This is a genomic window from Humidesulfovibrio sp., assembly GCF_030689645.1.
GTDB lineage: Bacteria > Desulfobacterota > Desulfovibrionia > Desulfovibrionales > Desulfovibrionaceae > Humidesulfovibrio.
The window spans coordinates 1-56,611 of the sequence record NZ_JAUYFU010000110.1; the positions used below are offsets into that span (position 1 = coordinate 1).

Genomic DNA, 56,611 nt, shown 5'->3' on the forward strand with positions numbered 1-56,611 from the left:
CGAGGTGGACAAGGTCAAGAAGAGCGAGTCCGGCATGATTCACGATCCCGTGACCGTGCATCCGGACGACAACGTGGGCAAGGTGCTGGCCCTCATGAGCGAGTACCGCATCTCGGGCCTGCCCGTTGTCCGCGGCGACAAGCTCGTGGGCATCGTCACCAACCGCGACGTGCGCTTTGTCACCGATCCCGGCACCTCGGTGTCCGAGGTAATGACCAGCCGCAACCTCATCACCGTGCCCGAGGGCATCAGCGACGAGGAGGCCAAGCGCCACCTGCATCAGAATCGCATCGAGAAATTGCTTGTGGTGGATGAGGAGAACCAGCTCAAGGGCCTCATCACCATCAAGGACATCGAGAAGGTCAAAAAATACCCCAACGCCTGCAAGGACGACAAGGGCCGCCTGCGCGTCGGCGCCGCCGTGGGCGTGGGCCAGGACGGCATCTCCCGGGCCGAGGCACTGCTTCGCGCCGGGGTGGACTTTCTCGTGCTCGACAGCGCCCACGGGCACTCGCGCAACATTTTGAACGCCTGCCGCGCCCTGCGCGACGCCTTCCCCGACGCCCAGATCGTGGGCGGAAACGTGGCCACCTACGCGGGCGCAAAGGCCCTCATCGAATCCGGCGTGGACACAGTGAAGGTGGGCATCGGACCCGGCTCCATCTGCACCACGCGCATCGTGGCCGGTGTCGGCGTGCCCCAGATCACCGCCATCATGGAGGCGGGCCGCGCCTGCCGCGAGGCTGGCAAGTGCATCATCGCCGACGGCGGCATCAAGTTCTCCGGCGATGTGGTGAAGGCGCTGGCCGCGGGTGCCAACACCTGCATGATGGGTTCGCTCTTCGCAGGCACCGAGGAAAGCCCCGGCGAGACCATTCTGTATCAGGGCCGCACCTACAAGATTTACCGGGGCATGGGCTCCATCGACGCCATGGCCGCTGGCAGCAGCGATCGCTACTTCCAGGACAAGAGCAAGAAGCTGGTGCCCGAGGGCATCGTGGGCCGCGTGCCTTTCCGGGGCCAGGTGACGGAAAGCATTCACCAGCTCGTGGGCGGCCTGCGCTCCGGCATGGGCTACCTGGGCTGCTCCACCATTGCCGAACTGGGCGAAAAGGCCCGGTTCATGGAGATCAGCTCCGCAGGTCTGCGCGAAAGCCACGTCCACGACGTCATCATCACCAAAGAATCTCCCAACTACCGCGTCGAGTCCTAAGGGACCGCGAGAAGGGCCGCAAAATGTTGCACCAAGAAAAAGTCATCATCATAGATTTCGGGTCCCAGGTCACCCAGCTCATCGCGCGGAGAATCCGCGAGGCCGGGGTGTACTCGGAGATCCATCCCTGCACCAGCGATCCCGCTGTCATCAAGGCCATGAACCCCAAGGCCATTGTGCTTTCCGGCGGGCCCTCCAGCGTGCACGAGGACGGCGCGCCACCGCTGCCCAAGGAGTATCTCACCTGGGGCCTGCCCATCCTCGGCATCTGCTACGGCATGCAGATCCTGGCCCACACGCTCGACGGCGAAGTGACCCGCTCCCAGGACCGTGAGTATGGCCGGGCCGAGTTCGAGGCCGTTGGCGAGAACCTGCTGTTCGCCGGGGTGGAGAGCAAGGAGAAGCTCACCGTATGGATGAGCCACGGCGACAACGTGGGCAAGCTGCCCACGGGCTTCACCCGCATCGGCAAGACCGGCAGCCTTGAAAACGCCGCCATGTGCGACCCGGCGAAGAAGATCTACGCCGTGCAGTTCCACCCAGAGGTGGCGCACACCGACCAGGGCGAGCGCATCATCAGCAATTTCCTGTTCAAGATCGCCGGGCTCAAGCCGGGCTGGACCATGTCCTCCTTTGTGGACTCGTCCATCAAGACCATGAGCGCCCAAGTGGGCGAGGGCAAGGTTGTTTTGGGCCTTTCCGGCGGCATCGACTCCACCGTGGCCGCCGTGCTGCTGCACCGCGCCATCGGCAAGCGCCTGTACTGCATCTTTGTGGATAACGGCCTGCTGCGCATGGGCGAGCGCCAGGAGGTCATCGGCTTCCTGGAGGAGCACTTCGACCTGAACGTGAAGGTTGTGGACGCGCGGCGGGAATTCCTGGACAAGCTCAAAGGCGTCGAAGACCCGGAGCAGAAGCGCAAGATCATCGGCTACACCTTCATCGACGTGTTCGACCGCGAGGCTAAGGCCATCGAGGGCGTTGAATTCCTGGCCCAGGGCACCCTGTACCCGGACGTCATCGAATCCGTGTCCTTCAAGGGCCCCAGCGCGGTGATCAAGAGCCACCACAACGTGGGCGGCCTGCCGGAGAAGATGAACCTGAAGCTTGTTGAGCCCCTGCGCGAGCTGTTCAAGGACGAGGTTCGCAAGGTGGCCTACGAACTGGGCATGCCTGAGAACATCATCTGGCGGCACCCCTTCCCCGGCCCTGGCCTGGCCATCCGCGTCATCGGCGAGATCACCGACGAACGCCTGGAGATTCTGCGCCAGGCGGACAGGATCGTGCAGCAGGAGCTTGTCTCCTCCGACTGGTACCGCTTGGTCTGGCAGGGCTTTGCAGTGCTTCTGCCCCTCAAGACCGTTGGCGTCATGGGCGACGACCGCACCTATGAGCATGTCATCGCACTGCGCATCGTGGACAGCATCGACGCCATGACCGCGGACTGGTCGCGCCTGCCCTCAGAGATCCTGGCGCGCATGAGCAGCCGCATCATCAACGAAGTCAAGGGCGTGAACCGGGTGGTGCTCGACATTTCGAGCAAGCCGCCCAGCACCATCGAATGGGAGTAGGCGAGGCCAAAGAGCCGCAGAGACCAGGCAGACCCGCCCGCACCGAATAAGATTCAGGAAGGCCTATGCTCGGAACCGGAGAAATGCTTGTCATCGCCCTCGTGGCGATCATTGCCATAGACCCCAAGAAATTGCCGGACCTCATGAAGGGGCTCGGCAAGGCCATTGGCGAGTTCAAGCAGATGAGCGGCGATTTCAAGCGCACCATTGAGCGCGAGACCGAGATGGCCGACTTCGAGAAGCGCAAGGCCGATGCCCACGAGCAGCTTTACGGCACGGGCGCGGCCACGGATGCCAAGCCGGATGATTCCAAACCAGCGGACGCCAAACCTGGCGATGCGCCTGCGGACAAGCCGACGGCTGCGCCTTCACCGGAAGGCCAGGCCGCGACAGAGAAGAATCCGGAGGACCAGAAGCCTGAGCTTCAGCCCGAGGAGTATCCGCAGCAGCCGCCGGTGGAGCGCGCCGAAACGCCAGCCGGACCTGCCCATGAAGCGGGGCTGGCGCCTTTCGACGTTACGGTTGAAGCGCCGTCTGCGCCGGACGCAGGAGTGATTGCCGAGACTGCCGAGACCGTTTCAGCGCCGGCTGCGGAGCAACCCGTCGAGACACCTGTGGAAGCCCGTGCTGAAGCAGCTTTCGAGGCTCCCGTTGATGTTCCCGTTGACGCGCCCGCCGCGACGCCTGAAGCACCAGCCCAGGCCGTTGCCGAGGCTCCTGCCGTTCCGGGCGAAACCGCCTTGCCCGCCCAGGTGAGCGAGGCTGTGTTGCCCGCCGTGGCGACCGAGGCCGGGCTTCCGGCCCAGGCCGAGCCCGCAGCCCCGCCTGTCGCCGCCGAAGGCTCCGGGGGCGAGACGCCTCCGCCTCCTCCGCCAGCGGGCGACGACGCCGTGGGCGAGGGCGTAGCCGGACGCATGAGCCTCTTCGGTCATTTGCAGGACCTGCGCAAACGCCTTACGCGTTGCGCCATCGCCATGCTGGTGGGCTTTCTTGCCTGCTACGCCTTTGCCGGCAAGCTGCTCAAGGTTCTCATGCAGCCCATGCTCGACGCGCTCAAGCAGAGCCACTTCATCTACACCCTGCCCACTGAAGCCTTCTTCACAGAAATGAAGGTTGCCTTCGTGGCCGGCATCTTTGCTTGCAGCCCCTATATCTTCTATCAGATTTGGCAGTTCGTGGCCCCTGGCCTGTACAGCCATGAGCGCAAGTGGATCATGCCCATCGCCTTCTTCTCAGCCTTTTGCTTCACCACCGGCGCCATGTTCGGCTATTTCGTGGTGTTCCCCTTCGGCTTCGAATTCTTCGCCAGCTATGCCAGCGATATTCTCATGTTCACGCCGAAGCTCGACGAGTACCTGGACTTCGTGCTCAAGCTGCTTTTCGCCTTCGGCATCGTGTTCGAACTGCCGCTGTTCATCTTCTTCCTGGCCAAGCTCGGCATCGTGACCCACGTTGGGCTGCGGGCCAAGCGTAAGTTCGCCATCCTGGGCGCGTTCATCATCGCGGCGGCCCTCACTCCGCCTGACGCCATAAGCCAGACCATGATGGCCGTGCCTCTTTGCATTCTCTACGAATTGGGGATCTGGATGGCGTATTTCTTCGGCAAGAAGCCGAAGCCCGCCCCGGCGGAGGAGACCGCAGCGCCATCGGAGGCGGCCTAAGTCTAGGGCTTTTTTGGCAATCGTCCGATGAGAAAGAAGCCGTCCCGGCTTGACAAGGCTGGGCGCTCTGGTCATGGGAAGAGAGCAGCCGCCGCGCAGCATGCGTGGACGGGGGCAAAAGGAGCGAAACCGTGGCGCAACGCACAGCGAGCATAGCCCGCACGACCAAAGAGACGGACATCCGGGTCGAGTTGTCACTGGCCGGAACCGGCAACTGTTCCATCGCCACCGGCATGGGGTTTGCGGACCACATGCTGACGCTCATGACCTTCTGGGCCGGGTTCGACCTTTCGCTCACCTGCAAGGGCGACCTTGAGGTTGACGCCCACCACAGCCTGGAGGACATCGGCCTCACCCTGGGCCAAGCCCTGGCCGAGGCCCTGGGGGACAAGGCTGGCATCGCCCGCGTGGCCTCCGCCAAGGTGCCCATGGACGAGGCCCTGGCCGAGGTGGTGGTGGACCTGTCTGGTCGGCCCTATCTTGTTTACGACGACGCCCTCCTGCCAGCGCAGATTGCAGGCGAGGAAAAGGACGTTTGGCGGGAGTTCTTCAAGTCCTTTGCGCAGCGGGCAGGCATGAACCTGCACATCCGCTTCGAATATGGAAAAAATGGCCACCATTTGCTGGAGGCCGCCTTTAAGGCCCTGGGCTTGGCGCTGCGCCAGGCTGTTCAGGTTTGCCGCTCGGGCGCGCCCAGCACCAAGGGGAGTGTGGACTGATGTTCTTACGCAAGCTGCTTCCGGTTATCACCATCGTCTGCGCGCTTGGCCTTGCAGCCTGCTCGCCCAAGCCCATCACGCCGCAGCTGCGGCCCGTGGGCTCCATCGCCGTGGCGTCCTTCAGCGCGCCCAAGTACAATTGGGAGCTGCTGGCCGGGTATCTGCCCGAGGAAGGCAAGGGCGTGAAGCAGGAGATTCTGACCAGCCTGGACGCGACCCTGAACCAGACCCTGCGCGCCCACGGCGTCAGCATCACCGGAACCCCGGCCTCCATCAAACAGTGCCAGGAGATCGTCACCTTCGAACGCTCCGGCAAGGCGCGCGAGTCCGCCTGGTCCTACTGGCTGGGCGTTGGCCGCTGCCTGCCTGCTGATTTCATCCTGGTGCCCCAGGTGCTGCACTGGAGGGAGCTTGAGGGCGGCGGCAAGCCTGCTTCCGTGGTCATGGACCTCTACCTCATCGACGTGAAGGGCGAGCGCATGGTTTCGCGCTACCATTACGACGAGACCCAGAAGGCGCTCACGGACAACCTGCTGGACCTTGGCAAGTTTGTGAGCCGCAAGGGCGAGTGGGTGAGCGCCGATGTGCTGGCCAAGGAAGGCATCGAGGCTGGCTTGCGGGAGATCGGGCTGTGATTCTATTCCCCGCTGTCGACATCAAGGACGGTCATTGCGTGCGCCTGGAACAGGGCCGCGCCGACGCTGTGACGGTTTTTGGCGATGACCCGGCGGAGAGCGCCCTTTCGTGGGTGCGCCTGGGCGCGCAATGGCTGCACATCGTTGACCTGGACGGCGCCTTCAGCGGCCTGCCTCGCAACTTCGAACTGGTGAAGCGCATCTGCGCCGAGGCCAAGATTCCCGTGCAGCTGGGCGGCGGCATCCGCGACATCGCCACGGCCACGGCTTACATCGAGGCCGGGGTCACCCGGCTGATCATCGGCACCATCGCACTTGAGCAGCCCGAACTGTTCGAGGCCATGTGCGCCGCGCTGCCAGGCAGGGTGGGCGTGAGCCTGGACGCAGTGAACGGCCAGCTGAAAAGCCGCGGCTGGGTGGCCGACGCCGGACTCACCGTGTCCGAGGTGCTGCCGCGCATGGAAGCCGCCGGGGCCGCGTTCATCATCTACACTGACATCGCCCGCGACGGCATGCAGAGCGGCGTGAACTTGCCCGCGCTGACAAGCCTGTGCGAGAGCACCAAGCTGCCCGTTGTGGCCGCAGGGGGCGTCACCAACATGGACGACCTGAGGAACCTTGCGCCCCTGTGCGCAAAGGGCCTCCAGGGGGCCATTACGGGCCGCGCCATCTACGCGGGCACCCTCGACTTCTCTGAAGGCTTGGCCTTCACCAAGGGGCTGCAAGCGGCCTGATACGCTGTTTGAACCAAGCTGTTGAAAAGAGAAGGGGGCCAAGCGGCCCCCTTTTTTGTTGTGCTGTGCGCTGGCGCTTAGGCCTTCTTGCGCTTGGGCTTCGCCGTGGCGAAGCGCTTCACGTCGATGTTGTACTTTTTGACCTTGTAATTGATGATCCGGTAGGAAACCCGAAGATCGCGGGCGCTTTGCAGCATGTTGCCGCGGGTCTTCTTCAGGGAGTCCACCAGGAGCTCCTGCTCGAACTTGGCCACGGCCTCGCCGAAGGACAGGTTGATGCCCGTGGCCGAGCTGTCCGCCGTCTGCAAAGTAGGCGGCAGGTGGTAGGTGCGGATCACCTCTTCCTCGCACACGAGCACAGCGCGCTCCACGCAGTTGCTCAGTTCGCGCACGTTGCCCGGCCAGTGGTACATGGACAGAAGCTCAATGGCCGGGGTGCTGATGCGCTTGATGCTCTTGCCGTATTCCTTGGCGAACGCCTGCAGGAAGTGCTCGCACAGGGGCAATATGTCCTCCCTGCGTTCGCGCAGGGCCGGGATGAACACCGGGAACACGTTGATGCGGTAAAACAGGTCCTCGCGGAAGCGCCCTTTGGTCAAGAGCTCTTCCAGGGGCTGGTGCGTGGCGCAGATGAGGCGCACGTCGACGGACAGGGTCTGCTCGCCGCCAACGCGCTGGATTTCCTTCTCTTGGATGGCGCGCAGCACCTTGGCCTGGGCGTCCAGCGACAGTTCGCCGATCTCGTCGAGAAACAGCGTGCCGTTGTGCGCCAGCTCGAACAGGCCGCGCTTGGTCTGCACAGCGCCGGTGAACGCGCCCTTCTGATGGCCGAAGAGCTCGCTTTCCACCAGTTCCGAGGGCAGAGCCGCGCAATTGAGCTTGATGAGCGGCTTGTCCGCCCGGGGGCTTCCAATGTGGATGGCGTCGGCAAGGAGTTCCTTGCCCGTGCCGGATTCTCCGCGCAGGAGCACAGTGGCGCGGCTTGGCGCCACCTGCCTTGCCTGGCGCAGCACCACGCGCATGCTTTTGCTGGCCGCGACGAAGTTTGGCGGCGGCGGGGCGTCTTGCCCCGGCGAAACCATGCCCTGGGCCATGAGGTGCTTGTGCAGGGCCATTTCTTCCTGCAACTGGGCCACCTGGTTGGCGATGAGGTCGGCCACGACCTCCAGGAACTCGCGCTGCTGCTCAAGCTGCTCATCGGGCATGATGGGCAGGTCTGCGGAAAGCGCCCCCAGAACCTCGTTGACCCCGTGGCGAGAGATGGCCACGGGCACGCTGACAAGGGCCAGGGTTTGCAGCTCCTCGGCCGTGCGGCCAAAGGCTTTATTCAGGAACTCGTTGTTATCCGAGAGCTTGGGTACGATTATGGCCTTGCCCGTTTCGTACACCTGCCCGACAACGCCCTTGCCGGGAGTGTACGTGACGGGAAGCGAACGCGTGGGGCTGTGGGCCAGGGACAATCGCAGGCTTTCAGACTCCGGGTCCATGATCACCAGGAACACGCGCAGATAGCCCATCTGCTTCGACAAGACCTTGAGCAGCCCGCCCAGGCTTTCCTCCAGCGGTGCGCCGGGTGAAAGCTCGCGCAGGATGCTGCGCAAGGCGGTGAGGCTGCCCTCGGGGGCGTTGGCATGGGCTTCAATGTTCGCCATGAGCTGGTGTCCTTCCTGATTCGTTTCCGCTAGGCGGGGCAGGCCGCGCCGAGGTTCAGGGCCTTCAGGTTGATCTCTGCCACTTTGGGCTTCATGGTGGCGCGGATGGTCGCCTCGACCACGTCGCGTCCAAAGGGCAGCACGTTCAGGGCGCACAACGCGCCAAGAAGCGCGATGTTGCCGCTCTGCATGGCTCCGGCCTCCAGGCCGAGGCTGCGGCAGGGCAGGAAGCAGGCGCTGCCGCACCGGGCGATGATCTTGGCGCGGATCTCCTCCACGCTGGGCGCGGTCTCCTTGCCCGTGGCCACGGACAGCGGCGCAATGCTCTCGGTGCTGGAGAGCACGAGCCCGCCGGGTTTCAGGTAGGGCAGGGCGCGCAGGGTCTCCAGGGGTTCGAAGCCGAGCAGGATGTCGGCCTCGCCATGCCCGATCTTCGGGCTCTTATAGCCGATGAGCAGGGTGGATTCGACAACGCCGCCGCGCTGGGCCATGCCGTGGATTTCTCCGGAGGTGACGTCGAGGCCTGCGGCCAGGGCCGCGCGGGAAAGCAGGGTGGTGGCGGTGAGGGTGCCCTGGCCGCCAACTCCGGTCATGAAGATGCGCATGCGTGCGTTCATTATGCGTCTCCCTTGCGGGCCTTGATGTTTTTGCAGACCTGGAGGCAGAGCATGCAGCCCGCGCACAGGATGGGATCAATGGCCATCTTGCCGTCCTCCAGATAGAAGGCCGGACAGGCCAGGGTGTTCAGGCAGTCGCCGCAGGTTCCGTCCTTGGCCGCCTCGGCGCAGTCCCCGGCGACGTAGGCCACCTGGGTGCGCTTCATGCCGTAGGCGCGCCGGGCGAAGAGCGGGCAGGGCTCCTCGGCGATGAGCACGCGCACGCCGCTCATGGCCTTGAGCTCCTCGATGGCCTTGAGCGTGGCCTTCTGGTTGAGCGGATTCACCTTGCGGATCTGGGTGATGCCGATGCCGCGCACAACGGGCTCGATGTGCACGATGGACGGATTGTCGCCGAGGGTGGTCTTGTCCACGCTGGGGCAGGGCTGGTGTCCGGTCATGGCCGTGGTGCGGTTGTCAAGGATGACCAGGAGGATGTCGTGACGGTTGAACACCGCGTTCACCAGCCCGGTGATGCCGGAATGGAAGAAGGTGGAGTCGCCGATAAAGCCGACCACGGTCTGGCCGGAGGCCTTGGATACGCCGCAGCCCGAGGAGACGCTCGATCCCATGCACAACAGGAAGTCCGCGGCCCTGAGGGGCGGTAGAATGCCCAAGGTGTAGCAGCCGATGTCGGAGGAGTAGACCGCGGTATCGCCGAAGATCTTGCGCACGGCCACGTAGGCGGCGCGGTGCGGGCACCCGGCGCAGAGGTTGGGCGGGCGGTTGGGCAGCGTCACAACGGGGTCCGCCCCGCAGGAGCAGGCGAGGGGGGCCGGGGCGGGCAGGCCCAGGGCGGTGCGCAGTGCTCCGGCCACCATGGCCACGTCGTATTCGCCGAAGCGCGGCAGCGGGCCGGGCGTCTTGCCCATGATGTTGATGCTGATGCCAAGCTTTTGCGCCAGGGCGCGGATCTCGGTCTCAAGCACCGGCTCAAGCTCTTCGATGATAAGAAGGGTGGTCAGGCCATCCATGAAGCTGGCGATGAGCTTCTCCGGCAGGGGATAGCTGAAGCCCAGGTCCAGCACTTTGACGGCGCCGGCCAGGTCGGCCTCGAGCAGGGCGTCGGCCAGGTAGGCGCGGCTGATGCCAGAGGCGATGACGCCCACCTTGCCCGCGCCGGAAACGGCGTTGAGGGGCGAGGTTTCGGCCAGGGTGCGCGCTTTATCCAGGGTTTCCAGCAGGCGCAGGTGCATGGGGCGGGCAAAGGCCGGAATGGGCACGAACTTCGAAGGATTCTTCTGGAAGCCCACGGGCGCTGGCAGCACGGTGGGCGCATCAAGCGTCACCGGGCCGCGCAGATGGTTCACGCGGGTGGTGGTGCGCAAAAGCACCGGAGCGCCCAGCTCGCGGGACATGACGAGCGCGGTGCGGGTCATGTCCTTGGCTTCCTGGGCCGTGGAGGGCTCCAGGCAGGGCATGCCCGCGATGCGCGCGTAAATGCGGTTGTCCTGCTCGTTCTGGCTGGAATGACAGCCAGGGTCGTCCGCGCTCAAAAGCACGAAACCGCCGGGGCTGCCGACGTATGTCAGGGTGAGCAGCGGGTCGGCGGCGACGTTGACGCCCACGTGCTTCATGGTCACCAGGGTGAGGGCCCCGGCAAGGGTGGCGCCTCCGCCAACCTCAAGGGCCACTTTCTCGTTCACCGAGTACTCGAAGGTGTACGAGGCCTCTGGCGAGAGGCGGAAGAAGGTGTCGGGGACCTCGGAGGAGGGGGTGCCGGGATAACAGCTGATGAATTGGATGCCGGCCTCAATGGCGCCGCGCACGATGGCCTCGTTGCCGAGGAGCAGGTGCGTTTCGCCGGGAGCGCCAGCCAGAAGGGGGTGCGCCATGGGGGGGTCCTTATTCTAACTTTTGGGTTTAAGCTGGTTGGCCTTGAATTCGAAGTAGGGCTTGCCTGCGCCTTCGGCCTTGCCGGCCAGTTCGGAGTAAGCGGCGCTGGCGGCCTGGCTGTTGCCGGCGGCCTCCGCAGCCACGGCGATCTGGCGGGTGACGGTTTCGGCGTAGGCTGCCGGAGCCTTGGTCTTCAGGCCTTCCAGCAGGGTCAGGGCTTCCTGTGCCTTGCCGGTCAAAAGCAGGCACTTGGCGTGGCCAATGCCCGCCACGGTCTTGAGATCGGGCGAGGAGGAGCCTTCAAGCTCTGTCCAGGCGCTGATGGCCTTGTCGTACTGCTTGCCGATCATGGCGGCGGCGGCCAGTTCAAGCTGTGCCGTGGGCTTGAGGCTTGAGGGCGAGTCCTTGAGGAACTCCTCAAGGGCCTGGACGCGGGCTTGGGGCTCGTCCTTTTCGATGAGGATGACGCCCAGGGCGTCGGCGGCCTTGGTGGCCTGGCGTTCGCGCCAATAGTTGACGCCGGAGTAAGCGGCCACGACCAGGATGATGACGCAGCAGCCCACGGCTATGGGCTTCAGGTTCATCTCCAGGAAGTGGAACAGGCGCTGGGAGGTGCTGGGCACTGCCTTTTTGATCTGCTCAAGTTGCTCGGCGACGCCGGGATTGACAGGGGTCACGGTCTGGCTTTTGGGCTTGTTCTCGTCCATGCGGGGGAGCTCCTTGGGAACAGTGATGGCGCGCTGGCTCTGATATTAGCCGCGCGCGCTCGGACCAAGAAGGTTTACTCAAAAATGTCAATCAGGTCAAAGGCCAATCCGGCGGCATCCGCGAATATCTTGCGCCACATTCCAAGGTGCTGAAAAGCTGTCATAAAATGTATTACGTTTGAACAGGCTTAAAGAATGGTTTCCAGCCGCGTTGACTTGAGGAGGCTTCAAGGGTAGCCATTCCGAGGCCCTGCGGCATCGTGCGGGCAAAATTCCTACCGCTGGGGGAGAATAATGGACATCGCCGCTGAGATGCGCGCCATGGCGCAGGACGCCCGCGCCGCCTCCCGCAGGCTTGCCGCGGCAGAAGGCAGCACCCGCCAGCAGGCTCTATTGAACCTGGCTGCGTTGCTGGGCGAGAACGCCTCGGCCATCAAGGACGCCAACTCCAAGGACATCAAGGCCGCCGAGGCGCGCGGCCTGGACAAGGCCCGCCTGGACCGGCTCACCATCACCGACGCGGTGCTTGGCGGCATGATCAACGGCTGCCGCGAGGTTGCCGCCATGAGCGACCCCGTGGGCGAGATCGAGTCCATGAAGAAGCGGCCCAACGGCATGCTGGTTGGCCGCATGCGCGTGCCCCTGGGCGTGGTGGCCATGATTTTCGAGTCGCGCCCCAACGCCGTGGTGGACGCCGCAGCCCTGTGCATCAAGAGCGGCAACGCGGCCATTCTGCGCGGCGGCAGCGAGGCCTTTCACTCCATCGACGCCCTGGTGGCCCTGATCCACAAGGCCCTGGCCGATGCCGGGCTGCCACCCGAGTGCGTGCAGGCGCCGCCCACCACGGACCGAGAGGCCGTGAGCGCGCTCCTCAAGCTCGACGAATTCATCGACGTGGTCATCCCGCGCGGCGGCGAGAGCCTCATCCGCGCCGTGGTGGAGCAGGCCACCATGCCCGTGCTCAAGCACTACAAGGGTGTGTGTCACACCTTTGTGGACGAGAGCGCGGATCTTGCGCGCGCCGAGGTCATCATCCACAACGCCAAGGTGCAGCGGCCCGGCACCTGCAATTCGCTCGAGTGCATCCTGGTTCACCGGGCCGTGGCCGAAAAGCTGCTGCCTGAAGTGGCCAGGAAGCTGGGGGCCGACGGCGTGCGCTTCAAGTGTTGTCCCGTGTCGTTGCCGCTTATGGGGGCAAGCGCAGAGGCCGCTGTGGACGCCGACTGGGGCTTCGAGTTCCTGGGCCTCACCCTGGCGGTGAAGGTGGTGGCGGACATGGATGAGGCGCTGGATCACATCGCCCGATACGGGTCCAACCACACCGAAGTCATTTTGACCGAGAGCCACGCGAACGCCATGCGCTTTACGCGGGAGGCCGACGCCAGCATGGTGGCGGTGAACGCCAGCACGCGTCTGAACGATGGCGGCGAACTGGGCCTGGGCGCGGAGATCGGCATCTCCACAACGAAATTGCATGCCTACGGGCCAATGGGTATATTGGAGCTCACCAGCGCCAAGTTCGTGGTGCTGGGCCAGGGGCAGATCAGACAATAGGACTCACGGTGCTCCCCGGGTTCAGTCCGGCCAGGGGACCAGCATAATTTCCGGGCATCAAGGCGAGAGGTTTTACAGGTGACCAGGATCGGAATTCTCGGCGGCAGCTTTAATCCCATCCACGCCGGCCATATGCGAATGGCCGTGGAGGCCCGCGAGGCCGTGGGACTTGAGCGTGTGCTGCTCATGCCTGCGGGGGAGCCCCCGCACAAGTCCCCGGAGGGCATGCTGCCCTTCGCCCACAGGCTGCGCCTGGTGGAACTGGCCGTGCGCGGCGTCACCGGCCTTTCGGCCAGCGGTCTGGAAGGCTCGCGCCCCGGCCCCTCCTATACTGTGGACACCCTGACCGCCCTACGCGAAAAGATGCCCGGCGACGAGCTGACCTTCATCCTGGGCAGCGAATCCTTTCTGGCGCTGCCCTCGTGGCGGCGCGGGCCGGAGGTGCCGCACCTGGCCTCCCTGGCCGTGGTGCTGCGCAAGGGCGCGGACCCCGAGAGCGTCATCGCCTTTGCCGAGGCCAACTGGCCCGGCATGGAGCGCGTGGGCGCCATGCGGCTGCGCTTCGCCACGGGTGAAAGCCAGCTGCACCTGGTGCCCATGCCGGTGTTTGAGGTCAGCGCCACGGACATCCGCCGCCGCTGGTGCGAGCGCCGCAGCCTTGCCATGCTGGTGCCTGCCGCAGCCGAGGAAATCATCGAGCGCGGCGGCAACGCCTACGACCAGGCCTGGGGCCGGCGCGTGGACATCTAGCCTCCAGACCCTTTCTGCCTTGGCCCGTCCATGCGCGGCCATTGCAACGCAAGTCATCCAGCGGCCGCCCTTACCAGGCGGTCGTTTTGCGTCTGTGCCTGCCGCATCACCCCGGCTTGACTGCCGTTCTGCGGACGAATAGATTGACCAGTCAGCAGCGTCCAGACCGTCGCGCCAGTCAGACCGACGCGCCAGCCCGCGTGCTGCAAGGAGGAGCCATGAGCAAGCCCAGCCCCCATAAGCCTCCCATGCCGCAACGCAGGCGCTCGCGCGATGCCGAGCGCACCTGCGCGGCCATCCTGCAGGCCGCCCAGGAAGTGTTCATGCGAGGCGACTACCACCAAGCCTCCTTGAGCGACATCGCCCGGCGCGCCGGGGTGACGCAGAGCCTCATCCACCACCATTTCGGATCCAAGAAGGGCTTGTACGTCAGCGCGGTGCACGGCTACCTGGCCGAACTGGACGAGGGGCTCAAGGGCATAGTGCAGCCCGGACTGGACATGCCTGAGGACGGCGCGGCCTTTATTTCTTCGGCGCTCATGGCCTACTTCCGTTTTCTGTCCACCCACGAGCAGTGCGTGCGTCTGTACCGCATTCTGGATCTGTCCCTGCACAACGATCCGGACCTGGTGGCGGGCCTGGACGAGCTGGACGACGAGGGCCGCGAGATGAGCACCCTGCATCTGATGCGCGCGGCCCACGACAGGCTCGCGTCCATGAAGCAGAGCGGGCAACTGCGTGACGGCGTGGAGCCGTTGCCGCTTCTTTCGGTCATGCTTTGCGCGGTGGAGCACTGGTTCACGTCCTCGCGCCGATTGAACCACCGCCTGTCCCAGGCCGTGGGGAGCGAGGGCGCCCAGGGCGGCGTCGCCCCGGAGGACTATCTGCGCACAGTCATCGACGTGTTTTTGCGCGGGGCGCTGGCTGAAAATTCGGCAGGTTGATGCGGGACCAGGTGGCAATAGCCTGGCTTTAGCTCAAATCTCCAAGCACCAGCAGGGCCGAGAGGGCCAGCAGCCTTTGCCGCTCTGAAGCGGCCCGTTGCGACGCGTCCTTGAGCCAGGCTGTGAAGCCTTGACTGTGGGGAGCGCCCGGCAGGCCGTGACGGTCCATGCCCCGGCGCAGGCTGCGGAGAAAGGAGGCGTCGGAAGCTGAATTGGCAGGAGCGCGCGGCTCTTGCGCTGGAGTGGAAGTCGACGGCAGGCCGCCGCAGGCCTCCTGGGCTGCCGCGGCACCGGCCCGGGCGCCGAATACCAGGGCCGAGAGCACCATGCCGCCGCCCAGGCGCTGGGCTCCGTGCATGCCCCCGGCGCACTCGCCGCAGGCGAACAGGCCAGGGATGCTGGTGCGTCCGTGCGCATCGATGAGGGCGCCGCCGTTGCCCGCGTGGGCAAAAAGCGCCAGGGGCTCGTGCCCAGGCAGGCGCACAAGGCCGTCAGCGCCGCGCCGGGACAGCAGGTCGCGGTCCAGGGCGGCATCGGGCAGGTCGAAGGCCAGAGGGCAGTGGGTGCGGCGCGCAGCCGCCAGGGAAGCCAGTTCATCCGGCCAGGGCAGGGTGCCGGGGTTCACGAAGGCGCGGTCGCGCGCGCGCGACCAGAAGAATTGCAGGTGCCGCGTGTTCACCAGTCGCGCCCCGGCCCGGTGCAGCAGGCCGTAGGCCAGGCCGCTGCCGCCCGGGCCGCAGATGCGGCGGGCAAAGAGCGGCGCCGGGCCGCCCAGCGCCGCGATGACTGCGCCAGCCGAAAGGTCCATGCTCCTTTCTCCGCGCAAGGCCGCAAGCCGCGCTCCGCACACGTGCCCCCCGCGCTTCAACAGCTCCATGGCCTCGTAGCCGTGCAACACGCGCACGCCAAGGCTGCGCACCCGGGCCAGGAAGGCCGAGTGGGCCGCCGCCAGGCCGTCGAACACAACGGCGCGGGGCGCTGGACTGAAGCAGCCTGGAAAGCGCGACAGGGAGCCGTCCGGCTCGCGGCGGAAGGTCAGGTTCAGGTCCAGCAGGTCGCCCAGCCGCTGCGGAGCGTCCTCGGCCAGGGCGCGGACAAGCTCCGGCAGGGCTGTGCCTGGGTGCGCAAGGCGCAGAGCTTCCTCCATGAAGGCCTCGGCTTCGTGGGGGAGCGGGGCTTGAATGCCCAGGGCGTTGTTTCGGTTGGCGAAGGAGGAGCCGGAGGGAGCCTTGTGCGGGCTCACCAAGATGACGTCAAGGCGCGGATCGGATTCTTTGGCTGCCCAGGCGGCGCGCATTCCGGCCAGTCCTGCGCCCAGCACGAGCACTTGGCAGGCGTTGCGGGCGCTGGGGGTTGGAGGGGGCACCGGGCCTCCTTGCTCCTTGCGGGGCAGGTTTATTACGCGTCGATCTTCTTCTGGGCAAAGGCCAAAAGCTTCTTGGCTTCCGCGAAATTCGGGTTGATGGCCACAGCCATCTTGGCGGCCTCGGCCATTTTACCCCACTGCTGCCAGTCGTAGTACAGCCGCCCGAGGTTGAAGAACAGGTACTCGTCGGTCTGGCAGATTCCCAGGGCCCGCTTGTAGTAGCTCTCGGCGCTGTCGAAGTCCTGCATCTTGCGCAGCACCATGCCGATGCGGTTGTACAGGTGGATGGACTCCGGCGATTCGTTGATGGCCTGGCTCAGGTGGCCGACCGCATCCTGGTTCAGTCCAGCCTTGTAGTAGCGGTCGGCGATGTCGGCCTTGAGCTCCGCGTCGCCGGGGAACTCGCCCGTGAGCTTGTCGAAGACCTGCCGGGCCTCGTCGAACTCCTTGCCGTCAAGGTGCCGCTGGCCGCGCGCCAGCTCTTCCTTCTTCTTGGCCTCCAGAGCGTTCAGATCCTTCTGGGCGTTCTCGTTCACGTCCTCCTGGAGGACCTTGCGCATCTCGTAGATTTCTTCAAGCAGCTTCTTTTCCGCGCCCGGAGCGTAGTGCAGCAGCAGGGGGTAGACCTTGCGCAGCTCCTTGTGATTGTTGAGCGCATAGACCGTTGATTCGATCATCTGGGCGAACTCTTCGCGCTCGTTCTTCATGAGCTGTGCGGAGAGCATGATGATGATGGCGTCGTTCAGGGCCTGGGCTGCGGCCATGTACTTGCCCATCTTCAGGCTTGCGTTGATGCCTGTAAGCTTCTGGCGGGCCTTGGTGAGTTCGCCTGACATGGATGCCTCCTGGCCCGCGCGTTGCGGGTGCTGCCTGATCTGCTTCGTGGCCTGTTGGGCTCCGGCCTATTTCCCTGTGGCCGTGCGCACCAGATCGCGGTAGCGCCGGAAGAAGTAGGCGCTGTCGTGGGGGCCGGGAGCGGATTCGGGATGGAACTGGATGGCGATGAGCGGCTTGGTTTTGTGGGCGAAGCCTTCCAGCGTCTTGTCGTTCAAGTTCTGGTGGGTCATCTTGAGCTCCGGCAGATGCGCGATGTCCACGCAGAACCCGTGGTTCTGGGAGGAAATCTCGATCTTGCCGGACTCCATGTCCATCACCGGGTGGTTGCAGCCGTGGTGGCCGAACTTGAGCTTGTAGGCGCGGCCCCCCAGGGCCAGGCCCATGATCTGGTGGCCCAGGCAGATTCCCGCCACAGGGTACTTGTCGGCAAAGACCTTGGTGGCCTCAATGGCGTTGGTCACAACAGCCGGGTCGCCGGGGCCGTTTGACAGGAACACGGCGTCGGGCGCAAGGGCCGTCACCTGCTCATGGGTGAAGCTGGAGGGAACCATGAGCATGTCGAAGCCTTCCGCCGCCAGCAGGCGCAGGATGTTCCACTTGACGCCGAAGTCGTAGACCACGAGCCTGGGACCGTTTCCCGCCCACTTGAAGGTGGCGAGGTCCACGTCCTTGGTGGTGGTTCCGGTCCAGACGTAGGGATTTTTGGCGCTGACCTTGTCGGCCAGGTTCTGACCTTCCATGCTGGGAAGGGCCTTGGCCTTCTTGACGAGCTCCTCCGGCGTGCCGCTGGTGGAGATGACGCCGCGCATGGCGCCGTTGATGCGCAGGTGCCGGGTGAGGGCGCGTGTGTCGACGCCCTCGATGCCCATGACTCCGGCCTTCTTCAGGTAGTCCGGCAGGGACATGACCGAGCGCCAGTTGGAGGGCTCCTTGCAGCACTCCTTGACGATGAGGGCTTCGGCGCCGATTTTGTGCGACTCCACGTCCTCGGCGTTGACGCCGTAGTTGCCGATGAGCGGGTAGGTCATGCAGACCATCTGGCCCACGTAGGAGGGATCGGTGAGGATCTCCTGATAGCCGGTCATGCCGGTATTGAAGATGGCTTCGCCGCCGGTTTCGCCGGGGCCGGTGAACGAGGTGCCCTCGAACCAGGTGCCGTCTTCAAGGGCCAGAATTGCTTTCATATTTCTTGCTCCCGCAGGATTTTTTCGATGCGTTCCACGTCTTCCGGCCGATCCACCCCGTGGCTTTTGTGGCGGGTTATGGCCACGTGGATGGGGATGGCGTTCTCCAGAAGTCTCAGCTGTTCCAATTTTTCCGTGCGCTCAAGCCGCCCTTGGGGCAGCGCCGCGAAGCGCTCCAGCGCGGCCATGCGAAAGGCGTACAGGCCTACATGCAGAAGCGGTCCGGCCTCGTCGTCCACTGGGCCTGCATCCCGATTGTAGGGAATGTTCGCCCGTGAAAAATACAGCGCCCGGCCCTGCGCGTCCAGCACCACCTTGACCCGGTCCGGGCTGACCGCGTCTTCCCGGCTCAAAGGGGTGGCCAGGGTTGTCACCTGCACCAGCTCGCCCTGTGGCCCGGAGAAGGGCGCCAGCAGTTCCTCAAGCATGCGCGGCTCCAGGGCGGGCTCGTCGCCCTGCACGTTCACCACCACGCTGTCCGGCTCCGCGCCGAGCAGCCGCGCGGCCTCCAGCACCCGGTCCGTGCCGCTCTGATGCCCGCGTCCAGTCATGAGGGCCGGGACGTTCCAGGCCTTGGCCGCGACCATGATGCGCTCGTCGTCGGTGGCCAGCACAACCTTTGCGAAGCGTGCGCATTTTGCAGCGCGCTGATGCACGCGCACGCACATGGGAACGCCCAAAATATCAACCAGCGGTTTGCCTGGGAAGCGCGAGGAATCATACCGCGCCGGGATGATTGCATAACAGGGGGGCAGGGACTTCATAGCGCTTCACGTCTCCGCTGGGTGTTTACCCGCAAATTAGATATTCGGCAACAGCCTGGCAAGCAGCCTCCGCGCCGCCCCGGCGTGATTTTGCGTAGGCTTCCGCAGCCAGTTGAACCGCCTGGCGCTCCGGCGCACGTTGCAGCAGTTCGCACAGGACACCCAGCACGCCTTGCCAGTCCTTGGCCTGGCGCACCAGGCCGGTGTCGAAAATTTCCTCGCCCACCCAGGCAAAATTGGACCATGAGGGCCCGATGACCGGCACGATGCCGTGGGCCAGCGGTTCAAGGAAATTCTGTCCGCCCAGGTCGGCCAGGCTGCCGCCCAGGAAGCAGGCCCGCGCCAGGCCGAAGGCCGCGCCAAGTTCGCCAAAGGCGTCCCAAAGCAGCACTGCGCCGGGCTGGACGGGCTCGTTCGCGCTGCGCCGGGTCAAGGGGATGCCCGCGCCGCACAGCAGCTTGGACCATGCGTCCACGCGCTCCATGTGCCGGGGGAACAAGCCGATGACCGCGTCCGGGCGGCGCTTCTGCAAGCCCTGGATGAGGGCCAGCACCTCTTTTTCCTCCTGCTTGCGCACGCTGCCCAGCACGATGAAGGGCGCGTCGGGCGGCAGAAGGGCGGCGAGGTCCTGGCGCTGCGGCGCTGGCTCGAAGCTCAGGCGGTCGAACTTGATGTTGCGCATGACGCCTGTCCGGGCGTCGGGGAAAAGTTTGGCGAAGCGCCCGGCGTCGTCGTCGGAAACTGCGAGAATTCGCTGCGGTCCAAGGGCGCGCCAGAACCCGGGCATGCGCCGGTAGCCGCCCAGGCTCTTGCCCGTGATGCGGCCATTAAGCACCAGGGCCGGCACCTGCTGCTTTCGGCAGGCGGCCATGAGCCCCGGCCAGAGCTCGGTCTCCAGCAGCACGAGGGCCTTTGGAGCAACGGCTGCCAGGGCGCGGTCCATGCGGCTCGGCACGTCGAAGGGGAACCACGCGGGCAGAAGCTCGACGCTTCCGGCCAGGTCCTCGCGGGCCTTTTGCAGCACGCCCATGCCTTGGCTGGTGAAGGTGGTAACGAGCACGGTGGGCTTGCGTCCATCGGACTTGAAGTCTGGCGACAGGAAATCCGGCAGGCGGCGCAGCAGCTCCCAGGCCAGGTAGGCCTCCCCGCCGGATGCCGCCTGCATCCAGATGTCGGCCTTGGGCGGCGTCCCTGCGGACAGGGTGCGGTTGTCCCAGCCTTCCTGCAGGCGCTTGTTGCGCCTGAGGCCGGACTGGGCGAGGCACCAGGCCAGGCCGTACAGGCTCAGCATGGCGCGGACGCTTACGGGAAGCTTGGCGGGCCCGCTCACGCCTGGTCCTCTGCGCTGTTGCGGGCGTGGGCGGCCAGGCCCAGGCGCACCAGCTCGGCCACCAGGGCGTCAAAGCTCAGGCCTACGGCGGCGGCGGCCTTGGGGAGCAGGCTCGTTGGCGTCATGCCCGGCAGGGTGTTGGTCTCAAGAATGAAGGGCTGGCCGCTCGCGTCCACCATGAAGTCCGAGCGGCTGTAGCCGTCGATGGAAAGCGCCTTGTGCGCGGCCAGAGACATAGCCTGCACTTCGGCTGTGAGCGCAGCGTCCACCGGCGCCGGGCAGATTTCCTCGGCCCCGTCGGCGGCGTACTTGTTCTCGTAGTCGAAGAATATTGTGCCTGCGCGAGGGCGGATGAGGATCACCGGAAGGGGGCGGTCGGCGAGCACGGCGCAGGTCAGCTCCTGGCCGGGGATGCATTCCTCAACCAGGGCGGCCTGGCCCAGGGCGAAGACCTTGTCCAGGGCCGGGCCGAAGTCCTCGGGCGCGGCCACTCGGCTCATGCCCAGGCTGGACCCCCCGGTGTTGGGCTTGACGAAGAGCGGGCAGGGCAGGTCGGTTTCGCGCGTCTCGCCTGGAATGCCGGTGAACAGTCGCCACGCTGGGGTGCGCAGCCCGGCCTTGGCGTAAACGGCCTTGGCCGCGGCCTTGTTCAGGGCCAGGAACGAGGCCCTGGGGCCTGCGCCCTGGTAGGGGCAGTCCGCCTCCTCCAGCATGGCCTGGATGAGCCCGTCCTCGCCGGGGGAGCCGTGCAGGTTCAAGAAGGCGAAGTCCGCCTGGCGGGCGGCGGGGATGATTTCCGCAAATTCAAGGGCGGGGTCCAGAAAGCGCACCTGATGTCCCAGGCGCGCAAGGGCCTCGCTGATGCCGCGCGCCCCGGAAAGGGACACCTCGCGTTCAGTCGACCAGCCGCCGGCGATCAAAATCATGCGCATTGAGGTCTTTCTCCAGAAGTTTGGACAGGGCGTTTTCGATGTCCTTGGCCTGCTTGTTGGTGCTCGCGATGCGCTCCCGGATCTCCTGGGTCTTGCCGTAGCGTTCCAGCAAATCGTCAAAGCGGTGTTCGATGGGCACGATCTGGTCGTGGGCCACGCGCTTGTCGCCGTAGAGCACTGCAAGGGGCGTGAGAAAACGCCGGAGGTCGGCCTTGAATGGCCAGTACATGTGGTGGATGACGCCCATGGCCAGCACGGGGTTGCCCGTGGCCGCCATGGCCCAGGCTCCGCCCAGCTGGCCGTGGTGGCCGCCGTGCTTGATGCAGTAAGCCTTGGCTATGTCGTGCAGGAGGGCGGAGGCGCGCACGGTCTCCACGCAGACGCTGATGCCCAAGGCCTTCCCGGCTTCCGCCACCTGGCAGGCCACCAGGGCCACCTTGGCGCTGTGGGCGCGGATGTGCTCGGGCATTTCGAAGCGGTCCCAAAGGGCCACGCAGCGCGCCTCGGAGGGAACGCGCCAGGGCGGCCTGCGGCTGGTCTCCGGCGAGGGCGCCGGGGGGGCAGGCAGGCTGGGCCACATGGGGGCCATGGGGATGACGGGGCGCATGGGTTGCATGGATTCGGGTCGCCTGCGCTTCTTTGCGGGTTGAAGGCTGCCGCGTGTGGCCGCGTTGTGCTTGAGTACCAGCAGCGGCCTGAAAAATAAAGCGCGGGCGCGGTGGTTTCTGACCAGGCCCAGTTGAAAATGACCTTGAATTTTTCTGTTGCCCAGGGTACGAAGGGAGCTGGAAAATGAAGGGTGCAACGGGCTGCCTGCCCGATGCGGATGTACGTGGCCCTGTCTGCGCACAGTGTGCAATCTAGACCGAGGAGGATCCGAATATGGCTATGCTCGAGTTCAAAGGCAAAAAGTTTGAAGTTGATGAGGACGGCTTTCTGTTGAAATTTGAGGACTGGAACCCCGAATGGGTCGAGTTTGTCAAGGAGAGCGAAGGCATCGCCGTCATCTCCGAGAACCATCAGAAGGTCATCGACTTCCTGCAGGACTACTACAAGAAAAACGGCATCGCCCCCATGGTGCGCATCCTGTCCAAGGTGACCGGCTACAAGCTCAAGGAAATCTACGAGCTGTTCCCCTCCGGCCCCGGCAAGGGCGCCTGCAAAATGGCCGGCCTGCCCAAACCCACCGGCTGCGTGTAACACCCGCGCCTAATTGAATAGCGTGAGGGCGGCGGCTTCGGCTTCCGCCCTTTTTTTGCGCCCAGCCCCTGGTTTGCGCGCCGCGCTTCCTTGGTGCATCAGTCCCTCGGCGGGGGCAGCCCATCGTTCAGCCTGGCAGAGGCAGCGCTGCACCGCTCAATGCCGAGCTGGAAAAAAAACATCTGCGCAGGGCGGGTGGCCCGCGTAACCCCCCAGTGACACGCGCGAACCTTGCGCCGGGCATGGACTCGCAGCCGGAGTCCGTGTATGTCCTCCGAGCCGGGGTGCGCGTTTGCCCTGTCCCCGGTTCGGCGAGACAGACCCGAGCGGCCCGTCACCTCTGACCGTAAGGAAGGCACCCCCCGTGAGCCTCGACATCCTCGACCAGTTCCACGACCCCGGCCTGTGCAAGAGCGTGTTGGAGCGCCTGCGCGCCACCTTGGACGGGCACCCCCTGCGCTTCATGGAAGTATGCGGCACGCACACCGTGGCCATATTCCGCAGCGGCCTGCGCTCCATCCTGCCCAAAGAGATCGTGCACCTCACCGGTCCTGGCTGCCCGGTCTGCGTCACCCACGAGTCCGAGGTCAACGCCTTCCTTGATCTGGCCGAGAACCCCAAGGTCATCCTGGCCACCTTCGGCGACCTCATGCGCGTTCCCGGCAGCAAGGGCCGCAGCCTCAAGATCGCCCAGGCCGACGGCGCGCGCGTCAGCGTGGTTTACTCCCCGCCCGATGCGCTGAAGATCGCCGCAGACAACCCGGACTCCATGGTGGTCTTTTTGGGCGTGGGCTTCGAGACCACGGCCCCAGCCGTGGCGGCCACCATGCACATGGCCAAGGCCCAGGGCATCACCAATTTCCGCGTCCTGTCCTTCCACAAGTACGTGCCTCCGGCCGTGGCGGCCCTGCTGGCCGATCCGGAAACGGACATCGACGGCTTCATTCTGCCCGGCCACGCCTCGGTCATCACCGGCGTCGGACCATACCTTGCCGCAGCCAGCAGCTACGGCAAGTCCGCCGCCGTGGCCGGCTTCGAGCCGCTGGACATCCTGCAGGCCCTGCTGTTCCTGGCCGAGCGCAAGCGCGATGGCCGTCCTGAGGTGGTCAACCTGTACCGCCGCGTGGTGCGCGACGAGGGCAACGCCAAGGCCCGCGCCATGCTGGAGGCCACCTTCACGACCGTTGACGCCCTGTGGCGCGGCATCGGCAGCATTCCCGGCTCCGGGCTGGAGATCAACGACGAGTTCGCCGCCTTCGACGCCAAGCGCGAGTTCGGCATCACCATCACCGAGTGCCCGCCCTTGCCCGGCTGCAAATGCGGCGACGTGCTCAAGGGCAAGCTGGTCCCGAACATGTGCCCGCTTTTCGGCAAGGCCTGCACCCCCGCAAAACCCGTCGGACCGTGCATGGTCTCCACAGAGGGCTCCTGCGCGGCATACTTTAAATACCAGGTGGATTAACACGTCATGAGCGAAAAAGTTCTCCTCGACTACGGCTCCGGCGGCAAGGCGTCCCAACGGCTCATCGGCGAGCTGTTCCTGAAGAATTTCGACAACCCCGAACTGCGGCGCATGAACGACGGCGCAGTGCTGAACGTGTCCGGCAAGATAGCGGTGAGCACCGACACCTTCACCGTGGACCCCATATTCTTCCCCGGCGGCGACATCGGCTCGTTGGCCGTGCACGGCACGGTGAACGACGTGGCCATGATGGGCGCGGTGCCCCGCTACCTCACCTGCGGGTTTCTCCTTGAGGAAGGTCTGCCCATGGACGACCTGACGCGCATCGTGGAATCCATGGGCGCGGCGGCCCGCGCTGCCGGAGTCTGGATCGTCACCGGCGACACCAAGGTGGTGCCCAAGGGCGCGGCGGATAAAATCTTCATCAACACCACAGGCATCGGTGACGTCATCGTGGACCCTGCCCCGGCGGGCGACCGCGCCGCGCCCGGCGACGCCATCATCATCACCGGCACCCTGGGCGACCATGGTCTGGCCATTCTGTCCACGCGGCAGGGCCTGGCCTTTGAAACGCCGGTGCTCTCAGACTGCGCCAGCCTGAACCACGCCATCGAGTCGCTTCTGCGCGGCCTGCCGGACGTGCATGTGCTGCGCGACCCAACCCGCGGCGGGCTGGCCACCACGTTGAACGAGATCGCCCTGGCCTCGGGGGTGGTGTGCGAGCTGGTGGAGGACGAGATCCCGGTGCGGCCAGAGGTGCGCGGAGGCTGCTCCCTGCTGGGCCTGGACCCGCTGTACCTGGCCAACGAGGGCAAGTTCCTGTGCATCCTGCCGGAGGCGCAGGCCGACGCCGCGCTCAAGCTGCTGCACGCCAACCCGCTGTGTACGGGCGCAAAGCGCATCGGCACCGTGGAGGCCGTGGACAAGCCGGGCGCGCCTGGCCGGGTGCTGCTCAAGACGGGCCTGGGCGGCAAGCGCCTGCTGGGCATGCTGGAAGGCGAGCAGTTGCCGAGAATCTGCTAGGCCTTCCCTTACGACGATAACGCGCCGCCCGGTTTCCGCCCTTCAAGACGCGGAGGCCGGGCGGTTTTGCGTCTGGACGTGGGCGCCGCTTGCGGGAGGCCGGAGAATCGGAGTACAGGTAAACTATACGGAGAGCATAGGGGGGCGCATGGACACCTGCCTTTTCAAGAGTGATTCGATCTTCGTGAACGCCATGCACGCTTTGCCCGCGCAGGACGACGCGCAAAAGAACGACCGCGCCGCCGCCCTGCTGGCCGATGCCGCGCAGCTTTCGCAGCTGTGCACCACCTGTTTCTGGGCCAGCCTGGAAGAAGAGGAGGGCAGGCAGGTGCGCGGCACCCTGTGCTTGTGTTCGCCGGAATCGGTGCAGTTGGCGCGGCGCTTCACCAAGCCCGTGCCCCTCACCGTGCAGAGCCTCGTGGCCTTGCTCACCGCCTCGCCCCGCACGCCGCTGGCCGTGCACGGCGGCCTGAAGGGGCTGGAGGTCTGGGGCATCCTCGATTCCGAGCCGGAGGGGCTGCTGCGCCTGCGCATCGCAGGCAACGGCATTCTCCTGGCCTCGCGCTCGCGCCGGGTGCTGGCCCTGCTGCACCAGGGCGTGGCGTCCATTCCCGTGGCCTCGGACGAGGCCTCCCTGTCGCAACTGGTGGCGCGCACCCTGGGCAAGGACCGCGCCCTGGAGCAGCGCAGCAACATGCCCGCCAAGCTCATCCGCGTGGTCACCACCATGATCCGCCACGGGCATGGCGGAACCCTCGTGCTGGTGCCGCCAGAGGACGAGTCGTGGCGCAGCGCGGTGAGCTTCCGGTTCTGCTTCGACGAGCCGAGCACCAAGGTGCTGTACGACAGCGTGCACAATTTCGAGTCCCTCATGGGCGACGCCACGCGCGGTTACGACGACCTTGTGGCGGGCCGCACCAGTTGCGCCTCGCTTACGGCCCTGCGCGAGCAGTACGAGGCCGTGAACTTTCTGCGCACCTTGAGCGAGTCGCTGTTCCGGCGCGTGGGCGAGCTTGGGCTCATCGACGGCGCGGTGATCATGGACATGGATTTGCGGCTGCACGGGTTCGGGGCCAAGCTGCTGTTCGGGCCGGAGGAATTCCACGTGGCGGCGTTGGACGCCGTCACCGGGACCCTGCGCAGGGGCGTGGCCCTGGCCGAGCTTGGGGGCATGCGGCACCAGTCCGCTGCCCGCTTCGTCAACGCCAACCGCGCCACGGATGTGTTCGTGGTCTCGCAGGACGGGCGGCTGTCCATGTTCGCATGGTCCAAGCACCTGCAAACCGTGGCCGTGGTGCAGCACCTTGAGCACTTCATCTGGGAGTACCAGGCGTTTTAGGCTCTACACCAGCCAGCAAATACGAACCGCCCGGTTTCCGCCCCCCAATTTCGAGGGTGGAGGCTGGGCGGTTCGTGTTTTGAGCGCAGCTTCTTGCGCAAAATGGTGCAGGTATGTAATAGCGGCTATACGTAGCAATGGGGTGAGGCTTTGGGTGAGTGCGGTTTGTGAGCAGGTGCGCCTGCGGGGGGGGAATATGGAAATCTTCTTCTATCGCGGAGTGGAGCGTCTCATCATTTGTCTTGGTGGGATATTTTTCGGCTATCTCGGCTATAAGCTGTTCCTGGCGGGACTCACTGCGGGCGACAGCAAGCTGAACGTAGAATCAAAAACCATGAAGATCATTCTCTCGGGAACAGGCCCAGGCCTGTTTTTCATGGCCTTCGGGGCAATCATACTTCTTACGGCCATCCTTAAGGGCGGCGTGACCATGGGGCCTGATGGCGGCGGGGTTCAAACGATGCAGCGTGAGGTTCAACTAAAGGACGGTGGCAAGATTGAGGGCAACTTTGAACAGATGCTGAGTGTCCCATCCCAAACGACAATGATGGATCCGTCGCCTCCGCCAATGGAGACAAGAGGTGCCGGGCGTGAGGCCAAGGACTTGCAGCAGCCGGGAAAGGCGAAGGGCGGGGCATCGGTGACAGCGGTGAAGGAGATTGGCGCAGGGGCGAAGCCGTCTGGCGGGGGGCAGTAGCCAAAGCGCTGATTGGATGGGCTGCGGTGCGCGGCAGGGCATGCTTGCTGGCGTTTGGCAGAATCCCTCCTCACCCCACGGCCACGCACCCCGCGCCCGGCTGATACCCCAGGCCCGTCAGCCACTGCATTATCTCCTGCCGCGCGCCGCGCGAGGCCACGTTGACCAGGAGGAAGGGGCCGTCGGGAGCGTGCGGCGGCACGGCCTCGCGCGGGAGCACGGGGATGCCGTGCACGCGCTGGCCCACCTTGCGCGGGTCGATGTCCACGAAATTCTCGATGACCAGCCCCAGGCCCAGCAGCGGGTCCAGCCGCTTGCGGCTCACCCGGCCAGCCCCCCACACCCACACCTTGGGGTGGCGCGGGTTCCGCTCCTCCAGCCAACTCCGCAAATACCCGGCCTTGATGCGCGCAAAGGCCTCCAGGCTGTACTCATCGCGGGTGCGGGAAATGCGCGTGGGGGGGTCGTTCCAGACAATGACCTCGGCCTGCACCTTGGCCATGCGCGCGCCCAGGGCCAGCCAGCGCAGCCACTGCTCGTAGTCCTCCGGGAAAGGCCCAGCACAGGCGGAATCCAGCCCGATGTTGGGCCGCGCCCCGCCGAAGCGCGCCACGCCCTCGCGCCGGAACATTACCGATGGGTTGGCCAGGGGCGATTCCACGAAACGGTTGAGGCTGATATCCTCGTGGGTGAGGAGCGTGTTGAGCCAGTCCACATGCAGGGCATAGCCCAGGCGCTCGGCCCGGTCGCCGCCGAAGCGCACCAGGCCGGACACGAGATCCAGGCGGGGCTCGGCGTCCAGACGCGCGACCTGCATCTCCAGGCGCTCGGGCAGGCACAGGTCGTCGGCGTCCATGCGGGCGATGAACGGCGCCCGGGCAGCCTCCACTGCGGCGTTCCAGGCAAGGGCGACGCCCTGATGCGCAAGGCGCAGGGGCCGAATGCGGGCGTCGCGCCGGGCATAGGCGCACAGAACGTCCCAGGTGGCGCCGCCGTCGGCCTCGTCGCTGCCGTCATCTGCGGCGATGATCTCGAAGTCCGGCAGAGTCTGGGCGAGGAGGCTGTCCAGGGCCGCTGGCAGGGTGCTGGCGGCGTTGTAGCAGGGCAGGCAGACGCTGACCTTCGGGAGCGAGGCTGGTGGCACGCTGCGGCCCCTGGGGGTTACTGCCGGTCCGGGTCGGCGGCGCGGCGCTCGGTGACGGCGATGGCCAGCCTGCACACGCCGCACATCCCTGTGCTGGTGGGCGAGGCGCAGGTTTCGCACGGCGCCAGGGCATGGCCCTCGTCCTTCTCCACCAGAGCGAAGGCCGGGCGGCCCCGCTTCAGGAAGCCGTCGTAGAACGAGATCTTGGAGCCTGGGCTCTGGTGCTCCAGGTCGGCCCAGAGTCGCTTGTGGCCCGTGAAGCTGGCTCCGCCGCTGTAAGGGCAGGGCGCGTTGTGGATTTCGATGCCGTTCAGGAAGGCGTAGCAGGCGGTCTCGAACTCCGTCAGGCGGTACAGGGGCTTGATCTTGCGCGCAAAGCCGCTCTCGGCCTGCAGGCAGGGGCCCTGGTCCGACAGGTAGCCCGCGTCCCAGCGCAGGGTGTTTGCGAAGAGCCGCGCCACCTCGTCGTCCAGGTTGTGGCCGGTGGCCAGCACATTAAAGCCGTCCTCCAGGGCCACGCGGTTGAACCAGTGGCGCTTGATCTTGCCGCAGGCCGAGCACACGGGGCGGTTGATGTACTTCTTCACATCCGGGATGGGCAGGCCTTCCTTGATGAGCTCCACCACGCGCAGCTTGAGGCCGTGCAGGTCGCAGAAGCCCTGCACCTTGGCCCGTGCGGCAGGGGAGGACACCGGTATGCCCAGGTCCACGTGCAGGCCTGTGACGTCGTAGCCCAGGCGCGAGAGCTCAAGCATCAGGCTTAGGCTGTCTTTGCCGCCGGAAAGGGCCACCAGCACGCGCTCGCCGGGCATGATGAGCCCGTGGCGTCGTATGGCCTTCTCCACCTGGCCGGTGAAGTAGGTTGCGAAGCAGTCGCGGCAGAAGGCGGTGTTGTGGCTCGGCAGGGGGATTTCCGCCGGAGCCTTGCATTTGCGGCATTTCATGGTGGCTATCCTGTGCTGGTGACTTTGCGGATGCGGATTTCGTCGCCATCAACGAGGCGGTCGTCCGAGGTGAGGAGCCTGTCTCCGCGGATGACCAGCGCGTCGTTGACGCGCAAGCCCAGGCGCTTTTGGAGCATGAGCACGGTGTTGTGGCGTTCAAAGGTGAACGTCTCGTTTTCCGGCTCCACGAATACTGTGATCATGGAGAAACTCCTTACGTCTTTAGTGGCTAACTGGTGCCCGGCTCCGTGGCGTGTGTCAAGGCGGGGGGGTATGCAGCACGTTCTGGCGCGCGCGGGCGCACAATTCTGTTGACCGGGCAAAAAAACGGGATATACAGTTCAGAGTAAGAGAAGCCCTTCCCCCCAGAGGAGCGTCATTATGGATAAGCCGAAGATTCTTGTGGTTGACGATGAGAAGCACATCCGCATGCTGTACCAGGAAGAGCTTGAGGATGCAGGCTATGTTGTGGCCACCTCCGATGGCGAGGAGCCCATCTTGGAGACGCTGGAGCGCGAGGCGCCCCACGTGGTCATCCTCGACATTCGCCTGGGGCCGAACCTCTCCGGCCTGGACCTGTTGCAGACCATCCGCAGCCGCAAGGAGCATGTGCCGGTGATCCTGTCCACGGCCTACGACACCTTTCAGCACGACCTCAAGAGCATCGCGGCGGATTTCTACGTGGTCAAATCCGTGGATCTTTCCGAGCTGAAGGCCAAGGTGCGCCAAGCTCTCGCCCAGGCCTCCAAGGCTGCGCCCAAGGCGCCCTAGCGGTTTTTTTCGCGGATTTCGTATCCGAAGTGGCGGTCCTGAAGCCAGCGCACGCCCAGCAGGTCGCGCACGCCCGCCACGGCGCGCTCCCAGTTGCCATACTTTGAAACGCCCATGTGGCGTTCGCGGTGATTCACGGGCATCTCGGCCACGGTTGCGCCCTGAAGCTTCATCAGCGTGGGCAGGTAGCGGTGCATGCCCTTGAAGCGGGGAATGCGCACCAGCATGTCGCGGCGCATGACCTTGAGCGAACAGCCCGTGTCGCGCACGCTCTCTCGGGTGATCTTGTTGCGTATGGCGTTGGCGATTTTTGATGCATAGCGCTTGCTGAGGGTGTCCTGGCGCTTTTTCCGCCAGCCGATGGCCATTGCGTAGCCCTGGTCGTACAGGGCCAGCATGGCCGGAATATCGCCGGGGTCGTTCTGCAGGTCGGCGTCCAGCGTCACCACGATGGGATGGCTGGCCTCGTCGAATCCGGCGCAGAAGGCTGCGGACTGGCCCCGGTTGCGGGTGAAGGCGAGGTAGCGCACCTCGTCGTTGCCCTGGGCCAGGGCCTTCAGGACCGCGAGGCTCTTGTCCGTGCTGCCGTCATCCACGAAGACCACTTCCCAGGTGCGGGCCAGGGGGCGCATGGCTTGGGCAAGCTCTTCGAAGAGCCGGGGGAGGTTTTCTTCCTCGTTGAACACGGGTATGACTATGGAGACGCTCTGGGTGTTTGGCATGGCCGGGGTATAGGAAATTTCCGGGTCGGTGTAAATAAGCGTTGACAGGGGAATGCCTGGGGACTACATACCCCTTCTCGACGCGGGGAACGCCGCATCGACGTGTCGCGGGGTGGAGCAGTACGGTAGCTCGTCGGGCTCATAACCCGAAGGTCGTAGGTTCAAATCCTGCCCCCGCTACCAAATTTCCCTCAAAGAGAACAGCCACTTAGGAAAATCCTAGGTGGCTGTTCTTGTTTTCTACGGTCTCTGTGTCAACTGCTTGTGTCAACAGTTGACACGGAATGAGGGTAAAAGTGTGGCTATTTCAGCCTATTGCAGCTATTGTCGTTCAACTTCACCTCTCACACTCAAACTCTGCCAGAAATGTGGTGAACCCTTAACAGGGAGTGCGCGAGCTTTCAGGGTACGGGTTAAGACTCCCAGCGGTTGGAAGAGTCGCGTGGTGTCTACTCTTAAGGAGGCCAAAGCGCTGGAATCCGAGTTTGAAGGTTCTGAAGGCGCTGGGACGGGACAAGCAAGGCAGTCGAACCAAGTTGTCTCGCACACTCCCCAAGCCAGGCGCTCGCTAATCAAACCCCACGGGCTGACTTTCGCGCAGGTGTGGGAGCAGTTTTATCCTTGGGTTTGCCTGAGAATCAAAGACCCTGCCTTCTATGAAAACAAGTGGCGCAATCATATCGCGCCAGCGTTTGCCAACAGGACGCTTGAGAGCGTCACGACCAATGAGCTAAATGCGTTCTTCGCCAAGCTACGGCAAAGTCCTGTGGCCCCCATGCCCTTCAGGAAGGCTAAACCAAGGGTAATGGCTATGAAGACCGCCCTGGACATCGTTAAGGCGGTTGGACGGCTCTACTCATATGCTATCGAAGACACTGACCCACCCTTGTACACGGGCTCAAATCCTTTCAGAAGGTTCAAGCCTCCTAAGTTTAATAACAAAGTTACCAATGACCTAAACCTTGAGCAGAGTAGAAGGTTAATTGAGGTCTTAGACGCATGGGACAATCGCCCTGCCGCCTTAGCCTTTAAGCTCTGCCTCATGACGGGCAAGCGCACGGGTGAAGTCTTCCCTCTGGTCTGGCGCAACGTAAACCTAGAAGCCGGATTCATCCGTTTCATCGTCAAGAGCCGCACTCAGGACGACATTCAGAATTACCCAATCAGTCCAGGCGTTAGGCTCATTCTGGAAGAGGCTCTAAAACTGCCGCAAATGGCTTCAGGACTCGTTTTCCCTTCGGAGGCTGACAAGGTCATTCTGTATCCAAAAATTTGGGAGAGAATCAAAATAAGAGCGCGTATCCCTCAAGAGACACGCGCCCATGATTTGCGCCATACCTTCGCCAGCCGTTTACTCAGTGAGAGGAAAGCAACTCTGGCTGAAGTTCAGAAGCTCCTTAATCATAAGAGCCCCCAGATGACAGAGCGTTATGCTCACCTGGCAGATGATGCCATGAGGCGAGCTGCTCAGGCTGTTGATAGCCTTTTTGGAGGGAGTGATTCTTGAATCAATAGAACTGGCGAACGTCAGGTTATGAACCCGACCATAAAGAATCAACTACAGCAGAATCCCAAAAATTTACAGCAATGAGTGTCTAGTACGTCCCTGAAAAAAGTATACATTACGTAGGGGGTGTCAAAAACTGACACTCAAACTGACACAGGTTAGAGGGGGAGATAAACATTAGTAGACCGTGAAGGCGGGGTTATGGTTTTATAGTTAAGAGCAAAAAGAGAAATGAGATTTAGCATTGCCCCATTTATCCGCCAACGCCAGGCCCTCTTGGGTAGGACGCATTAAAACTTCCTGGAGGGGGTTAGTGGGAAACAATAAACGGATTACCATGGCCAAAAATAAATCCACTCGCATTTGAAACTGTAATATTTGTATTCTTACATTCAAGACTGTTCATATGCGCAGAATGCAACATGATAATCTTCTCAAGGTTTTGCGTTATTGAGAGCTTTGGATTGCTTAGTGACAGCCTTATAAGCGATACAATTATGGTATCGAAATATGAGTGTAAGTGTTCTATGAGGGACTTTATGAATGACAACACTCTCGCCCTATGAACAATTTGGTTTCTCACAAGGTATATCCTTCTAATATGCCAATCCAGCCTTTCACAATGCTTTTTGTAAGTCTTATAGATATCCCCAGTTGTAGAGTAGCTGTTTGATATTGAGGCGCATCTATATGCAAGCAATGGGTTGTCAAGATTACTGATAAACGCATCTCGAGATGCCTTGTGTTCTGCTGTTGTTAAAAAAAACATGGCTTTGTTGTAGTTCTCGCTATCAGTAATGGCATCAAGGGTCGCTTTTCCTGTGTTTGAAACTGCGCATATATCATCATAAGCGGATTCAAAAATCTTAAACGGGTACGTCACTGTCAGTAATGGCAATATGTATTGCAAGTAAATCTCAATCCGATGCTCACCATGTAGTGGTTGAGGAAGAAATCCCTCTATGGCAGACCAGATGTCAAGCAGCTGGTTTTCTTCATTTAAGCTGACAGCCGCCGCTTGATGCAAATCAAATGAACGCAAAAACTTCATCAGTAAATCACTACTATACTGACCAGATAGCAAAAGTTTGTTACTATTCAAAAGTAGCTCTTCTCGTTCAGTATGCTTAAGCATTGCACCCATTTTCATTGCATTTTGTTCACTGTTTATGCAAATGCACTTGTCGTTTTCGTCAATTACTAAGCATCTAAACGAGCATCTTGTCAGTTCAGTATGGTTGTGAAAACTTGAAATACCGAACAGCATGCTCAAGACGGACCTTGCATATGATATGGCGGTGTGTGGCTCTTTTGCGCGAACTTCGTTGATAACGATATAGCTAGTCAATCGCTTGTCTTCTTGATTCAAGAGATTTAGTTTAAGCCGATTTGTTGTTTTGATTGACCCGCCATTCTGCTTCGAAATTTTAAATGTTTTTGCAATGTCAGGAGCAATTTCTAACTCTGCGCTACACTTAAATACGATTGTGAAATCCTTAGGCGCCATACTAAACAGCTTTAAGAAATCTGAAATCTGTTTGTGGTCCGTGATTTTCTTAGGGGCTACCTTTGGACTAAAAAAAAACTTTTTCGTCATGTGATATGCGTATTTTCCGCTAATGTTGTTTTCGTCTAGTTCGCTGCAAAATGCCAAGGCAAGCTTACGGATTGTCTCTTTTTCTGCAGGTTTTCCAACATACTCTTTAATCCTTTTATTCAGCTCTTTCCAGTAAGTCTTGCAAATTTCTTGCTCTATATTGCATGCAATAACGTGAACTCTTTCTTTGTTTTTTATTTGCGAAGTGAGTCTTCCAATGTAGATTTTAATTTCTTTCTTTTGTTGCCCTGTAAGCACAGCATCACTTTCGACTTTGTATTTAAGCTCTTCGATGCAATAATTCAAACTTGATTCAGGTGTGTGGTTTTGAGAATACTCAGAGCATAGGTATCTTAATTCATGACAGCATAGATGCGTGCTCAATGAAGGGGCACGATATGAATCTATGGTTTCATAACAAAGAGCCTCTTCAAGAGCTTGCGCAAAAAACAGTAATCCCTGACACCTTGTTGGGTTTTGCCACTTTGTCATGTCTAGTTTTTTCATTGCTCTCACCCCTCCCCCAAAAGAAACTTGGTATTCGCTATACTATCAATGTGCCATTGTCAATTTGCCGTAGCATTCCTCATTTCGCGCTGTTTCAAATCGTATGTTTTCTGGTATGGCGATTGGGCGCTATCGTTTGCTGTCGCATTAACCAAAAATTGCGCTAGTTGGCGTTAATTTTTGCAGCAAGAAGCTTTTGATTCCAGTTCGTACCCACTCTTTGACGGAGATACCCGCTGCGGCCATATCACCCACGTCCTTTCCAACACTTACTGGCCAGTAAAATGCGTTAGTAAAGTTCTGCTCCCACCATGATTTTGCTGCAATACCAGCTTCATCGTAGTCAGTAGCCAACAGGATAATCTTTGCATTATTGAGCAACCTGGTAGTCTCAATGTCAGGCCTGTTTGATGCTGAACGAAGGGCAATCACAGAGGCCCATACTTTCGCTTCCTGGGCCACTAAGAGCGCATCAAGCTCGGACTCGACCACAACCACGCATGGGCCGCCAGGAAGCCTCAGGGGGGTCATAGAGCTACCTGGAACAACGATGTACTTACCCATGCCTTCGGAATCATTCCAGGGATATCTCCTGACCTTGATATCGACCACGGTACCATTGGCAATCGTAGGGATAACCAAGCCCTTAGAAACGAATAGTTTCTTGGGGGGTCTTATCTGAGGATTGGTTTCAGGTTTGAAGCCCCAGTGCTCTCTGGTGAGGCAAAGGTCATCGGGATTCCAACCAATTTTATAAGACTTAATGGTTTCATTGGTCAATCCTCTGGACAGTGCATACTCCATCCCCTGCTTATCCAGGCTGATATATTTGGCGCATTGGTCAACAAGTATGTTGGCTTGTGCGGTCCAATCGTCATTGGGAAGGGCTGAAGCTTTGGGTGTCCATCTTTCAACCTTAGGCTCTGGGCTCCTAAAAATTTCCTTCTCTTTGCCCTTGTCCTTGGGTTTGATACCAAGACGCTCACAAGCCTGAATATAGCTCAGTCCTTCGGTGTCATGGAGAAACTGAGTTTCATCACCTGACCAATTGCAGACCCTACACCAGAAGCGACCTTGGTCGGGCCAAGTAATGAATCTATCATCTCCACCACACTTAGGGCAGGGTCCACAGAATTCGGCGGAACCCCCTTTCTGTTTAGAACCTAACAAAGGGAAAATATTATTCATATATTAGCCATCCAATTTTCAATCCATCCCCAATAGGGGGGAGGAACAATCTAGTGTTACTTCCCCCTTTAGGGGGAGACGTTGGATTCTAGATTATTCATACGAAATATGAATATTTTAGAATCCAAAAAGGTCTGGATTCTGAAGGGTGTGGATTCTGAAAACTTATTATTTTCCTAGATAATCCAGAATCCACCACCTAAAATAACCACTTTTGAATCCAGAACTTACAAGCCACCCGTTTTAATCTTACTAATTACTGCACGGTCACAAGGCACTCTACAGTTCTGTTAGTATCCGAAGAGGTCCTCTTTACCCAGCTAAGTTTACCGCTCTTAACAATCTTTTCAACAGCATACTCAGTTTCGGACTGGGTATAAGAATGCCCAGATTCCTTAAGATGCTTGGACAAATTCTTTTTCACATGAGTTCTAGTCATCAATGTATTTCCAGAAGCTTCCGATTTCTTCACTTCATTAATAATGAAATCAATGATTGCTTCGTCAATCGTGTCAAACTCTTCAATATTCTTAAGGTCAAAGAACTCAAGATAACCACCTTCTGTCCTGCGAAGAAAGAGAACATCTTCAGGAGGGCCATAGTTCTTTTTCACGACCTTAATTGCAATAAACTCGCCATCTTTGGGCTTATTGTCGAGTTTAAACTCTTTCTGAGCCCAAGCGCCAGGGAGAGAAACCATATTTAACTGCCAACGAGAAGCACCAGTGAAGGCCGTAGCACCACGAATAGAATCCTGGTGAAGAGCAGATTCAAGGTTAAAGCTTTTACCTCTGGGAATGCTCACCTTGTTGGTATGATGAACACAGAGAACGGTAGCACCAGTTTCATGAGCCAGTCTTTCCATCAAGGTACAGAAAATACTGGCGATGCTGTTGCTGTTTTCATCCTGGCCGTACACTCTGCTCATAGGGTCAATCACAATCAAGGACAGGTTCTCAATTCCCTTGGCGAACTCAGTGAGAAGATTAAACTCTTCAGACTCTGCGATAGACTTTCCATCATTCTTAAGAAGCAGTAGATTCTCACCGAAGCCAGGGTAGGTGAACATGTTGTTTTCTATTCTTTCACTAATCATTTCACGCTGAGTTTCGTCGTGTATAGACTCCAGCATGCGTTTAACGACAGTTTTTACTCTAACATTCAGAATGTCCGCATCTTCTTCGCAAAAGACACCCAGGACAGCCCCATTCTCTCTCGGAACGAAATGGTACCCAAAGAGTCCCTTCCCCGCAGCAATTGCAGCAAGCAATTGAAGGGCAAAGAAGGACTTACCAGTACCAGGAGGGGCAACAATCAGCCCAAAAGTCTTTCTCAGAAGAGAATCAAGGATGAGCCAGGCGATTTCAGGAGGAACGGTCTTGAGGATGTTCTTGACCCTATACCTATCATAATCGCCCTTCTGGAAGGGTTTCTTTGACGAAGAAGGGGAGGCTTTAGCCATACCCTGCCTCTCCATATCAGCCACAGCTTCTTTACGTGCATTGACCTGTTCGAGGATTTCGGTGCCGCTCATACAGCACCTCCATCCATCAAACAAATGATAGCAGGTGCGAAAGAAAGTCTCGTGATAGGGGTGGCAAAAGGAGCGCCATTCTTCCGACTGGGCACAGCTTTTTCTGCGGGTATAATGCGCGTGGTGTTATGACAATTGTGAGAATTTTTCCTTCTCGCGTGAAACAGCGTAGACTTGTGAAAATTAGTAAACATAGCTTTTACCTCTCTAATTATCCTCCTATTTCACAGCATGTTTCAGGTTAACGTTAAGAGCCTAAAAATGTTTGAAATAGCAAGTTATGTGGTTCTAAGGAATACGACCTTAGCCAGAGTTGTTGGTGTTGGTTGCTATTAAGTCATAATTTCTCCTTATGGTTGATGGTTACCACTGCCCCTGCTGTTTCAATGTCACATTCCAAGAAACAAACGTTGGGCTTGGGGTCTCGTCCTAAAACCTGGATACATTCTATACGATATTTCTGGCAAAATCAACCCTAGTTCTGAAAAAAAGTGAAAGATTTTGGTTAGTAAATAAAATAGAAATTGTGATTATAAAGACGGCAGAAGCAGAGGGTTTTGCTCCTGGGCAATTACGCCAGAAATACTGAATCAGCAATCATTTTAGGGCCATAAGCGTGTTTAAAGAGTGTTGCCAAGTCCATTGTTAACGCTGAAAAAGCCTTTCGCCTGAAGTTTATAATCGGCTTCGAAAGCGGCGCGCCCCTGCCAAGAGGACAACAAGACGCTGTTTTGAGAAACATGCTCCGGCTAAACAACCCGGCTCTTTGACGTGTCCGAGCCCAACCTCAATCAAGAAGCCAACCAGTTCTTGGGTTCCATGCTTATAGCGGCCTGGTCTTGCTTCCTGCTATTCAATGAAAGCCCTTTAATTCCAAAGAATCCTGTGCTACGTAGCAACCAATTTCGAACCCGGAGAACCTTCATGTGAACAGTAGCCAACTAATTGCAGCGCTTTCCGAGCATAGGAACCTGAAGACCGAAGAAGCCACTATCCTTCACAACGACGAACGTTGATTCCAGATTATATCGAACAGACAGAGAGGGGTTGGCAGTGGAGTGTAAAATTGATGTTCCCTGGCCTAAGGAAATCTCACAAAAAGCCGTCGTTGAAAAAGCGCAGAAAAACAGGTCGTTTCAAACATGGCAGGAATACAAAGCAATAATGACTGGAATATCTAGTAATCATAGTAAACTATCTCAAGAAGAGTTAGAAGAAGACCTACAGAATTCGTATGAGCAGTACCTTGATTCTCGAGACAAGTTCCTGGTGTTTAGAGAAGGCTCGTTGATTGATGTGCACAATAGGGGCCACGTATTAATTATGTCTGAAAACTGGACTGGAGAGTTTCGGGACCATCTGGATGTTGAAATCCGCTACGTTCAGAAATTGTCGATTCCATGTATTTGGAATTCATACTATGAGGCCATGGCCTACACATGTGGGACAAGGTGGACGCCAGCACCGTCAAGGCAGACTGTTAACGCTGCGAAGCCGTCTGATTTTCGGAAAGTATGGCATACCTGGGGACCTTATCGTGTGAGTCTGAATTGCACTGTTAGGCCAAGTTACCTTAAGCTTTCCAGCGAATATGAGTCTGGAACATTCAGGTTTTTATATTGAGACATGATAAGACTCTGCACGAGTGACTGGAACCTGATAGGCCCTGTCGAAATAGTCAATAGTGGCGTTCTGTTATAGAGTCGCCCCGCCTGGGGGGCCCTGTTTCAAAATGGCTAGGTGATAGGTCTAGCCATACCTGTAGAGCTAGTGGTATTTTGCCCGAACGATTTTAAAGCCAGAAAGGGCTTCGCTGGCTCAGCCTCCAGATTATTGCCAAGGGGCTACAATCTACTCACACGAAAAGACGGTGCGATGTCTTATGCTTACGGGCTGTCGTTGATATCATTAAATGTATCTGTGTTTAGCTAACGAGCGAGCTACACACGATAAAGGATTTATTAACAATGAACGTTAATATTAAAAGTTATGTTAAAAGACTTGGAAGAGTTCACCTCCTCGACACGGTTGTTGAAGCCGTAGCGAACTCTTTGCATGCAGGAGCACATAGCATTAAAATTTCAGTTGATTATACGGATATGCTTGATAATGAAAAGTGGATAAATGGTTTGTCGATTTGTGACGATGGCGAAGGTTTTCACAATGAAAACCAAGACTCTTTTAACGAATTCATGTCTGATTATAAATTGGCTCTTGGCTGCAGAGGAGTCGGGAGGTTTGCCTTTTTAAAAGTGTTCTCTATTGTGGAATATGTTAGCATTTACAAAGATAGTGGTATCTTTTACACTGTAAAATTCAATTTTAGCGAAAAGTTTTCAAAGGACGCATTTGTTAAGAGCGAAAGCTTGCCCTCAAATACTGGAACAGTCGTAAGTTTTTCAATGGTTAACGAAAAGTATAAAGACAAAAGCTGTAGGGCATTCAACGTTGGGCAAGTTAAGGAATACATCATTCACAAGCTTATTGCAGAATTGTCTTTGATTGACAGTTTTTGTATTGACATACGTGGGTCTGATGGGACTCGCGCGGCAATTGATGGAAATGATATCCCAAAGCTGTCTGCACATGAATTTATAATTAAACAAAAAGATACCGATAATATGCTCAACGGTTCAAGTTTAGAGAAAAAGTTTACTTTGAAATATAGCTTTTGCGACAACGGAGACGTTAAATCATATTTCTGTGTAGATAATAGGACAGTACAAGAAACTGGATTGAGCATACGCCTTTGTGATGGTACAGGAGGTCTTTTTTTGTTGTCTAGTGACTACATAAGCAGATATGTAGACGACATGCGGACAAAAGTTGCAATTCCGAAAGATGCGGCCATAACAATGGCTAATATAAAAGAGTGTGCATCCGAGCAGCTTACCAGTATTATTACTGCTAGATTTCCTGAAATTCATGATAAAAACATAAAAACTGTTGATGATGTGTCTAAGAAATACCCGTACCTGAAACGTCATTTAGGTAAAAGTACGTCAATTGGGGTTTATGACAAGAAAGAATTAGTTAGAAGCGCGTTCGAATCTCAGCGAAAAGCAAAAGATGCTGTAATCAACGAATTAGACCAATTGACAACGAGCTATAACAAGCTGCTCGCTGAGCACAGTGTTTCAGAAGTTTTTATTGATAAGTTCGTGAGTCATATTGCGCACACCAATGAGATAAACAAGGAGAATCTTGTTGAATTTGTCTGGTACTCAGACACAATCATCGATTTTCTTTTGAACCTTATAGAAAACAATTTCGCTGATGAGGCGACTATACACAACATAATAGTTAAAATGAAAAATGATTACTACACGTCGCAAGATGTTGTTCAGACAGAATTGAATAACATGTGGATATTTGGTCCACAATTTATGTGTTATGATTACATTGCCAGTGATAAGATGATTAAATCTATTTTGGCGTCTTTGGATACTGATATGCTTGAGTCGCTTGATTTTTCTGAGAAAAAGCCTGATATTTTTATGGCCATGCCTTCTTCAGATACTCGCAAGGCCTCAGATATCATTATATTTGAGTTAAAGAAGTCTAGCTCTAAGTTTTTTGAAAAGACGAAAGGTATACAGCAGATTGTAGCTTACGCGTCTGCTCTTTTAGAAAATTTAAAAACGATTTCTATAGTCTGGGGATACCTTGTTGTTGATGTAGACGAAACACTCGAGAAGCATTTAAAAACTGATGGATATCACTATTCATACTCTGAACATGGCAAGGTCATGGTTAGATATTACGAAACTCTAAATCTTTTGCTTACTGTTGTTGACTACAAGGCTTTATTGTTTCTGGCAAAGTCAAGGAATAATATCTTTACAGATATCCTTACTAAACAAGTCTAAAATTAACTATTGCTGTGTTTTGAGCATGCGCACTACTCGTCTGCTACAGTATTCTTGAAGTGCGGCTCCCTGTTTTGTCATGGTCGGTTATCTTCTTGAGGGTTCTTTTAGCTCTATGGAGAACTGCGGATTGCCTTCTTGCTCAGGGATTTTCTTATCCTCCAGGTAGAAATCTTCTGTTGATGCCAGGGTACAGGAGACAGAATTTAGACTCAGAATGCTGTTCAGGGGGATTTGGTCTAGCTCCTCAAAGAGAGCAAGGTCGTCCAATGGTATCGGCCACCAAGCTCTGACCCAGAATGCCTTCCCGTGGGCGTCCTGGGATACCCCATCAAGGAAGAACCAACGAATCCTATCAGGCTTCGTTTCGTCCACCCACCACTTCCTGAAGACGAAAGCCTTAACTGTGACGCTCAGGCTGACTTGGTCTCCCAGACCTTGGGTTTTAAACTTCTGAAGGGCGTCCTGGGCCTCCTTATCCATTCACGGCCTCCTGAAGCTCACCAGGAGCTTCCTTCCCTTCCTTAAGGACCACATAGACCAACTGAGTGGAGATTCCGTACTCAGCGGCTAGGCCCTTCTTGGATGTGCCCCACACAGCACGTGCGCGAATCTCAGCCTTCTGTGCTTCTGTGAGTAGCGCTGGGCGGCCAAAGCGAACACCGCGCTTCAGGGCAGCTTTAATCCCCTCGTTAGCTCGTTCCCTGATGATGGAACGTTCAAACTGGCTGAAGCTACCCAAGATTTGTAAAAGTAAAAGTGACATTGGGTCCTCATCGCCCTTGAACGTTAGGTTCTCTTTGAGGAAGCGGACCTCTACCCCACGGGCATTGAGGTCAGAGACGATGCGCTCCAGGTCGGCCAGGTTGCGGGCCAGGCGGTCAATGGAATGGACGTAAAGAACGTCGTTGTCTCTGAGGTAGCGAAGGCATTCCTGAAGGACAGGGCGGTCAGTGCTCTTGGCGGATGCTTTCTCTTCAAACACCTTGTCCAGGGTCACGCCGTCCAACTGGCGGGCGGTGTTCTGGTCGGTAGTGCTGACACGAACATAGCCAACGTTATTTCCCGGCATCAGTTCTCCCTGTTTGAGGTTACAGAATTCCCTAAACTTCATCATAAAGCGACCTAGAAACTCGAATTTTGACTTTTATTGGGCAGCAGTTTTCAAGGTTTTTAAAACCCACTCAACCGTACATTTCTGGATTCACGATTTTCATGGACTCAATCTCTTCATCTGTGAAATCAGAAACAGGTTTTAGCGTGAATCCTTTTGGGGCAACTGTGGACCTCGTAAAATTATACATGTCAAAATGAAGAACAGACTTAGTCGGGCAATCAGTGACAGAGACTTCAAATTCATCAATTTTAGTTTCGAGAATCGGTGACGAAACGCTTCCTTTCCTGCGATAGCTGACAGGCTTGCCTTCTTTGGTCCTGAGCCTGTTGAGGTAGAAGACTTCTCCTTGCACGTGGTTCACAGGAATCGGATTGGTAATGGTTCCAAACTCACCATGGCCACCAGCAAGCTTATCGCTACCCAATTTTAGCTTCAGAAATGCGTCCTTGGTCCAAGGGCATTCCAATGTATCAATGACTTGAACCACTATCGGTTCATCAATCAGTTTCTTCTTCATGCTCACACCCTCCATATTTCTATTTAGGTCTGGTGTGAGATTCTAGAACTGGCTCTGGTTGTGAGCGTTGATAGCAGCAGCAATCAGGGCCTCATCCCCCGGAAGCTTGAATCTGAACCCGGCAGGAAGCTGAGGCTGGTTCAAGCAATTGTAATCATCAAGAAGCTCAGCCTGGTTCTTCTCGTCAACCAGGAACTCCTGAAGCGGCATCACTTTCGTAATCTCATCCTCGATGGCTCCTTCAGCACCTTCGCTGGCGTCGGAAGTAGCAAGCACGGCCAAGGCCTCGTTGAATCCGGGCAGGGCTTCAATGTCGTTAATGATGAAGTAAAAATTTGCGCTGGCGGGACCGCACGAAAATCCTGAGGAAACAAGCTGCACAATTATGGTGTGTTGGGTGATATCCTTCTCATCGTAAACCCTGCTGTAATCTTCCCAGTTGCTCATAGCCCCCCTCCTATTTCAGGTTGTTGGCCCATTCCTTAAGAAAGGACGGCAGCACGTCCAAGAGCCAAAGGAGGAGCCTCATGCCCTCCATGAGCAAGAGCTTCCCCATTAGCACGTAGACGACGATGAGGAGGCCGATGATGTTAAGAATGGGAATCAGGCCCCAGGTGAAGCATGTGTCGAAGCTGATTGGCATAGAGAGGGTTTCGGCCAAGGCGTAGTGAATGAGATGCCCAAGACCGTAACCAAAGACTCCAATGTATGCTGATGCTGCCATGGCGAAGAAGAAAGCGTAGGCTAAAAGACCTGTAAACGTATCCCAGAAAATTGAATCTGAGAACTTTTTGTCTTTGTCGTTATTGGGAGAATCCTTAAGTGACACAGCCACCTCTTTGGTTGAATATCCCCTAATTATACACCTCCTGCAAAAAGTTTATCAACCTTACCCACAGACTTTTTGGAAAAGAAATATTGGCTTGGAGTACGTATGAATTTTAAAAATTGCTTTACAATATTTCAAAGAGGTCATAGCAGCGAAATCAGAGCATCCACAAACACGACTTTAACAAGGAGAGCCATAATGTCTGAGAACTACAAAGCGGCATTAGAAATTGTTAAGGCCCAGGCGAGTGTCAGGGCGATGAATGTTGAAGAGATTGGAACAATGGTCCAGGACCTAGTAAAAAAGCTTGATGCAATTTCTGGTGGGGTAGAGATTGAGGCTGCTCAGCCTGAAGCTGCTGCCGGTCCTGTCATGGACCCGAAGAAGTCCATCAAGGAAAATGCGATTGTTTGCCTATGCTGTGGCAAGAGTTTTAAAATCCTTACCAAGAAGCACCTGGCTGAGCATGGCTTGGACAAAAAGTCGTATCTGGCTCAGTTCGGGCTGAAAAAAGGCACGACTTTGGCCTGCAAGGCTTTGGTGAAGAACCGCAAAGCCGTAATGGCTGAATCAAAGATTTGGGAAAAGGTGCCCGCTGGTAGCAGGGGCAAGAAGAAGGCTGCGGAGCCCAAGGCCGCTGCACCCAAGAAGGTGACCGCTAAGAAGGCCGCTCCTACTGAGAAGAAAGACTAAATAGAAGTAGGTTCAGGCTCCGAAAAGTAAGATAGAGAAAGCCCCTGCCATTGCTCCTTTCATCCATTCCGGGGCTGTGGCGGGGGCTCTCTCTTTGTCATCAGCAGGACCAGGAGGTATACTGAACCTGTGAACCTCAAACCACTCATCAAGGCTATCCTGGCCCAGTACAAACTCGACCCGCAAGGGCTCCACGGGCTTCCTCATTGGGAACGTGTTCTTCAGAACGGACTACGCCTGGCTGAACACACCGGGGCCGATTCCACGGTCATTACCCTGTTCGCCTACTTTCATGACGCCTGTAGGGGAAACGAGTGGAAGGACCCTGAACATGGGGTGCGCGGAGCAGCCCTGGCTCAGAAGCTCAGGGGCAAGTTTTTCTCGTGTTCAGATGCTCAGGTGGACCTGCTGGTCATAGCGTGTTCTCGTCACACAGGAGGGACTCCTGAAGATGACCAGGATATCACGGTCCTGACGTGCTGGGATGCGGACAGGTTGGACCTGGGGCGAGTTGGGAAGAGAATTGACACAAGCAAGCTATGCACGGAAACAGCCAGAGTCTCATGCCTCGAGCATGAATAACCTTGGACGAGATAATCCAACTTCACCTTAAAGTTTGACCACCTACCTCAACGGTGGTACGAATTTCTAAAGAGCGCGCCGGTACGATTGACTCGTGCTGCGTAAACGCGGCATCAAGCACAATGGCTCCATGCAGCCATGTGTGTCGCACTATGACGATTGTTACTAGGTTCCACGTGTAAAGTAGAATCCCGGTGCGCTCTTTATAAACAATGACTGAAATTCAAGAGCTTCAAACCATCCCACAGCTTGCGCAGTACCTCGGCTATGACGAGAGTTCTCTCCTGTCGTATCTGTACAAAGGCGTAGACCGGTATAGGGTATTTGCAATACCAAAAAAAACCGGTGGCGAACGAACAATACACTCACCATGCAAACAACTAAAGGAAATACAACGGAAGATATCTACGCTGCTACAAAAAATCTACACTCCTAAGCCCTCCGTTCATGGATTCATTCCCGACAGAAGTATTGTAACAAATGCTAAAGAACACAGTTCAAAAAAAGTTGTTATAAACATTGATTTGAAAGATTTTTTCCCAAGCATAACGTTTCACCGAATCTATGGGACGTTCCGGTCGGGTGCGTATCAAATTCCGAATAATGTTTCCGCAGTCATAGCTCATGCCTGTTGCAGAAATGGAGCACTACCTATCGGTGCACCTAGTTCTCCTATTATATCTAATATGGTCGCCAAACATCTTGACACAGCAATGCTTCAATATTGTAAAGCGCACAGCCTTAGATACACAAGGTATGCCGATGACATAACGTTGTCTACAAACAAAACTAAAGGTCTTTCAGCACTGCTGGCCTATTCTGGCACATCATTAGAATGGAGTGGCAGCCTAATTGACACCATCCATTCTACTAGATTTGAAATTAACCAAAGCAAGATACGGGTACAGCTTTCAACCGAGCGTCAGCGTGTAACCGGGCTAACGGTCAACAAGTTTCCAAACAAAGACAGAGGCTACATCAACAAGATTCGTGGAGCCTTGGCGAGTTGGGAACATCATGGATACAAATCGGCTAACGACCACCACATCGCACTTCACGGAAACAAGAGCGGAGTGCTGTCAGATTATATTAGTGGATGCATGGCCCACCTGTTTGATGTACGCGGCCATGACAGCATTGTACTTTGCAATCTGATGAAACGATACTCTGCTTTGCTTGGGAAAGAACACGAGTGCCACAAAGACAATATTTCTAAATTATTAGACTCAACTCTTATTGCCTACGACGAGCACGGGGAAGAGATTGGCACGGCATTTTTACTCTATGGTATTGGAATCGTGACATGTAAACATGTTTCTGAGTGTACCATCAAGATTGCCCATTGGAAAACCCAGGACAAGAAGTACTTTGCCGACGTGCATAAGGCGCACGACACTCTTGACATTGCCATTCTCAATGTTCCTGGATTTCCGAAAAACAAACACAGGAACTTGCGGATTGCCTCAAATACAGACAGAGATATCGGGTCAAAATATATGTTTTCAGGATTTCCAAACTATGCTGGAGGTCCGCCAAGCGTTTACAAGGGCACCATCGCGAACAAAGTGAATCAATGTGGTGGCAAGCAGTACAAGTTAGACAAGGACGTTTACGGTGGAGCCAGCGGTGCCCCTTTAGTCGACAGCGACCTATATGTTATTGGCATTGTGACTCAAGGCTTTGGCTCTGACCACAAGCGTGGAGAAACGGATGCCCACCTGGCACTAAACATTTGCCATCTCTTGGAACTTATTTAGGACATTTCAGATACCTGCATCAAAATCTTCACCATGGCCAGGGTGTCCAACTCACAGTAGTTAAGGAGCGGCAGCTTCAACTGCTCTCGCCTGTCCTGGTCTTCCGTGGTCACCATTTCCATCCAGGATGAAGCAGCCACATCTCCTGACTGAATCTCCAGACCTTCGTATGAGCAACCGGAACTGGTGGGGTGGCGTATTCGTGTGTCAACTCTTTTGACAGACGGTCTTCAATGAATTATTGGAGAAACCAATTGGCGTGGTTTTCTAAGTGACTGAAATCGCTATCTGAGAGATTGGAAAGGTCGGGCTCATAACCCGAAGGTCGTAGGTTCAAATCCTGCCCCCGCTACCAAAAAGAATTAAGGGACTTAGAGGCAACTCTAGGTCCCTTTTTCTGTTCCAACCCTCTTCCAACCTCCGGCATAAAAAGTGGCACGAAACCACCTCTTCAATTCTTGCGATCACGCGAGGGGAGGACGCCCGGTCAAGATGTCCCGCATTGACCAGAATAGCCTCATCGCTTGATTGGGCTTGCGGATGGTGGTGGAGTCAACGGGGGGGACGCCAGCATGAAATACAAAGGAACACAGCAAGATTTGGCGCGGTAGACAAAACTGATCTGCGCTACCCCAACGGCCATAACCAAAGTTATGGGCCTGAGGGGAGCCTAACGTGAGCGGTGTTTCAAGAGAAACTGGACAATTGCTTCGTGCTGGCTTTACTCCATCCCTTAACCGCCTTGGCGTTGGTCGTAGGGAGGGACGATGAGGATTTCAACCTCAGCTTGTATTCTCCATCACCCGCGCCAGCGTTTCTTGGAATTTCTCCATTTGAACGGGCTTGGCCACATGGTCATCCATCCCTGCCGCCAGGAATCTCTCACGGTCTCCCTGCATGGCATAGGCCGTCAAAGCGATTATGGGAACTCTCGCCTTTCCCAAATCTTCGGACATGCTGCGGATGCGCCTTGTCGCCTCAACTCCATCCATTTCCGGCATCTGGATATCCATCAAGATACAGTCGATGTCGTTCTGCATGAATGCGTCTATGGCTTCATACCCGTTGCTGGCGGTGATGACTTTGTGGCCCATGCGCTTGAGGAGGACAAGCATACTCATCTGGCCAATGGGTTCGTCGTCCGCCAGGAGTATCCGTAAGGGCCCCACCTCAGGCGCGGTGAAACACCTCTGCGTATCCACATTTGCTTGGGCAGCTTCATCCACTTTGTCCAGGAGTAGGTCCAGGAATATGGAGGTGCCTCTGCCGACATCGCTGTCCACGCAGATGCTTCCCCCCATGAGCTCAACAATGCGTTTGACGATGGCCAACCCGAGCCCCGCCCCCTCGTAGGGTCGTGTATAGCCTGCAGCGACCTGAGTGAACCGGCCGAACACATGGCTGAGTTTGTCATCGGCAATGCCGATGCCTGTGTCGGCGACCACGAGGTGCAACCTGACCTTGTCTGCATTACGCAGGGACGGGCGAGTCCAAACGTCCACCTGCACAGACCCGGAGGAAGTGAATTTGACAGAATTGCCAACCAGGTTGAAGAGGATCTGTCGGATGCGCGCCTCGTCTCCACACAAGTGGGCAGGCGTTTGGTCTGCGGTGTTGACCTCTAGGGCGATAGCCTTCTGGGTGCAGGCCACATGGAACACGTCCGAAACGGAGCACATCAACTCCTTGACGGAGAAGGGGGAGCGGTTCAGCGCGAATTGCTCCGTCTGCATCTTGGAAAAGTCCAGAATGTCATTGAGCAACGAAAGCAGCCTGCGCCCGGCATCATAGGCCATGTTGGTAAAGTTGGCCCGTTCTTCCTGCGTAACGTTCTGCTGGAGCAATTGCAGCATCCCGAGAACGCCATTGAGCGGGGTGCGGATCTCGTGGCTCATGTTGGCCAGGAATTCTGACTTGGCGCGGTCCGAAGCCTCTGCGAGCTCCTTCGCCTGAAGCAGTTCGTCTTCGGCTTGCTTGCGGCTTGTGATGTCCAAAAACATGACAGCTAAACGAGAGGGTGAAACCGCGAAGCTGAGCACCTCGAAGGTGCCGGAAGATCGCTCGTCCTCATAGCCGAGCTGCTCGGTATGCCAGGGGGTTCCTGTGGTGATGACGCTGAGGTAGCGGTCGGGGATCTCGGTTTCCTCTAGCATGGGAAAGGCCTCAAAAATGCCTTTGCCGATGAGTTGGCTGTGGTTCAAACCCAGGATCGTGTCCGCAGCTGGATTTGCCCCGCCGAAAATGAGCCGGTCGTCTACGAGGTCGTACAGGTGCATGCCAATGGGCGTGTTCTCGATGATTGCGCGCAAGGCGGATTCGCTTTTGATGAGCGCCTCCAAGCTCTTTCTGCGCTCTAGTTCGCTCGCTGCGCGCATGCCGACCAGCTGTAGCAGCGCCTCCACCCGACGCGGGTTCGCCAACGGCTTCCTGCCGATGACGGCGATAAGGCCGATGGCCCGGTGCTGGGTGTCCCAGAGAGTGACGCCCGCATAGCTTTCGGCTTTCATATCCTGGAGAATTTGATCCTGGGGGAAAAGGTGGCGCACGCGCTCGGCAAAGCAGCAGACATTCCGGCCCACGACGTCGCCGCAGGGCGTGTCTTTCAGGGCGTAGGAGACGTTGTCTTCGAAGTGCCCGTCGAAGTGTACCGCAAGGGTATGGGCCGTGAGTCCGTCACCCTCCAGCCGGTCGATGCAAATGTAGTCCATCTCAAGTGTCCTGACCAAATAGCATGCCAGGGATCTGAAGAAATCCTCTCCGTCGGCATCACTGCCGGACTGGAGCAGGAAGCGCTGGGCGTCTTCGATTTCCTTCCGTTCGGTTATGTCCGAGAACATGAGCAGGTGCTTGTCCTGGTCCACGTTCTTCATCCGCACCTCTACCTGCAGCCATTGCCCTGTCTTGGTGCGAAAACGGCGCTCCAGGCACACATTCTCGCCAGCCTTCACGGCCGCTATGTTTTTCTCCACAGGAACTCGTTCGGCATCCTCAGGGTGGAGGAGGTCAAGTCCGTTCATGGCCGTCAGTTCTGCGCGCGAGAACCCGAGCAGTTCTTCGGCCATGGGGTTTGCGTCGAGCAAACGCGAAGAGCGGTCAACGAGAAAGATGGCGATGGAGGCTTTTTCAAAGAGGCTGCGATAACGCGTTTCGCTCTCGCGGATCTCGTTTTCACGGGCATAGAGGGTGTCGCTCATCCGGAAGAATTCCTGCTCCACATGAGCCAGCTCCTGGAAGGCGGCAGAATTCTCTCCCTTGGCTTTGACCCTTTTCCCTTCTGCGAGGCTCTGGATGGCCTCGGAGAAGTCGACAAGGGGTGACACGACGCGCTTGCGAAGAACTTGGCGCATGCGCAGGGAGAGCGAAAGGGACACTATGGTGAGCATCGCCAGCAGGATGATGGCTGAGCGGGCAAGGCGGCCAAAAAGCGCTTCGACAGGCTTGATGGTCAGAAGCACCCATCCCGTGTCGGCAAGGCGCACCGAGGTGCCGAACACAAAGCCATCCCCATAGCGAAAGACTCGCGAGGTTGGCACTTCGCTGCTTTCACGGATTGCTTGCAGGTCTCCGATGTTCTCTTGCCTCTCCACACGCTCACGCTCAGGGTGGGAGATGAGGTTCCCAAAGGCGTCGACAAGAATGATGGAGCCTTTGCCCTCTGGCAGCAACTCCTGCAGGTTGCTCTGGAATATGCTCAGGTCCAGCTCTGCCGCCAGCAAGTCCCCATGTGGAGCGCGGGCGCCGATGTAAATCACGAGGTGGCCGGTTTCAGGCGAGGGTATGGGACGGGAGAGGATCTGAAAGCCCTGGCCAGTGGCGTCCAGGCTCAACGGGAATTCGTGACCTTTTGTGCCCAAGGGCACCACCGCGCGCACACGCTTGTCCTTGTCCACCCAGAGCACACGGTCAAAATACGGCGACGCCGTTAAGAACTCCTGTATGTACTCCGGGATGTCCTTGGTGCGCTCATCACTGTCGATTTTTGTGGCGAAAATGGTCAGCGACTTTGCGGAAGACCCCACGTAGTTGCTGACATATTTGGCCATCCCGCGCATAGCCAGGGCATCGCTCTGCACATAATGCTCGCGCATCCAGAAGGCGGCCAGCCCCGCGACCACCAGAGCCACCAGAGCGCCTGGGATCAGAATCCACAGGAACATACTGCGGTTAAGAATGCTCGAGAGTGATTGCGGTTTCTTCTGCGGCATCAGTGGGTCCCCCCCACTGTGTGGGTGATGACGAAGCGCCCCTGCTTGACGCTGGTAATGAAGGTGGGCCTGATGACGTCGCCGCTTGGCGTCATGACGAAAGGACCAATGATGCCTGTGTGCGGAGTGCTGTCCACAAGGGCTGCTTTGAGCCCTTGAGCATTTCCGCCCGAGCGTTTGAGCGCGTCAGCGAGCAGCACCACAGCCTCATAGGCGAAGGCCGCCGCAAAGCTCGGTTTCCAGCCAAAGCGCTTGGCGTAGCGCTCCTGAAAGGGGGCGAAGTTGGGGTAGGCATTGTCTTCCGAATAGTTGGAGACGAATTGGAAGCCCTCAACGATGCTGCCGCCCGAGAGTACCAGGGCGTTTGTGGCTGGCCAAGGCGGGCCGAGGACCGTGATGCCCGCCTCGTTCGGGCGCAGGGCCTGGGCCAGCGAGGCAAGGTCGCGCGCCGCCATGCAGACCATGAGGGCTTCAGGCTTGGCCTTGCGGATGGCTTGCGCCAAGGCCCTCCAGTCCTCGCCTGTTCGGGAGGAGAACAGCCTAGATCCGACGAACCGACCTCCTTGCTTCGTGTAGGAGTTGTCCAAAGAGGCAAGGAAGGTGTCCGTATAGCCAATGTTGTCCGCATCGCCGACAAAGAAGGCTGTTTTCAGCGCTTTCCTGTGGGCATATTCGGCCATGACTTCGGCCCATTTCGTGTTGCTCGGAATGACACGGAAAAACCCATCCAGCTTGTCCTCGAGCGCAGGCGCGGCCGTAGTTGGAGAAATCAGTATGCCGCCCTGCTTCTCGACAACAGGATAAGCCGCCCGTGTCTGGCTGGATGTCATGTGGCCGACTATGGCCACAACACCCATGCGGAGCAGGGTCTCATCAGCCTGGATGGCACCGGCCGGGGTGTCCTGGTCATCTTTCGCCAGAAGCTCAAGCTTGCGTCCGTTGATGCCGCCGGCGGCATTGATATCCTCCACGGCGAGAGCGGCTCCGTTGCGCCCCTGGACGCCAAGGTCAGCCTTTGAGCCTGTAAGCTGACCAGAAAAGCCGACCCGGATAGGTTGGTCGTTCGAGCAGGACATGGCCACGAGACTAAGAAGGACGATGCTGATGGCACGTATTGCCTTGCCTGGTGCGTAGCGCTTCCCCATAAGTAATCTGTACACGAAGAACACGACTCTGCCAATGGCAATTGGACATGTTGGTCGCTCTGAGGGGCATATAGGCTGACTGAAGCAGATTCTGAAGCAGGGAAGGATGGGGGAATCCGTCCTGGAGCGTCCACAGATGTCCACGCGAAGGCCATAACCCATGGAACAGATGGCTGGGAGGAGAGCGTCTCACGCCGATGATGGGGAGGCGTCCCCCGGGGACGCCACAAAAGTAAAGGCGGTCAGGTTCCAGATCTAAACGATTATTTTTTTATCCAAAATCGCTCCCCACGGCATTCCCTGTTTCGGCGATCAAGTGACGTGCAGAGAGAAGCGGACCTCAAGTCTGGACTCGTCGGCGCTTGGCAGCATTATGTAAGCCGGCGCGCAATTCGGCATGAGTCTGCGGGTGGTCTGAACACAAGCACTCTCGTTCACGTTTTGTAATCAGTTCTCCTGATGATGCTTGGCAGGGGCTTTGATCGGTGCCGCATACAAGATGGAACCACCTTTAAGGTATCTCTTTTTGGGGAATCAGTGTGACAGTTCTTGACAAAGGCGCGCTCGTTTGCAAATAGTGCGACTGAATACTCCGTCTAAGAAAGGGGTGCCTATGGCTCGACCAAAAAACGAACAGCTTCACGAGGATCGCCGCCTGCAGATTCTCAAGGCGGCTGCCGAGGTATTCCGCACTAAGGGTTTCCACGCTTCCCGAACCGAAGAGATCTGCTCGACGGCCAAGATGAGCGCAGGAACACTGTTTCGGTACTTCCGCGACAAGGAGGAAATCATAGCCACCATCGCGGAGATGGAATTCGAAATGTACTATGAGAAGAGCAAGATGCTCTTTACACGGGATGGGTTTGAGTACTTGGCGAGTATTGATGGTGAAGGGATGCGGCAACTTTGGGGGCCTGTCGGCTTGGGCTTGGGCCTTGATAGCTGGTTGGAACTTTACCGAAGCGAGAAGTATGCAGCCCAATACAAGGCCAAGGACGCCACCCTCCGCTTGCAACTTGCAGACGCATTGCGTTGCGGCCAGTCCGAGGGGTGGGTGCGCCAGATGCTGAACCCTGACCATGCCGCCCAAATAATCATTGCCCTCTGCTCTGGCATGTTGGTGGAGCAGCAGCTTGATCCCGGCATGGACTTCGAGCATATGGCCGGTGGCCTGCGAGGATTTGTGAGCAGCTACATCATGGAAGAGGTTTCGCGATGAACATGAGCACGCTGACGATCATGTTGCGCCCTCCAATGTGGTCGCAACGCGCATGGAAGGCCCTGAGAACAGCCATGGGCGGCGCTGATGGCGACGTTTCCCTTGCGCGGGCCAGCTTGTGCTACGAGTGGCGCAGGTATCTCGCCGCCGTGCTGGCCGTTACTTTCGCCGGTTTGCTGGTCGTGGTGCAGCTTGCCTTGTTGTTCGGAATGTTCAGCTCCGTTTCCACGCCAATCACAAATTCATCGGCAGACCTATGGATCGGCTACCGCAACACTCAAAGCGTGGACATGGGCCGCTCCATTCCCACGGTGAGCGACGCCGATGCCTGGATCCACCCCGATGTTGTCCGCGTTGAGCGCTACCTGACCACTTACGGAGACCTGCGCCGCGAGGACGGCGTCGCGGTTTCCGTAATCCTTCACGCCATCGACCCCGTCCCTGGCGGCCTTGGCTTCTCGGGGTCGCTCTCCCCTGAGCAACGCGCGTTGCTGGACGAACCGGGCAGTGTCATCATTGCTGAGGCCGACATGGCAAAGCTTGGTGCCCATGTCGGTTCCGCCATGGAAATCAACAATCGCCGCGTCACCGTTGTTGGCGTGACAGAGTCGATACGCGCCATCGGCAGCACCACAGTGATTTGCTCTCTGTCTACAGCGCGTACCCTGTTGCCGGAACAACGCTCCGAGGTGACCTACTATCTTGTGGGTCTGCGGCCCGGCTCGGACCGCCAGGCCGTCGCTCTAGCCCTGGACGACAAAGGGCCCATCAAGCGCTACAGCGTGTGGGAGGCAGACGTGTTCTCCGCACAGTCGGAACTCTACTGGCTCCTGGAGTCTGGCGCGGGCGTGGGCACTGCCTTCGCTTCGTTGTTGGCCCTGGTGGTCGGCGTTGTCATCACCAACCAGACGCTCTCCGGCGCGATACTGGCTTCGTCCAAGGAGTACGCCGCGCTTCGCGCCCTGGGCGTTTCCAGGGGGGCGCTCAAGCGCGTGGTGCTGGAACAATCGTTCTGGATCGGTTCAGTGGGGCTCATCCTCACTGCCACTCTTTCTGTCCTCGCCGGGATATCTGCAAATTTCGCCGGCGTGGCCATGGTTTTTCCCCTGTGGATGATCCTGTCGGTTGTTGTTCTGATCTATCTCATCGCCTTGACCAGCGGCCTCATGTCGCTCAAACCCCTCATGAATACCGACCCAGCCACGTTGCTGCGTTAGGAGCAAACCATGACTGCGCCCACCCTTTGCGCCAGCGCGATCAGCAAGGCCTTCACTACCGGCAAGATTACCAACCAGGTGATCCAAGAAAGCACGCTCGAAATTCTTCCAGCCGAATTGACCTTGGTCGTCGGCCCTTCGGGCTCTGGCAAGAGTACTATGCTCTCCATGCTCTCCGGCCTGTTGCGGCCCGACGCCGGAAGAGTACTGGCCCTGGGCGAGGATCTCTGGTCCCTTTCCGAGGCTGAGGTGGACCGCTTTCGCCTGCAGCACTGCGGCTTTGTGTTTCAGGGCTTCAACCTTTTTGGCGCGCTCACCGCCAGCGAAAACGTCATTCTTCCTATGCAATATCTCGGCGTCCACGGGGCGGAAGCCCGCGCGCTTGCTCAAGCCGCCTTGGACGAAGTGGGACTTGGCCCACGCAGCCACCTGCGCCCCATGGAACTCTCTGGAGGCGAGAAGCAGCGTGTTGCCATTGCCCGCGCATTGGTGAAGGCCCCCCGGCTGCTCTTCGCGGATGAGCCGACCTCGGCCCTGGACAGCACCAACGGCGCAATCGTCGTGGAGTTGCTTAAGCGAATTGCGCGGGAGCACGGCACCACGGTCCTTGGGGTCACTCACGACCCCCGCCTGCTCTCCCACGCCGACAGGGTAATCCAGCTTGAGGACGGCCGCATCACCAGGGATGAGCGCCCCATCAACAGCAACGTCACGCATTAGGAGAACCATATGTGCTCATCTAACTTCGCTCGGCTGGCGAGCGCCTTCACCATTTGCGCCACACTGTTCCTGGCCGGATGCTCCGACTCGGACGCCAGCGCGGAGAGCAAGGCCAAGGCTGCACATGCCAAAACCTTTGCCGCCAGCGCCAAAGGCCGCACCGACATCGAGGGCGGCGTGGTGAAGCTGGCTGCGCAACGCGATGGCGTCATCAAGCATGTGCTTGTGGAGGAAGGCGACCATGTCAAGGCTGGGCAAGTGCTCGCAACTTTGGATGCCTCGCTTCCGAATCAAAGCCTCGCGCTTTCCATGAGCGAGCAGGCCGAGGCGCAGGCACGCATCGAGCCGCTGAAGGTGCGCCTCAGCGCGGCCGAGCGTGAAGTGCGCCGTTTCGAATCATTGCACGCCCAGCAGGCCGTTACCAAACAGGAACTGGACAAGGCTATGGATGAACGCGACACGGCCCGAGCTGAGCTGCGTGCCTTGCAGGCGTCCGTTGAAGCGGCTTCGCGCAAAGCTGGGGTCTCGCGGCGAGAGGTCGAGGAGCGCGTGGTGCGTGCCCCGGCAGATGGCCAGATCATCCAGCGGCAGGCCCGGCCCGGCAACGGTGTCAGCACGCTCAACGTCACGCCCTTGTTTCTCTTTGCTCCAGATGCACCGCAGATCGTGCGAGCGGACCTTGAGGAGCGTTTCCTTCCGGTGGTGCGCGTGGGCCAGGATGCGGAGATTCTGCTCGAAGCCGTGCCCGACAAACGCTGGCCGGCCAAAGTGCTTCGCCTGGGCAGGGTGGTCGGGCAGCGCCCGCCGAGCGACGACCCGGCAGAAAAGCAGGACCAGCGTGTGGTGGAGTGCGTCCTGTCCGTCAACGCCCCGGAACTGCTCATCGGTCAGCGTGTCATTGTTCGCTTCTTTGCCCTCGATACCCCCAAACCTTGAGGATGCTGCATCGGAGCAGATAGGTCGAGGTGGAGGATCATGACGGATGCAAGAGCATGCCGTGATATTGTCTGCGGTTCGTCATGCAAAGCGGGACTCGTTCTTCTGGGAGAACACGGGAGCATGAGCCTTGCCGGTTGCGCCATGTGCCAGCCGATGAGATGACCCCCCGTTGCTCGCGAGAGACACTGGCGAGCCATGAGCCCGATATGGGCAGTGCGAGAAGAGGTTCATTGAATGAGCCAGCGTGCTCGTGCAGCTGCAGGCGGTAGCGCTGGCCCAAGGCCTCGTGCCTCTCGTCGTTGCCAGGCCTCGGCAGCAGCAGGTAGACGCTCGTCCGAGCGTTTCCCCGGAGTCCATGAGGTGCTGGTATGCGTCATGGGCATAGGTGAGTGAACAGACAAGAGCCGCTGTTGCACAGAGCTTTTGGGGCTGAGCACATGCTTCTACGTCATAAACTGCGCCATTCATCGCGCATTTTTGCGCAGAATTTGCGCGCAGCAAATCTCAATATGAATTAATTCAATGATACCAGCGTGATTTGCGTGGCACGGGCTATGCTTTGCTAGCACAACCGGGTGGATGGGGTTTCCCCCCCTCGGCTTGTCATCGCAACCCCTGCCCTGGCCTTGTCCTGGGCGTACAAGGAGATCGACCATGCATTGCAGAGCCCTCAAGACGCTTTTCGCCACAGTGCTCTGTCTGGGCTGCCTGACCGCCCCGGCCATGGCGCAGCTGTCCTTCAGCCTCAACATTTCCGATGCGCCGCCGCCGCCGCGTTACGAGCCGCCGCGTCCTTCGCGCTCAGGCTGGTTTTGGGTGCCGGGAGTCTGGTACTGGGAAGACGGTCGCCACCACTGGGCGGAAGGGCATTGGATAAAGACCCGCCCGGGCCAGCGCTGGGTGCCTGCGCGCTGGGAACGCCGGGGGGGCTATTATCACTTCGAGGCTGGCGGCTGGGCGCCGGTCCGCTGGGTGTCGGCGCATCATTACGACCGGGACGACGATTGGGATGACGACCATCATGATGACCGGGACCATGACCGGGACGACAGGCACGACAACGACCGTGGGCATGGCTGGGGCCGCAAGGGGCGTTAATGCTTGGCTTCGTGCCCGCAACAG

Annotated in this window: 50 protein-coding genes and 1 tRNA gene; 25 read left to right on the top strand and 26 right to left on the bottom strand. The window is 58.5% G+C overall.

The window, feature by feature from the left end; translation table 11 throughout:
* From guaB to hisA, 6 genes are all read left to right on the top strand, one after another.
* On the top strand, positions 1-1,213 hold a 1,213-nt coding region (gene guaB / locus Q8O35_RS14245), incomplete at its 5' end, for an IMP dehydrogenase (RefSeq protein ID WP_305574501.1).
* A 23-nt stretch (positions 1,214-1,236) separates the two neighbouring features.
* Entirely contained in the window at positions 1,237-2,784 is a 1,548-nt protein-coding gene (gene guaA / locus Q8O35_RS14250; protein ID WP_305574503.1) for a glutamine-hydrolyzing GMP synthase, read from the top strand.
* A gap of 65 nt (positions 2,785-2,849) precedes the next feature.
* On the top strand, positions 2,850-4,445 hold the full coding sequence (tatC, locus tag Q8O35_RS14255; RefSeq protein WP_305574505.1) for a twin-arginine translocase subunit TatC: 1,596 nt from the start codon (positions 2,850-2,852) through the stop codon (positions 4,443-4,445).
* A gap of 131 nt (positions 4,446-4,576) precedes the next feature.
* Positions 4,577-5,164, top strand: coding sequence for an imidazoleglycerol-phosphate dehydratase HisB (gene hisB / locus Q8O35_RS14260; protein WP_305574507.1), 588 nt, complete (start codon positions 4,577-4,579; stop codon positions 5,162-5,164).
* Positions 5,164-5,799, top strand: a complete 636-nt coding sequence (locus Q8O35_RS14265) for a hypothetical protein (protein ID WP_305574509.1) — start codon at positions 5,164-5,166, stop codon at positions 5,797-5,799. Before hisB ends, Q8O35_RS14265 begins: the two co-directional genes overlap by 1 nt.
* On the top strand, positions 5,796-6,533 hold the full coding sequence (hisA, locus tag Q8O35_RS14270) for a 1-(5-phosphoribosyl)-5-[(5-phosphoribosylamino)methylideneamino]imidazole-4-carboxamide isomerase (protein WP_305574511.1): 738 nt from the start codon (positions 5,796-5,798) through the stop codon (positions 6,531-6,533). The genes Q8O35_RS14265 and hisA overlap by 4 nt, the downstream gene beginning before the upstream one ends.
* A 77-nt stretch (positions 6,534-6,610) precedes the next feature.
* Here the strand turns inward: hisA and Q8O35_RS14275 are convergent, their stop codons facing one another.
* The 4 genes from Q8O35_RS14275 to Q8O35_RS14290 are packed head-to-tail and all read right to left on the bottom strand — an operon-like array spanning position 6,611 to position 11,384.
* On the bottom strand, positions 6,611-8,185 hold the full coding sequence (locus Q8O35_RS14275) for a sigma 54-interacting transcriptional regulator (protein ID WP_305574514.1): 1,575 nt from the start codon (positions 8,183-8,185) through the stop codon (positions 6,611-6,613).
* 29 nt (positions 8,186-8,214) lie between these two features.
* Positions 8,215-8,802: an indolepyruvate oxidoreductase subunit beta gene (locus tag Q8O35_RS14280; protein ID WP_305574516.1), complete on the bottom strand. Its 588-nt coding sequence runs from the start codon at positions 8,800-8,802 to the stop codon at positions 8,215-8,217.
* Positions 8,802-10,676, bottom strand: a complete 1,875-nt coding sequence (gene iorA, locus Q8O35_RS14285; RefSeq protein ID WP_305574518.1) for an indolepyruvate ferredoxin oxidoreductase subunit alpha — start codon at positions 10,674-10,676, stop codon at positions 8,802-8,804. Before iorA ends, Q8O35_RS14280 begins: the two co-directional genes overlap by 1 nt.
* Before the next feature lie 15 nt (positions 10,677-10,691).
* On the bottom strand, positions 10,692-11,384 hold the full coding sequence (locus Q8O35_RS14290) for a tetratricopeptide repeat protein (RefSeq protein WP_305574520.1): 693 nt from the start codon (positions 11,382-11,384) through the stop codon (positions 10,692-10,694).
* 294 nt (positions 11,385-11,678) lie between these two features.
* Between Q8O35_RS14290 and Q8O35_RS14295 the strand changes: the two genes are divergently transcribed.
* The 3 genes from Q8O35_RS14295 to Q8O35_RS14305 all read left to right on the top strand — a co-directional run bounded on the left by Q8O35_RS14295 (position 11,679) and on the right by Q8O35_RS14305 (position 14,632).
* Complete coding sequence (locus Q8O35_RS14295) at positions 11,679-12,938, top strand: glutamate-5-semialdehyde dehydrogenase (RefSeq protein WP_305574522.1); 1,260 nt, start codon at positions 11,679-11,681, stop codon at positions 12,936-12,938.
* 78 nt (positions 12,939-13,016) lie between these two features.
* Entirely contained in the window at positions 13,017-13,688 is a 672-nt protein-coding gene (nadD, locus tag Q8O35_RS14300; protein ID WP_305574524.1) for a nicotinate (nicotinamide) nucleotide adenylyltransferase, read from the top strand.
* A gap of 218 nt (positions 13,689-13,906) precedes the next feature.
* Positions 13,907-14,632: a TetR/AcrR family transcriptional regulator gene (locus Q8O35_RS14305; protein WP_305574526.1), complete on the top strand. Its 726-nt coding sequence runs from the start codon at positions 13,907-13,909 to the stop codon at positions 14,630-14,632.
* 28 nt (positions 14,633-14,660) lie between these two features.
* Here the strand turns inward: Q8O35_RS14305 and Q8O35_RS14310 are convergent, their stop codons facing one another.
* The 7 genes from Q8O35_RS14310 to Q8O35_RS14340 form a co-directional block, all read right to left on the bottom strand.
* Positions 14,661-15,998: an FAD-binding protein gene (locus Q8O35_RS14310; protein WP_305574528.1), complete on the bottom strand. Its 1,338-nt coding sequence runs from the start codon at positions 15,996-15,998 to the stop codon at positions 14,661-14,663.
* Positions 15,999-16,030: 32 nt separating this feature from the next.
* The gene (locus Q8O35_RS14315) at positions 16,031-16,834 is read right to left on the bottom strand and encodes a tetratricopeptide repeat protein (protein WP_305574530.1); all 804 of its coding nucleotides are present in this window, start codon (positions 16,832-16,834) and stop codon (positions 16,031-16,033) included.
* Between the two features lie 66 nt (positions 16,835-16,900).
* A complete protein-coding gene (gene carA / locus Q8O35_RS14320; RefSeq protein WP_305574532.1) occupies positions 16,901-18,019 on the bottom strand; it encodes a glutamine-hydrolyzing carbamoyl-phosphate synthase small subunit in 1,119 nt (372 codons plus the stop codon).
* Complete coding sequence (gene kdsB / locus Q8O35_RS14325; protein WP_305574534.1) at positions 18,016-18,783, bottom strand: 3-deoxy-manno-octulosonate cytidylyltransferase; 768 nt, start codon at positions 18,781-18,783, stop codon at positions 18,016-18,018. Before kdsB ends, carA begins: the two co-directional genes overlap by 4 nt.
* A gap of 25 nt (positions 18,784-18,808) precedes the next feature.
* Complete coding sequence (locus Q8O35_RS14330; RefSeq protein WP_305574536.1) at positions 18,809-20,113, bottom strand: 3-deoxy-D-manno-octulosonic acid transferase; 1,305 nt, start codon at positions 20,111-20,113, stop codon at positions 18,809-18,811.
* Positions 20,110-21,045: a D-alanine--D-alanine ligase gene (locus Q8O35_RS14335; protein ID WP_305574538.1), complete on the bottom strand. Its 936-nt coding sequence runs from the start codon at positions 21,043-21,045 to the stop codon at positions 20,110-20,112. Before Q8O35_RS14335 ends, Q8O35_RS14330 begins: the two co-directional genes overlap by 4 nt.
* Positions 21,008-21,661: an HD domain-containing protein gene (locus Q8O35_RS14340; RefSeq protein ID WP_305574540.1), complete on the bottom strand. Its 654-nt coding sequence runs from the start codon at positions 21,659-21,661 to the stop codon at positions 21,008-21,010. Before Q8O35_RS14340 ends, Q8O35_RS14335 begins: the two co-directional genes overlap by 38 nt.
* Before the next feature lie 266 nt (positions 21,662-21,927).
* Here Q8O35_RS14340 and Q8O35_RS14345 point away from each other — a divergent pair, with 266 nt between their 5' ends.
* The 5 genes from Q8O35_RS14345 (at position 21,928) to Q8O35_RS14365 (ending at position 26,766) form a co-directional block, all read left to right on the top strand.
* On the top strand, positions 21,928-22,245 hold the full coding sequence (locus tag Q8O35_RS14345) for a TusE/DsrC/DsvC family sulfur relay protein (protein ID WP_305574542.1): 318 nt from the start codon (positions 21,928-21,930) through the stop codon (positions 22,243-22,245).
* A 364-nt stretch (positions 22,246-22,609) separates the two neighbouring features.
* On the top strand, positions 22,610-23,707 hold the full coding sequence (hypD, locus tag Q8O35_RS14350; protein ID WP_305574544.1) for a hydrogenase formation protein HypD: 1,098 nt from the start codon (positions 22,610-22,612) through the stop codon (positions 23,705-23,707).
* A gap of 6 nt (positions 23,708-23,713) precedes the next feature.
* Entirely contained in the window at positions 23,714-24,730 is a 1,017-nt protein-coding gene (gene hypE / locus Q8O35_RS14355; protein WP_305574546.1) for a hydrogenase expression/formation protein HypE, read from the top strand.
* A 148-nt stretch (positions 24,731-24,878) separates the two neighbouring features.
* Positions 24,879-26,069 carry a putative sensor domain DACNV-containing protein gene (locus tag Q8O35_RS14360; protein WP_305574548.1) on the top strand — a complete coding sequence of 397 codons (1,191 nt, stop codon included), beginning with the start codon at positions 24,879-24,881 and terminating at the stop codon, positions 26,067-26,069.
* Between the two features lie 196 nt (positions 26,070-26,265).
* Complete coding sequence (locus tag Q8O35_RS14365; protein WP_305574550.1) at positions 26,266-26,766, top strand: hypothetical protein; 501 nt, start codon at positions 26,266-26,268, stop codon at positions 26,764-26,766.
* A 70-nt stretch (positions 26,767-26,836) separates the two neighbouring features.
* Here the strand turns inward: Q8O35_RS14365 and Q8O35_RS14370 are convergent, their stop codons facing one another.
* Genes Q8O35_RS14370 through Q8O35_RS14380 form a run of 3 tightly spaced genes read right to left on the bottom strand, consistent with a single transcriptional unit; the run spans position 26,837 to position 29,057 of the window.
* Positions 26,837-27,910 (bottom strand): glycosyltransferase, encoded by a 1,074-nt coding sequence (locus Q8O35_RS14370; RefSeq protein ID WP_305574552.1) that lies wholly within the window; start codon positions 27,908-27,910, stop codon positions 26,837-26,839.
* Between the two features lie 17 nt (positions 27,911-27,927).
* A complete protein-coding gene (locus tag Q8O35_RS14375) occupies positions 27,928-28,854 on the bottom strand; it encodes an ATP-binding protein (protein WP_305574554.1) in 927 nt (308 codons plus the stop codon).
* 5 nt (positions 28,855-28,859) lie between these two features.
* Positions 28,860-29,057, bottom strand: coding sequence for a hypothetical protein (locus Q8O35_RS14380; protein WP_305574556.1), 198 nt, complete (start codon positions 29,055-29,057; stop codon positions 28,860-28,862).
* A gap of 178 nt (positions 29,058-29,235) precedes the next feature.
* Here Q8O35_RS14380 and Q8O35_RS14385 point away from each other — a divergent pair, with 178 nt between their 5' ends.
* Positions 29,236-29,625 carry a response regulator gene (locus tag Q8O35_RS14385; protein WP_305574558.1) on the top strand — a complete coding sequence of 130 codons (390 nt, stop codon included), beginning with the start codon at positions 29,236-29,238 and terminating at the stop codon, positions 29,623-29,625.
* Here Q8O35_RS14385 and Q8O35_RS14390 read toward each other — a convergent pair.
* Positions 29,622-30,347, bottom strand: coding sequence for a glycosyltransferase family 2 protein (locus tag Q8O35_RS14390; protein WP_305574560.1), 726 nt, complete (start codon positions 30,345-30,347; stop codon positions 29,622-29,624). The genes Q8O35_RS14385 and Q8O35_RS14390 overlap by 4 nt on opposite strands.
* Before the next feature lie 106 nt (positions 30,348-30,453).
* On the opposite strand from Q8O35_RS14390, the gene Q8O35_RS14395 reads away from it, so the two are divergent.
* Together Q8O35_RS14395 and Q8O35_RS14400 are read left to right on the top strand one after the other, a co-directional pair.
* Positions 30,454-30,530 (top strand) — tRNA-Met (locus Q8O35_RS14395).
* A gap of 262 nt (positions 30,531-30,792) precedes the next feature.
* Positions 30,793-31,854, top strand: coding sequence for a site-specific integrase (locus Q8O35_RS14400; protein WP_305574562.1), 1,062 nt, complete (start codon positions 30,793-30,795; stop codon positions 31,852-31,854).
* A gap of 310 nt (positions 31,855-32,164) precedes the next feature.
* On the opposite strand, the gene Q8O35_RS14405 is transcribed toward Q8O35_RS14400, so the two are convergent.
* The 3 genes from Q8O35_RS14405 to Q8O35_RS14415 all read right to left on the bottom strand — a co-directional run bounded on the left by Q8O35_RS14405 (position 32,165) and on the right by Q8O35_RS14415 (position 36,680).
* Positions 32,165-33,958, bottom strand: coding sequence for a hypothetical protein (locus tag Q8O35_RS14405; protein WP_305574565.1), 1,794 nt, complete (start codon positions 33,956-33,958; stop codon positions 32,165-32,167).
* 147 nt (positions 33,959-34,105) lie between these two features.
* Complete coding sequence (locus tag Q8O35_RS14410; RefSeq protein ID WP_305574568.1) at positions 34,106-35,146, bottom strand: toprim domain-containing protein; 1,041 nt, start codon at positions 35,144-35,146, stop codon at positions 34,106-34,108.
* A gap of 256 nt (positions 35,147-35,402) precedes the next feature.
* Complete coding sequence (locus Q8O35_RS14415; protein ID WP_305574571.1) at positions 35,403-36,680, bottom strand: AAA family ATPase; 1,278 nt, start codon at positions 36,678-36,680, stop codon at positions 35,403-35,405.
* A gap of 1,967 nt (positions 36,681-38,647) precedes the next feature.
* Between Q8O35_RS14415 and Q8O35_RS14420 the strand changes: the two genes are divergently transcribed.
* Positions 38,648-40,549, top strand: a complete 1,902-nt coding sequence (locus Q8O35_RS14420) for an ATP-binding protein (RefSeq protein WP_305574573.1) — start codon at positions 38,648-38,650, stop codon at positions 40,547-40,549.
* 87 nt (positions 40,550-40,636) lie between these two features.
* On the opposite strand, the gene Q8O35_RS14425 is transcribed toward Q8O35_RS14420, so the two are convergent.
* From Q8O35_RS14425 to Q8O35_RS14445, 5 genes are all read right to left on the bottom strand, one after another.
* Positions 40,637-41,032 (bottom strand): hypothetical protein, encoded by a 396-nt coding sequence (locus Q8O35_RS14425; protein WP_305574575.1) that lies wholly within the window; start codon positions 41,030-41,032, stop codon positions 40,637-40,639.
* Positions 41,025-41,666: a recombinase family protein gene (locus Q8O35_RS14430; protein WP_305574577.1), complete on the bottom strand. Its 642-nt coding sequence runs from the start codon at positions 41,664-41,666 to the stop codon at positions 41,025-41,027. Before Q8O35_RS14430 ends, Q8O35_RS14425 begins: the two co-directional genes overlap by 8 nt.
* 67 nt (positions 41,667-41,733) lie before the next feature.
* Positions 41,734-42,183 carry a hypothetical protein gene (locus Q8O35_RS14435; protein ID WP_305574579.1) on the bottom strand — a complete coding sequence of 150 codons (450 nt, stop codon included), beginning with the start codon at positions 42,181-42,183 and terminating at the stop codon, positions 41,734-41,736.
* A 42-nt stretch (positions 42,184-42,225) separates the two neighbouring features.
* Complete coding sequence (locus Q8O35_RS14440; protein ID WP_305574581.1) at positions 42,226-42,630, bottom strand: hypothetical protein; 405 nt, start codon at positions 42,628-42,630, stop codon at positions 42,226-42,228.
* Between the two features lie 10 nt (positions 42,631-42,640).
* Positions 42,641-43,012 carry a hypothetical protein gene (locus tag Q8O35_RS14445; protein ID WP_305574583.1) on the bottom strand — a complete coding sequence of 124 codons (372 nt, stop codon included), beginning with the start codon at positions 43,010-43,012 and terminating at the stop codon, positions 42,641-42,643.
* A 198-nt stretch (positions 43,013-43,210) separates the two neighbouring features.
* Between Q8O35_RS14445 and Q8O35_RS14450 the strand changes: the two genes are divergently transcribed.
* A complete protein-coding gene (locus Q8O35_RS14450) occupies positions 43,211-43,705 on the top strand; it encodes a MucR family transcriptional regulator (protein WP_371133146.1) in 495 nt (164 codons plus the stop codon).
* A 794-nt stretch (positions 43,706-44,499) separates the two neighbouring features.
* Entirely contained in the window at positions 44,500-46,044 is a 1,545-nt protein-coding gene (locus tag Q8O35_RS14455; protein ID WP_305574585.1) for a reverse transcriptase domain-containing protein, read from the top strand.
* Here Q8O35_RS14455 and Q8O35_RS14460 read toward each other — a convergent pair.
* From Q8O35_RS14460 to Q8O35_RS14470, 3 genes are all read right to left on the bottom strand, one after another.
* Positions 46,041-46,184 (bottom strand): hypothetical protein, encoded by a 144-nt coding sequence (locus Q8O35_RS14460; protein ID WP_305574587.1) that lies wholly within the window; start codon positions 46,182-46,184, stop codon positions 46,041-46,043. The two genes, Q8O35_RS14455 and Q8O35_RS14460, sit on opposite strands and share 4 nt — an antisense overlap.
* Positions 46,185-46,826: 642 nt before the next feature.
* Positions 46,827-50,249, bottom strand: a complete 3,423-nt coding sequence (locus Q8O35_RS14465) for a PAS domain S-box protein (RefSeq protein ID WP_305574589.1) — start codon at positions 50,247-50,249, stop codon at positions 46,827-46,829.
* Positions 50,249-51,556 (bottom strand): ABC transporter substrate-binding protein, encoded by a 1,308-nt coding sequence (locus Q8O35_RS14470; RefSeq protein ID WP_371133147.1) that lies wholly within the window; start codon positions 51,554-51,556, stop codon positions 50,249-50,251. Before Q8O35_RS14470 ends, Q8O35_RS14465 begins: the two co-directional genes overlap by 1 nt.
* Positions 51,557-51,971: 415 nt before the next feature.
* Here Q8O35_RS14470 and Q8O35_RS14475 point away from each other — a divergent pair, with 415 nt between their 5' ends.
* From Q8O35_RS14475 to Q8O35_RS14495, 5 genes are all read left to right on the top strand, one after another.
* Positions 51,972-52,613 (top strand): TetR/AcrR family transcriptional regulator, encoded by a 642-nt coding sequence (locus tag Q8O35_RS14475; RefSeq protein ID WP_305574591.1) that lies wholly within the window; start codon positions 51,972-51,974, stop codon positions 52,611-52,613.
* 74 nt (positions 52,614-52,687) lie between these two features.
* Positions 52,688-53,830 carry an ABC transporter permease gene (locus Q8O35_RS14480; RefSeq protein ID WP_305574594.1) on the top strand — a complete coding sequence of 381 codons (1,143 nt, stop codon included), beginning with the start codon at positions 52,688-52,690 and terminating at the stop codon, positions 53,828-53,830.
* 9 nt (positions 53,831-53,839) lie between these two features.
* Positions 53,840-54,550, top strand: a complete 711-nt coding sequence (locus Q8O35_RS14485; protein ID WP_305574597.1) for an ABC transporter ATP-binding protein — start codon at positions 53,840-53,842, stop codon at positions 54,548-54,550.
* Between the two features lie 9 nt (positions 54,551-54,559).
* Positions 54,560-55,486, top strand: a complete 927-nt coding sequence (locus Q8O35_RS14490; protein ID WP_305574600.1) for an HlyD family secretion protein — start codon at positions 54,560-54,562, stop codon at positions 55,484-55,486.
* A gap of 657 nt (positions 55,487-56,143) precedes the next feature.
* Positions 56,144-56,587 (top strand): hypothetical protein, encoded by a 444-nt coding sequence (locus Q8O35_RS14495; protein WP_305574602.1) that lies wholly within the window; start codon positions 56,144-56,146, stop codon positions 56,585-56,587.
* Positions 56,588-56,611 lie beyond the last annotated feature (24 nt).

What these genes read in the sequence shown, in the direction of transcription:
- Q8O35_RS14430 (WP_305574577.1), bottom strand. Translation starts at nt 41,666, where the DNA reads ATGATGAAGTTTAGGGAATTCTGTAACCTCAAACAGGGAGAACTGATG.
- Q8O35_RS14480 (WP_305574594.1), top strand. Translation starts at nt 52,688, where the DNA reads ATGGGCGGCGCTGATGGCGACGTTTCCCTTGCGCGGGCCAGCTTGTGC.
- kdsB (WP_305574534.1), bottom strand. Translation starts at nt 18,783, where the DNA reads ATGAAGTCCCTGCCCCCCTGTTATGCAATCATCCCGGCGCGGTATGAT.
- Q8O35_RS14485 (WP_305574597.1), top strand. Translation starts at nt 53,840, where the DNA reads ATGACTGCGCCCACCCTTTGCGCCAGCGCGATCAGCAAGGCCTTCACT.
- Q8O35_RS14440 (WP_305574581.1), bottom strand. Translation starts at nt 42,630, where the DNA reads ATGAGCAACTGGGAAGATTACAGCAGGGTTTACGATGAGAAGGATATC.
- Q8O35_RS14435 (WP_305574579.1), bottom strand. Translation starts at nt 42,183, where the DNA reads ATGAAGAAGAAACTGATTGATGAACCGATAGTGGTTCAAGTCATTGAT.
- Q8O35_RS14365 (WP_305574550.1), top strand. Translation starts at nt 26,266, where the DNA reads ATGGAAATCTTCTTCTATCGCGGAGTGGAGCGTCTCATCATTTGTCTT.
- Q8O35_RS14295 (WP_305574522.1), top strand. Translation starts at nt 11,679, where the DNA reads ATGGACATCGCCGCTGAGATGCGCGCCATGGCGCAGGACGCCCGCGCC.
- Q8O35_RS14345 (WP_305574542.1), top strand. Translation starts at nt 21,928, where the DNA reads ATGGCTATGCTCGAGTTCAAAGGCAAAAAGTTTGAAGTTGATGAGGAC.
- Q8O35_RS14360 (WP_305574548.1), top strand. Translation starts at nt 24,879, where the DNA reads ATGGACACCTGCCTTTTCAAGAGTGATTCGATCTTCGTGAACGCCATG.
- Q8O35_RS14405 (WP_305574565.1), bottom strand. Translation starts at nt 33,958, where the DNA reads ATGAAAAAACTAGACATGACAAAGTGGCAAAACCCAACAAGGTGTCAG.
- Q8O35_RS14340 (WP_305574540.1), bottom strand. Translation starts at nt 21,661, where the DNA reads ATGCAACCCATGCGCCCCGTCATCCCCATGGCCCCCATGTGGCCCAGC.
- carA (WP_305574532.1), bottom strand. Translation starts at nt 18,019, where the DNA reads ATGAAAGCAATTCTGGCCCTTGAAGACGGCACCTGGTTCGAGGGCACC.
- Q8O35_RS14265 (WP_305574509.1), top strand. Translation starts at nt 5,164, where the DNA reads ATGTTCTTACGCAAGCTGCTTCCGGTTATCACCATCGTCTGCGCGCTT.
- Q8O35_RS14385 (WP_305574558.1), top strand. Translation starts at nt 29,236, where the DNA reads ATGGATAAGCCGAAGATTCTTGTGGTTGACGATGAGAAGCACATCCGC.
- iorA (WP_305574518.1), bottom strand. Translation starts at nt 10,676, where the DNA reads ATGGCGCACCCCCTTCTGGCTGGCGCTCCCGGCGAAACGCACCTGCTC.
- Q8O35_RS14390 (WP_305574560.1), bottom strand. Translation starts at nt 30,347, where the DNA reads ATGCCAAACACCCAGAGCGTCTCCATAGTCATACCCGTGTTCAACGAG.
- Q8O35_RS14275 (WP_305574514.1), bottom strand. Translation starts at nt 8,185, where the DNA reads ATGGCGAACATTGAAGCCCATGCCAACGCCCCCGAGGGCAGCCTCACC.
- Q8O35_RS14410 (WP_305574568.1), bottom strand. Translation starts at nt 35,146, where the DNA reads ATGAATAATATTTTCCCTTTGTTAGGTTCTAAACAGAAAGGGGGTTCC.
- Q8O35_RS14450 (WP_371133146.1), top strand. Translation starts at nt 43,211, where the DNA reads ATGTCTGAGAACTACAAAGCGGCATTAGAAATTGTTAAGGCCCAGGCG.
- Q8O35_RS14305 (WP_305574526.1), top strand. Translation starts at nt 13,907, where the DNA reads ATGAGCAAGCCCAGCCCCCATAAGCCTCCCATGCCGCAACGCAGGCGC.
- Q8O35_RS14425 (WP_305574575.1), bottom strand. Translation starts at nt 41,032, where the DNA reads ATGGATAAGGAGGCCCAGGACGCCCTTCAGAAGTTTAAAACCCAAGGT.
- Q8O35_RS14490 (WP_305574600.1), top strand. Translation starts at nt 54,560, where the DNA reads ATGTGCTCATCTAACTTCGCTCGGCTGGCGAGCGCCTTCACCATTTGC.
- Q8O35_RS14415 (WP_305574571.1), bottom strand. Translation starts at nt 36,680, where the DNA reads ATGAGCGGCACCGAAATCCTCGAACAGGTCAATGCACGTAAAGAAGCT.
- Q8O35_RS14290 (WP_305574520.1), bottom strand. Translation starts at nt 11,384, where the DNA reads ATGGACGAGAACAAGCCCAAAAGCCAGACCGTGACCCCTGTCAATCCC.
- guaA (WP_305574503.1), top strand. Translation starts at nt 1,237, where the DNA reads ATGTTGCACCAAGAAAAAGTCATCATCATAGATTTCGGGTCCCAGGTC.
- Q8O35_RS14420 (WP_305574573.1), top strand. Translation starts at nt 38,648, where the DNA reads ATGAACGTTAATATTAAAAGTTATGTTAAAAGACTTGGAAGAGTTCAC.
- hypE (WP_305574546.1), top strand. Translation starts at nt 23,714, where the DNA reads ATGAGCGAAAAAGTTCTCCTCGACTACGGCTCCGGCGGCAAGGCGTCC.
- Q8O35_RS14380 (WP_305574556.1), bottom strand. Translation starts at nt 29,057, where the DNA reads ATGATCACAGTATTCGTGGAGCCGGAAAACGAGACGTTCACCTTTGAA.
- Q8O35_RS14495 (WP_305574602.1), top strand. Translation starts at nt 56,144, where the DNA reads ATGCATTGCAGAGCCCTCAAGACGCTTTTCGCCACAGTGCTCTGTCTG.
- Q8O35_RS14465 (WP_305574589.1), bottom strand. Translation starts at nt 50,249, where the DNA reads ATGCCGCAGAAGAAACCGCAATCACTCTCGAGCATTCTTAACCGCAGT.
- Q8O35_RS14315 (WP_305574530.1), bottom strand. Translation starts at nt 16,834, where the DNA reads ATGTCAGGCGAACTCACCAAGGCCCGCCAGAAGCTTACAGGCATCAAC.
- Q8O35_RS14335 (WP_305574538.1), bottom strand. Translation starts at nt 21,045, where the DNA reads ATGCGCATGATTTTGATCGCCGGCGGCTGGTCGACTGAACGCGAGGTG.
- Q8O35_RS14280 (WP_305574516.1), bottom strand. Translation starts at nt 8,802, where the DNA reads ATGAACGCACGCATGCGCATCTTCATGACCGGAGTTGGCGGCCAGGGC.
- tatC (WP_305574505.1), top strand. Translation starts at nt 2,850, where the DNA reads ATGCTCGGAACCGGAGAAATGCTTGTCATCGCCCTCGTGGCGATCATT.
- Q8O35_RS14470 (WP_371133147.1), bottom strand. Translation starts at nt 51,556, where the DNA reads ATGGGTTATGGCCTTCGCGTGGACATCTGTGGACGCTCCAGGACGGAT.
- Q8O35_RS14375 (WP_305574554.1), bottom strand. Translation starts at nt 28,854, where the DNA reads ATGAAATGCCGCAAATGCAAGGCTCCGGCGGAAATCCCCCTGCCGAGC.
- Q8O35_RS14455 (WP_305574585.1), top strand. Translation starts at nt 44,500, where the DNA reads ATGACTGAAATTCAAGAGCTTCAAACCATCCCACAGCTTGCGCAGTAC.